Source organism: Acinetobacter sp. WU_MDCI_Abxd143 (genome assembly GCF_025514195.1).
Classification (GTDB): Bacteria; Pseudomonadota; Gammaproteobacteria; order Pseudomonadales; family Moraxellaceae; genus Acinetobacter; species Acinetobacter pittii_H.
The window spans coordinates 1-57,671 of sequence record NZ_JAHPTH010000002.1; the positions used below are offsets into that span (position 1 = coordinate 1).

Below are 57,671 nucleotides of genomic sequence, written 5' to 3' on the forward strand. Positions count from 1 at the left end.
TCACGACTGCGACCTCGGCCTCGACCACCTGAACGGCCACCGCGATCGTCATCATCATCGTCGTCATCACGACTGCGGCCTCGGCCTCGACCACCTGAACGGCCACCGCGATCATCATCATCGTCATCATCATAACGGCTGCGACCACGACCACTTGAGCGGCTACCGCGATCGTCATCATCGTCATCATCACGGCCGCGGCCACGACCATTACGGCCATCATTTTTATGACTTAAGGCACCCGCTTCACGTGCTTCTTCAGACGTAAATTCATGAGCATTACCACTTGCATGGGCTGCTCGGCCAGCTTCACGAGCTTCTTCAGAGGTAAACTCATGTGCATTACCACTCGCGTGAGCTGCTCGCCCACCTTTGCTGGCTATTTCTCGTACTCTTTCAGGATCCATACTTGCAAATCCACGATTTGAAGTACCTGTTCTATTGTTATCATCATCTTCATATCTAGTATTAGCCATAGTTATATCTTCCTATATTTAATTATAGTCACTACCGCTTTTGGTTAACGGATTTAATTAAGATAGAAGATCTGTAATATTTTCCCACCTAGGCTCTGTATCAATCGATTTAAATGTATATAAAATTAAAATTTTAAATTTTTATAACTTCATTATTTAAATAAGAATTTATATATTTCAGCTTCTATTCAACTTTACCTTTTATATAATTATTCACTCATTATTACTCAAGCGCACATTAAAATATATTCTTACAATCAGTTTTAAAACTATCATGTAAATAACAAAACAGTTTAAATAAAAACAAAAAGTAAAACTATGAAACATCCCCACCTAAAAAAACACAAATGGGAAACAAATAATTTTATTAAAAAACAGAAACATATATCATTACATTTCTTTAAAATCTTTACTTGAGTAATAAAAAATACTATTTAAAAATTAATTTAAGATATTCTAAGTGAGTTAGCCATGAAAGTAGATCAACAATCATCACTTCCACAATATATTCATATTTCTATCCCAGAAATTCTATTAGGTCATATTAAGTCTAAGAATTCATGGCAGAATTATGATCAAGAATGGAGTTATAGATTAGATCCCCCACATGCAAGCCATCCCTTCCAAAGAGACTTGTACATTATTAAATCAAAAGATATGAAACAAGAAGATATAAAATTATTACTAGATAATATAGCGCATCAAGATAATAAAGCTTCACAGAATATAGAGGAAGCAAGAAAAGTTATTCAAGAAATTTTAGACTTATCTAATAATATACCGATAGAAAATTGGTTAGACGATACAGGAAACCGCTCTATTATTGAGAGTATGATTGATAAAAATAAAATTAAGCTAATAGAAATTATATAACTCTCAAATATAAAATATTTTTTTACATCCTTATATATAAAAATAACAAAGAAAACTTATTAAAAAATTCATTTTACTTATATTTACGTAACAACAGTTCAACCTATGAAAATTAGATATTCATACAGAGGTATTTGAAACATGGAAAACTCAACAAATCAATATCCGACGTCTGCTCCCGCACAAGTTCAATCTCATCAACCAGGCGATCAGGAAAAAATGCATCCTGAACCAGAGATTATAAAAAGCTCCCATAAAGGTAGCGAGAAGTTAAAAGGTAAAGTTGCCGTTATTAGTGGTGGCGATAGTGGTATAGGCCGTTCTGTCGCTGTATTGTTTGCCCGTGAAGGTGCCGATATTGCCATCCTTTATCTTGAAGAAGATCAAGATGCCGAAATCACCAAACAGCTCGTAGAAAGAGAAGGACAACATTGCCTTTTATTAAAAGGTGATATTTCTGACCCAGATGTTGCAAAACTAGATATTGATAAAGTTCTACAACAGTACGGCAAAATTAATATCTTAGTAAATAATGCCGGTGTGCAATATCAACAAAAGGAAATTGAAAGCATTAGTAATGAACAGTTAGAAAAGACATTTAAAACCAATATTTTTCCAATGTTTTATCTTACTAAAGAAGCCATTCCTTATATGGAAGAAGGTGACAGTATTATTAATACGACCAGTATTACCAGCTATCAAGGTCATGATGAGCTGATCGATTACGCAAGTACTAAAGGTGCTATTACTACTTTTACGCGCAGCTTATCGAACAATTTAATGAAACAGAAAAAAGGTATACGAGTGAATGGTGTGGCACCCGGCCCCATCTGGACTCCCTTAATTCCAAGTAGTTTTGATGCAGAAACCGTTGCAGAATTTGGTAAAGATACGCCAATGGGAAGAATGGGACAACCAAGTGAAGTTGCACCTGCTTATCTTTTCCTTGCCTCAGATGATGCAAGTTATATTACAGGTCAGGTTATTCATGTAAACGGTGGTCAAATCGTTAATGGCTAATCATTAAGATATAAAAAAGCCCTGAAAGTTAAAGCTTTCAGGGCTTTTTTTGTTGTTAAGCTGGTACGTGAGCAGCGATTTGTTCTCGTGACCAAACACGATGAGCCATAATCAAGTTTTTGAATTTTTCAGCAATTTGCTGGAATTCACCTTCAACTAGCGTACCTTCATCGGCAACTAAACCTAGCGGTTCAAGTAAATCAGATTTATTTCCTAAAAATGCAATTGGTTTTAAATGCTTATAAGCTTCTAATAGATAATGACGAGTCACACCATCTTGCATAACAGCATTTAAATTATCGCCATCAGGAATGATTACCGCATCATAAGCGATTGAAGGTTCAGCCATTTGCATGCCATCAGCCGTAATAATTTTATCTTGATGATCTTTTACAGGAGCTAAACTTGGCGCTAATAAATGAAGAGTTACACCTTCTTTAATTGCCCAGTTTTTCATAACTTCCAGTTCATCAGATTTCACTAAATTATGGATGAGCACTGCAACTTTTCGGCCTTGAATATCTTCTGGTGGAAAAGCCAAGAAAGATAATTTAGCTGATTTTTCAACTGCAGTTTTTTTATAATCTAGCGTTAAATCAGGAACTTCGATTCCTAAATTAGCACCTACTTGTCGAGCTAAGTCGAGATCAATATTTGCCAAAATTTGTTGAACTTGGCGCTCACGGATGTGTTTTCTTTGCACTTTACTTAATTCAAAAGTATAGGCATCGACCACGTGCTTTTGCTCATGAGGGGCAAGGCTCTTGTAATAAAGGCGCGGTTGTGAAAAATGATCGGAAAAGGTTTCACTTCTTTGACGAAGTTTATGTCCGCTAATATTTTCAGGATAGCTTTCAAAACCACCATTTGAAGCCGCAGGTGGTGTTTCTGCTGGCCAATCATTATCAATTGAGTTTGGTTGGTATGCAGCCTGCCCTTTGTGAATGGTATGTTGGTGAATACCATCACGTTGATTATTATGGAATGGACATACAGGTTTATTGATCGGGATTTGATGGAAGTTTGGTCCACCTAAACGACTTAACTGCGTATCGGTATACGAAAATAGACGTGCTTGTAAAAGTGGGTCATTTGTAAAATCAATCCCTGGCACAATATGGCCTGGACAGAAAGCCACCTGCTCTGTTTCTGCAAAGAAATTATCTACATTGCGGTTCAAAACAAATCGACCAATTGGTGTGACTGGAACCAACTCTTCAGGAATAATTTTTGTTGGATCTAACAAATCGAAGTCAAAGTTCATTTCATCATCTTCTTCGACAATTTGCACACCCAATTCCCATTCAGGGTAAACTCCATTCTCAATGGCTTCATAGAGATCGCGACGGTGGAAATCCGGATCTTTACCTGCAAGCTTTTGAGCTTCATCCCAAACTAAAGCACTTAAACCTTGTTTAGGTGTCCAGTGGAATTTCACGAAATGAGATTTGCCTTGAGCATTAATAAGACGGAATGTATGAACACCAAAACCCTGAATTGAGCGTAGATTACGTGGAATAGCACGGTCTGACATAGCCCAAATCACCGCGTGTGCTGACTCAGGCACTAAAGACACAAAATCCCAGAAAGTATCATGAGCGGTTGCACCTGTTGGCATTTCTGTATCTGGTTCAGGTTTTACGGCATGCACGAAGTCTGGAAATTTAATACCATCTTGGACAAAAAATACGGGTGCATTGTTACCCACTAAATCGAAATTACCTTCTTGGGTATAAAACTTAATTGCGAAACCGCGGATATCACGGACAGTATCGGCAGAACCACGTGGGCCTTGCACAGTTGAGAAGCGTACAAAAATTGGCGTTTGAATACTTGGATCGGTTAAAAATCCCGCTTTTGTAAAACGCTCGTTTCCTTCATAGGCCTGAAAGTAACCATGTGCACCTACGCCACGTGCATGCACAATACGTTCAGGAATACGTTCATGGTCAAAATGAGTGATCTTCTCTCTTAAAATAAAATCTTCTAATAGTGTTGAACCACGAATGCCCGCTCTTAAACTATTCTCGTTATCCGCTATTTTAACCCCTTGGTTTGTGGTTAATGCCTCATTGGTTGCATCATCTCTGACTGAGTCTAATTGTTCAGTTTTTTGGGTAGTATTGGCTTTATTTGCAGCGTCCGCACCAGCCATTTCACTTGTTTTATTTGTTGATTTAACATTATCAGTCATGTTCATTACCTATGTTTTAAAGTTAAACGTGGGGTGAATTAAAAAACTCCAAGAGTTAGTTTTTGTTAAAGGAACTTAAATATGGAAAAAGGAGCTCAACATATTTACGTGTGCTCCATAGACCAATGCTTTTATGGTGTGAATCTGGGGCCAAAAACGGAGTCAGCTTACATATCTTTATGGCAAGATCAGGGGTGTGGCGTATACGTTCCTGAAGTGCATCGAGTTCGCCATCAGAAATATAGCTAAAGAGATAGTCTTGAATACGCTGGCTATTTTTTAGTTCTCTGCTGTAAGCCAAAAAGTTAGAAGCATGGTCACTACCAGCAATCCAGTCATGAATAATTTGTCGTTCTACAGGGTTAAATACCCCAAACATTTTTCCATTTTCTTCATTAATCATTCGCCAGAACACGCTCTGTTCAGGATCGGTATTCAATTTAATCCACTTATGATCAATGAGATGTGTAACCAGCCCTTTAACGTCTTCTGGGTTTGATAACCATTGGTTAATCGTTTTACATCCAAACTGTCTAGTTTCGTTATGAATGAGCTGGCCCACGAGCGCTTTTCTTTTTAAAATTTTAAGAACTAAATCTTCAAGATTTAAATTTTTAATAATTTTAGAAGACGATACGCCATGGTTATTAAGAGCAAAACCGCGCTTCAATTTATTAAAGAAGAGTTCTTTGTCTCTATATTTATCGTAAATATTTTCTATAACTTTAATTGCTTTATCTGCATGGCCGTTATCAATGTTATCGATAGTGATATGCAAATTAAAATATTTAGAATCAATACCAAGTTCCGCAAGCTCATAATTACTGATGAGTAGATGAAGTGGCAGTTGCTCATAGCCTAAATTAAAGCCAACAATTTCGGGAATGAACTCAGCTGGAGCATAACCAAGCGCCAATTGAATCACGGCATTATGATAATATTCATCTTCTAAGAGTAGATCAAAACTATCGAGCCCAAGACTACGTAATAAGTCATCATAGATACATACATGATTTGCTTTCGGCTCACCTAGCCCCAGCTCTTCCAAATAGGTAATGATAAGGTCATGAAAAACTGGATCATTCCAATATTGAACTGAACTATATAGCCATGCACCGTCTACTTTTTTAGTGGGTGAAACTTTAATTAAAAACTCAAATGCCTGACCAACATTTTTAAAGTACTCTCTTCCGCCGCCATTTTGTCTACGACTCAAATAGGTCTGAAATAACTCACAATTTTGTTTATTATCATTTTCACACCATTCTTTAACCGTCTTTATAGTTGCTGGAAAATCAATTTCCTCTTGATCTATTTTATCTATTTCTTGATTAAGGAAATCTCTTGCTTTCTTCTCTTTTTCAAAACTAGAAATATCAGGATCAAGGAAAAAAACAAATAATTCGTAATAGTTCTGTTGATTATCTTGTAATAAGTCTAATAATCTTTTTTTCACTACAACAGGCATTTCTATTCTCCTTTAGTGAGATATAAATTACCATACTTTAACTGAACTATAATCCCAGCCTATCTTTGTTATATTACGTTATCAAGAAACAACTCATAATTTTAAAAATATTAAATTTCAATAAGATACAAAATAACACAAACTTACATTCTCACCTTTCGAATAATTTAACCTGCTGTTTTTATAAAAAATATATAAATTATAAACCTTTATTACACTTGAGCTACCTTTAAAATTATAAAGACTAAAAACTTAACAAAAAGAAATTAAAAATAATCTTATAACTAAATTAAAAATAGTTTTAAGGAGAAAACAAATGTTTAACTCATGTTGTAAATTACTTGCCCAAGAGAAAATTAAAATCGCATTTTTTGAAAGTGCTTCGGCTGGTTATCTCGCTTACCGCTTTTCTTTGAGCCCTTATTCAGGTGACATTCTTATTGGAAGCTTAGTTAGCTATGACTTACGTGTTAAAGAGAATACTCTTCATATTTCACCTGAACTTATTGAAAAATATACGCCAGAGTCTATGCAAGTCACTGTAGAGATGATCAAAAAAGGCAAAGAACTCTTGCATGCCGACCTCTATGTTGCCTGTACTGGATTACTAAAAAAGGGGGGCTCGGAAACTACTGAGAAACCTGTAGGCACTTTCTTTTATTCTATTTATTATCAGAATAATTTTTATAACTTTAGAAGAGTATTTAAAGGTTTACCCTGCCTTAAACTTAGACAACTTCTTTATTACATTACCCAAGATATTGAATATATAATATTAGATAATAAAAAATAGCTTTTCTTTATAAAAGATAACAAATACATATTTGGAAATGATCATAGTGTTTGCTTAATTCCAATGTACCTAAATGTAATCTTATCTATCTTCATATTAATTATGTTTATTGATTAAAATTACATTTTATAGAAATCAAGGTTTTATTTAATAATCAAAGTTACAGTTAAATATAGGGTAACACCCCTAGACTACACATTAAAAATTTTCATGTTTTAATGAACCTATCTGAAGCTCTCAGATAAAACACACATCATAAATGATATGAGGTAATTAAAGATGAGCACTACTAATAATCAAAGCAATCAACGCGATAATCAACAGCAACAACAACAGCAAAACGACAACCGTAACAACCAGCAGCAACAAGGCAACCAACAGCAAAACGATCAACAGCAACAAAACAACCAGCAACAACAGCAAAATGACAACCGCCGCCAACAACAAGGCTCTAATCAAAAAGATTCAGGCCAACAAAACTCAAATAACAATAATCAGCAACGTTAATTCGTTGCTGACTTAAATGTCATTTGATGCGGTCATTCATTTTATTTAGGAAGGTGCCCTCACCTTCCTAAATTTAACATAAGCATAAAATTAAATAAGAGAAGAGGAAAAACTGATGACAGATCAAAATACAGACCATGCTCAACTTGTAGCTGGCGACCATAATTATTCTGACTCTCGCTGGCGGGAAAGTTATCTTACTCGACCTTATTATCAAGAAGCTCAATTAACTACGCCAGATCTGGATTATGATCGTGATTTTTCTGCAGCTTATGAACTAGGTCACCGTGCCCGTTCAGAATCTAAAGAAGGAACTCAGTTTGAAGATATGGAAGGTAGCTTGCAACAAAAGTGGGAAGAATTAAAAGCTGAATCTCGTTTAAAATGGGAACATGCTAAACAAGCCATTAAAGATGCATGGGATGACATGTAACATCCTTAATTGGTCCAAAGCCATGAGCTTATTTCCTATTGGCCCTCGGAAATAAGCTCTTTTTATTGCTAAAATTTCTTAAAACTCCAGCTTCGAGTGCTTCTTTAAAAGAAAGGTGGCATATTAAAATTATTATTTAAATATTGATTGGCTAATTGAGCATTATCAAAAACTTCTTTTTTGAACTGTACACTAGATGCCGATAATGTATGAGTCGGTTTGATAGTTACTTCAACTACATACTTATTTTGCTCATGTTTGGCTTTCACACCATAGATCTCAGACTCATTAATACACGTCCCATCTGTAAAATATACAAACATGCTTAACCACCTTAAGTATTCATTTGAGCGTAAACTTAATAAAGTTCTAATATCATTTAAGCCTGATCTAAGTGTACACATCAGGCTTGACTGAAAATTTGTTTAATTTTCTTTTTTCTTAAAGTATTCAATAATTTCTTCCCCATTATTTACGGGGCTTCCCGTAGGGGGATATGTTTCTTCATAAGCATAGGCAGGCAAAGCAACTTTTGCGCGAATGGGAGGTAATTTTTCTTGACCACCCGTGGTAATTCGTTCGATAAAACCTGCAAGCCAAAGTACAAATTCCTGTGTATTCTTACTTTTAGGAATAATACTTAAATCTAATTTAATTTTAGATTCCTGAAGAGGTTTAATCAATAATTCAGCAAAATCAATATAATTGTATAAAAGTTTAAGATTTGTCCCCTTAATCTCGTGTCTGAGCTCAATCATCAAATTGTTAAGATCTTCCATATGATCATCTGTAAAGCCTTTTTTTTCTTTAACATTTTGATAGATTTTCTCAGCTATTCTTAAGTACTGGGGCATATCCTTACCTTCAAAAAATTGTTTTCACTAAAATGAATTTTGGATGAATATAAGTAATTTATTGTGTTTATTTTATTAATTTTTTGAAACTATAATTTATATTAGACACAATTCAATAACAACAAATTTATACAAACATAATAACTCACTAATTTATTGATTAATTTTATATTTTCATATAATTGTATTTTTTATTATGTTACATATTTTATAGAAATAAACGATAAGAAAACCCACTTAACAGTGAGTTTTCTTAAGCGAAATCATTATGAATTTTTATCCATTTGTTGTGTAGTTGCTGGATCATTAGAGCCGTGTGTTCCATCATCGTCGGTTGAATTTCTATCTTGACAAGCGCTCATACCCACTGCAATTGCGACTACCATACTCACTGCACAAAATATTCTTAACATTGAGGTCACCCTTTTAAATCTTAAGATGTAGGTTTATGAATAACATTTTCTTATGTTTACCTACTGCTATGGTTCTCTTAAGTTTTGTAGGTTATGCAAGCTTTTGTAAAAAACACAATAAAATAAATCTAAAGAAAATTACTATTCTTGCAATTGATATTTTGATTATTTTTTGGCAATGGCTAATTATTTAATTACATCATATTTATAAAATTAGAAATTCTTACCCTTTTTAAACTTATATCTAATTAAGTTAATAGCCCTCCACACTATATAAATACACAATTAATAAATATTTGATATATAAACATTAAAACTCATTTCCTAAATTTGATTGAATGTTTATTCAGTACTCCAAATTCTAAATAACTCCTTATTTTATTAATAAAAATTTAAAAATATTAATATTTGTTTATATAAACCAATCTTTTATTTTTGCAATTGACCCGCTTTAAGGCTCAGCTTATGATGCTCCCGCTGACCTATTTTGTCAGTCGGTTTTAGCAGATCGTCTACCTAAGTGCACTAAAAACAAGTTTTTTGGTGTGGAGCCCCTCGTGCCTTTGACGGAGGAACGGGAGTGGGACACCTTCGGGTGTGCTGGTTTCTTAGGTATCAGTCTGCTAACCCTCTTTCGTTTCACCACCATAATTAATAGCAGTGATTGGGCGCAACTTCTTTTATCAAGGAGTCTCTAATGACTATTATTTTATATTATTTTATTTTTCTTACTCTTCACTATCCTTTTATTTGGCTTAAAGCGGTTTTAAAGAACTTTCTCTATTTTTTCGCCCATCCAAACACTCATCTCACTCGACAAAAGATGTCAATATTTAACACCCGTTAAAGATGAGAACATCTCCAAACCAAACTGAACGATAACAACAACCAATAAAGAGCAATAATGATGTTTTTTTTATATCGTATTGTTTTAATGTGCATCCTATTAATAAGTTCTATAAGTTTAATAGGTTGCAGATCTATTAGTAAAAATGAATTTAATACACATTGTGTTTGGGCAGGTCGTGCACTTTCACAATGCAACTGTATTTATAACTCTTTAGAAAAACATTATTCGCCAAAGTTTGTAGAAAACTTACCGAAAGTTAGCTTACAAAATATTGATGCGGATATGCACTTTGTGGAAACAATGAATGAAACCATGGATCAATGTCAGTTAAGTGCCAGAAAAAATTAATTAACTAATGTTTGCATGCTCGACCAAGAAATCTAAAAAAGCCCTGACACGTTTAGGAACATATTTGTCATGTCCGATCCAAACGGCATGAAATTCTTCAGAAGCATTGGTATTCCAGTCTTCAAGGATTTTAACTAATAGTTTTTGCTCCACAGCTTTTTGGACTTGGAATTGGTTAAGCTGTGCAATACCAACACCTGCAATCGCTAACTGTAAGATTGCTTCTCCATGATTTACTCTTAAGATTTTGGTGGGCACAAGCGTGATTTCTTGAACATCTTTTTTAAAAAGCCATGTTTTATTTTGGCGTTGGTAACTTACATCTAAAAGCTGATGTTCATATAACTCTTCTGGATGCTGCGGATAACCATTGTTTTCAATATATGTAGGTGAACATACATAATGTTTCTGAGTGCTTCCGAGTGAGCGAGCAACCAAATTTGAGGTTTTTAAAGGCCCTGTACGAATTGCAACATCTATTCTTTGCTCAACCAAATTAATGACTTCATCACTCAAATGAGCTTCTAATTCTATTTGTGGGTAGCGTTGATTAAATAAGGAAATACAAGGCAATAAAAAATGCGTCCAATATGAAAGACTAGTATGAATTCTAATTCGCCCTTGCGGTATGTGGTTTGCAGTAACAGATTGTTCAAGCTCGTCTAGATCGTTCAGGATTTGAATGCCTTGCTCATAAAACTGGCATCCTTCACTGGTAAGCTGGAACTGACGTGTTGAGCGATTAAGCAGCCTAACACCAAGTCTTTTTTCCAACCGAGAAATTAACTTACTCACCGCAGACGGCGTCATGTCACAAACTCTTGCGGCTGCTGAAAAGCTTCCTAATTCAACTACATGAATAAAAATTGCCAACTCGCCAGACCGATTAATATCAAAATAAGACATAACAAAATCTATTTATGAATTTCATTCACAAATCTTATTCCGCTTATGTGGCTATAACAAGCCAGTAATTTGTTTCAAGATAACTTTAATTCGTTTTAAAGAGTTCACGAGATGAAACTTTATCAACCCGCCCTATTCTCTCTCGTTTTATTTACGAGCTTTGCACAAGCAGAAGTACAAAAGAGCCAATGGATTACCACTTGGGCAGCCAGCCCACAAAAAGTCTGGAATAAAGATTTCGTTTTCCCGACCAATATTCCAGATCAAATATCAAATCAGACCATCAAACAAATTAGTCAAATTAGTTTAGGTGGTGAAGCTGTTCGGCTCGTTTTCACCAACCAATATGGGGATCAACCTTTATATATTGATAAAACTACCGTGGGACTAATCAAAGGACAAAGTCTAAAATCAAAGAATGCTTATCCAGTTTATTTTTCTGGAAAGCTTAAAGCACAAATTTTACCTGGCAAACAGCTGATGAGTGATCCAATCCAATTACCAGTTCCCGATCATGCGCAGTTAATGGTAAATACCTTTATTCAAAAGCCCACTACATTTAAAACTTTTCATTGGGATGCGAAACAAACCAGTTGGCTCATTACGGGCAACCAGACTGCGAATTTAAATACGCCTAGCAGTGCCAAAACCACAACTGCACGATTATTATTGTCGGCTGTAGAAGTAAAACCGAAGCGTAAAGCACATGTTGTTGCAGTCATTGGAGATTCAATTACCGATGGCGCAACCGCAACTTTAGATGCAAATACCAGATGGACCGACTTTTTAGCTAAGCGTTTATCACCACATCAAGTAGCGGTCATTAATAGTGGAATTTCAGGGAATCGACTACTTACAGACGGTATGGGTGATAGTGCTTTAAAACGTTTAAACAGTGAAGTGTTTCAATACTCAGGTGTCAAAACTTTAATTGTGCTGGTAGGCATTAATGATATTTCATGGCCCGGTACCGCATTTGCACCTAAACAACACATACCGACTTTTGAAGCACTCACTCAAGGTTATAAACATGTTGTAGATGAGGCACATCGACAAGGTATCCAAGTGATTGGGGCAACGTTACTTCCCTTTTCAGGCGCTTTACCCAATACACCGTTAGATAATTATTACCAACCGAATAAAGACCAATTTCGCCAGCGTATTAATCACTGGATCAGAACCAGTCATACATTTGACGGCGTACTTGATCTTGAGCAAGGTTTAAAAGACCCTAAACATCCTGATCGATTAAATCCAATTTATGATTCGGGAGATCATTTACATCCGAATGATCGTGGTAATCAACAAATGGCAAATCTGGTTGATTTAAACGAATTAGTTAATCAATAAAACATCCAGATACGGATAGGAATTTGTTTCCTACCCGTATCCATATTGATTAATTCCCCTCTAACTCGGCGTTAAGCTTTGGTGTAATAGGCTGTTTTTCAGCTACATATCTTCTTAAAACCATGACGGCGAAAAGCGCTAAAATTGCAGGAATTGCGATCATCACAAAATTCATTTTATGTGGTAATTCCAACCCTAATAACAGGCCCGTTAAGATAGGTCCAACAATAGCCCCAATACGACCAACACCAGAGGCACAGCCAATTCCAGTAGAACGCACACTTAATGGATAATATTGTGCAACGTAACTATAAAGAAGAATTGAAGTACCAATCGTTGCTGCTCCGGCAACAGTGACTAAACCATATAAAACATAGGCGGGTGAGTTAAAACCTAAGCCGACCAGTGCCAAAACACCCGCCAGTAGCATTCCCATAATTACAGGTTTCAGATGGAATTTATCAGACAAAATACCGCCACCGATTGAACCAATCATTGCGCCAACATTTAGAGCAAGCAAGAATAAAATACTCTTTCCGAGTGAATACCCTGCTGCCAGCATGAGTTTTGGTAACCAGCTACTTAAGGCATATACCATGAGTAAGCACATAAAGAACACGAGCCAGAACATGAATGTATTAAATGCACGGCCTTGTTGAAATAATCCTTTTACAGAGCTGCCTGTTGGAACATTATCTTCATTAAGCACTAAGTGAGTATTAATCGTTAGGTTTTGTTCAGGTGAAATTTTTTGAATAATGCGCTGTGCTTGCTCAGTCTTACCTGTCTTAACTAAAAAGGTTAAAGACTCAGGTAAAAACTTCCAAATGACAGGTAATAAAAATAGTGGAATACCGGCAATTAAAAACATAATTTGCCACCCCTGACTTTCAACCAAATAACTACCAATTAATGCTGAAAGAATTCCCCCAATTGCATAACCACTAAACATACTCCCCACCAAAGTACTTCTTATACGTTTAGGTGCATATTCGGAGGTAAGAGCAACTAAATTTGGCATGACCCCGCCAATGCCTAGTCCCGCCAAGAACCGAAGTATTCCAAACTCAAGTGGACTTGATGCAAAAGCACCTAAAAAGGTAAAACCACTAAAAAAAGTCACACAGATTAAAATTACCTTTTTACGGCCTATTTTGTCTGCCAGTGTTCCAAAGAACATCGCCCCAAACATCATTCCGCATAGTGCCGTACTTGCTAACATCCCCGCCTGTACAGCTGTTAACGACCACTCTTGCATTAGCAACGGCAATACAACGCCATAAATCACCAGATCGTAACCATCAAAAATAATAATCAATAAACACCAAAGTAAAATACTCCAGTGAAAAGGGGTAAATCTGGCCTGATCAATAACTTCATTTACATTTAATTTAGATGTTGTCATTTACTCACCTCCTCTGTGAGATAAATTCATATTTAATTTTTTAAAACGACATACTGCACCCTAAAGAAAAAACAGATTATTCAAGGTCTTGTTGAATAAATTAAAAGTCATAACTCGCCATCATATTGAAGCGGTTATCAATCCCATTACGTCCATCAAAAGTTTCTCGTTCGCCATACACATATTCGACGCCCAAAGTAATTGGTTTGTATGGGTTATAAAGTGCATTCACCCAACCCTGCCAAAGCTCTTTGTTTTGAGTGGTGCTATTACGTTGTAATTCAGCAAAACGGTTATCATCTTTGGCTTTCATATAGCCATAAGCTAAGGTTGAACGAATTTGTGGTGTAAATTGATGAGTGATACCCAAAGAAACGGTGTCAAACTCGTTGCTATGCATATTATTTTGATCATCTATTGCATAGCCGCTATTACTCCATAGCAAGAAACGCCCATCTCCGTTGACATGGTAATAATCGGCTTTGAGTAAGGTATCAGGCGTAATTTGATATTTACCGCCGAAGCCCACACCCCAAGCGACTTGCTCATCATTATTCGTTCTCTTTTCGGCGACAAAACTACGTCCCGACAACATTGAGCCATTCGCAAACTTATGATTTAAACGTCCTACCAAAGCTGGTAAGCGCATTTTATTGTCAGGGTCTGAGATCGCAGTATATTTCGGATCTTCAACCGATACTGCAAAGCTTGTATTTGCCGTTAAGTTATCGCTATAGCGAACTAGTGGTGATCTTAATAATGCACTGCCTACAAATGTGCCTGCATCAATCGTTTCCGGATAATATTCGGGTGCGATAAATGTTGACCACGTTTGACCGATGAGCCATTTATCAAAAGTTAAATAAGCATGGCGTATCCGAAACTGATCACGAGTGGCTGCCCCAAAGAAGTCCATTTCTAACTTTCCGCCTACATCACCCGCGGCTGTTGGGGTTTTAAAATTCAACCCGAAACGTGTCACATTAACCGTACTGTGCAACTGGTCTTTTTGTGCAGATTCTTCTGGCGTGTTTTCAAGTGGAACACCGCTAATATTGTTATACATGGTAGAAGCCCCCTTCATTTGATAAGAAGCATCTGCCCGTATATAACCATATAAGTTAAATTCTGCACCAGACTTGGTTAAACCTTGCTGTATTGGTGGTACGGCTTGAGGAGTCGCTGAATTTGCTAGTTCCACTCGTCCTTGCGTTAAAGATTTTTGCGCCTGCATATTGGCTTGTAACATAGCCCGAAGTTCTTTCACTTCTTGGCGAAGTTGTGCTATTTCAGGATCTGTTTGACCTGCAAAAGCGGAAGACATAAACAGGGTCACAGAAACAGCCAACAGGCTTTTTTGAACCGTTGTATTTAAAACTTTCATCATGAAATTTTCCTTTTGATCTTTAATTAGACTTAAAGATCTCGACATCCTTTTTGTTATGTACCCATCTAAAATAGGTGCTTAAAATTTGTCTTTCTTTCACAAGAAAAACCTTCGATCATATTTTTTAGACAAAACCTCCCTAAAGCGGCCTGAAAACCACTTTTAATTTGTTTTAAGTAAAGCTAAATCTTCTAATTCTTTTCAGTTTTTATATTCTCTTCCTCATTGAGAATATGCAGGTTTTATATCCGTATTAACGCTTTCCCAAATCCATTATTTTTTTGCAATAAACCCTTGATACGTCAAAATTTGCGTATAAGGATGCACACTTTCAAAACCAGTTTTTTCTAAAAGTTTTATATATCCTTCAGTGGTTAGGCTAAAAAAGTCTTGTGCCATACGCTCTAACATTTTCTGACATTGCTCTTCCGTTAAACCTTGTGCCAAACATAAATAACGTAAAGCGTGAAGATGCTGTGGATTTACACACGTCATTAAATCGTAGGTCAGCAAAATCGCTTTTTCTTTTAAGCGATCATAAATATCCTTAAAAAAAACAGGTTTTATGTCATCTGCAATAAAATGAGCCACAAGAATAGAAAGTGCAGCATCAAAGCAATTTTCCAGAGGTAAAGCTGAAGTTTCACCGTGGACAAAGGTCACATGAGAAGATTTATCTAAAAGTTCAACCTGTTCCTGAGCTTTTTGCAGCATAGTCAAAGATGGATCAACTGCTGTAAATCTCCAGCTTGGATGACGTTTAAGTAAATATTCGAGTTCATACCCCGTGCCACAGCCCACAATTAAAATATGAGCATTTGGCGGCAACACCGATTGCAAAATGGCATCCACCTGTTGATGGATCACTTCATAACCCGGAATTAATTTACGGATATGTTCGTCATATCCTTCGACTACCTTTGGGCTATTAAAGTCTTTTGCCATTTTGCTTATCCTCTATTTAAACTACCTTTCAATTTATAGTTTGCTGCACTTTGAATGGGCTTTCGACTTCTTTAGTCAAAGACATTTCCCGTTAAGTTAAGTTCAGCTCGCATAATTTCCTGCAATTTAAACTTTTGGGCTTTGCCTGAAGCAGTCATTGGAAACTCATTAAAGAATCGGACATAACGCGGCACTTTATTATGAGAAATATGCTCTTTGCAGAATTGGCGAATGCTGTCTTCATCAATTTGATGATGTTCATGCAAAATAATACAAGCACAGAGTTCTTCACCATATCTGGCATCTGGCAAGCCAATGACTTGGACATCGCTCACATCTGGATGAGTGTATAAAAAGTCTTCAATTTCTTTTGGAAAGAGATTTTCCCCGCCACGAATTACTACATCTTTAATACGGCCTTTAATTTTAATAAAACCGTCTTGGTCCATTTCGGCAATATCACCTGTATGCATCCAACCCGCAGCATCAATGACCTCTTTGGTCTTTTCTTCTTCACCCCAATAGCCAGCCATCACTGAATAACCGCGAACGCATAGCTCACCCAAAGTCCCTTGCGGAACAATCTGCCCTTCTAAATCGACAATTTTAATTTCAACATGCGGATGAACATGTCCAACTGTGCTTACTCGCTTATCAATCGAATCATTTACCGAACTTTGTACACTCACTGGCGAGGTTTCAGTCATACCATAGCAGATGGTGATTTCAGACATATGCATGCGGTCTATAACACGCTGCATAATTTCTCTTGGACAAGGACTACCTGCCATAATGCCTGTTCTTAAGCTCGACAGATCAAACTCACTAAACTGTTCATGCTCTAAGGTGGCAATAAACATGGTTGGTACACCATAAGCTGCCGTACAACGTTCTTGATGAATCGCTTTTAAAGTTTCCAAAGGATTAAATACAGCCGATGGATAGACCATGGTTGACCCATGTGTAACGCAGGCTAGATTCCCCATGACCATGCCAAAGCAATGAAACAACGGTACAGAAATACAGACTTTATCTTGAGGAGTTAAACGAATGCCTTCACCGACAAAATAACCATTATTTAAAATATTATGATGGGTTAACATGGTCCCTTTCGGGTTACCTGTTGTACCTGAGGTAAATTGGATATTAATGGTTTCATCAAACTGGAGCTGTCTGGCTAATTGTTTTAATTGTTCTAGCTGTTCAGAAGTTGGTGTAGTTAGTAAATCACTAAAACGATAAATACCTGTATGCTGTTGATCATCAATTTTAATAACAAATTTTAAATGTGGCAGTCGTTCTGAACTGAGCACTTTATCTGTACAGGTGGTTAACTCAGGGGCAATTTTTGTGAGTAATTCTTGGTAATCCGTCGTTTTAAATTGAGAAGCAATAATCAATCCTTTGCATGAGACCTTATTCAACACATATTCAAGCTCATGACTTTTATAAGCTGTATTTAGATTGACTAAAATAATCCCTGCTTTAAAAGCTGCAAACTGCGTAATGGTCCATTCCACACAATTAGGCGACCAGATCGCTAATCGATCTCCTTTTTTTAATCCCAATTTTAAAAGGCTACAAGCAAAAGCATTTACTTCATCTTGTAAAGCTTTATAGGTTAATCGTCTGTTTTGATGAAAACTAACGATTGCTTCCTTTTCAGCATATTGCCGACAAGCCTGATCAAATTGTTCACCAATGGTCATACCCAATAAGGGCTGTGTGCTTGGTCCCGAGGCGTAGCTTAACCGTTCTTGTTGCATTGAATCATTCTCCTTGATTCTTCTAATTCTCTTCTTACCTGATCTAATTGTTGTTACTGCAACTATTTTTCTAAACCGCCTTCTTTGTGTTGTTTTATCCTTTATATGCTCTATTTCCTCTGCACAGCATCTACACAAAAATCAGCAATCTGTTTTGAAAAATAGTCTTTATGCGCATGATCAAACTTTGTATTTTGAGCTGGGTCTAGAGGTTCAACCACCACATAGGTCATGGCACCGACAACACATAGTGCTGCTGTATTTAAATCATCCAAGACAAACTCACCACTTGCATTTCCATCCGCAAGTATTTTTTTAATACTTTGTTTAATCAATTGCTTCACACGAAAACGCTCATGTTCAACCGTTGAATCGACAGGTTCAAACATGAGTGAATATGCAAGCTGAGGACTATTGAGTGCCCGTTTTACAAAGGTTGCCACAGCCTTGTGTAATTTCTGCTTTGCCGATAAGTCACTTTCGGTAATTGAGTCAATCACCAATAGTTCCGTATTAATGGCTTCGGACAAAACTTCAATCAGCACTTGGCTTTTATTATCAAAGTAACGATAAACCAGACCACTAGATACGCCCGCTTGCTCTGCAATTGTTTGTATTTGCGCGTCTTTAAACCCTCCCTCTGAAATTAACTTTCTGGCTGAACTCAAAATCGACTTACGATTTTGTTCCATCCGCTCTTGCATTAAAGATGATCGTTTATAGCTCATAATTTATTCTCTAACAAATAAAATGAATTGTAAATCATTTTATGAATCAGTATTCACTTTTTTAAAAAATCATTGTATGGTAATTATCAAATACCCACAAAATATTTTATGGACAACAAATATAACCAATAGGATGAAGATATCATGAACCTACGCAGCTTGAATTTCGGTCTAGATGAAACTTTAATTGCGCTTCAAGATTCAGTGGCAGCATTTTGTGCAAAAGAAATTGCACCAATTGCCCAACAAGTTGATCAAGACAACAAATTCCCTGCACATCTCTGGAAAAAATTCGGAGATATGGGCCTTTTAGGCATGACGGTTTCTGAAGAATATGGCGGTGCCAATATGGGTTATTTAGCTCATATTATTGCCATGCAAGAAATTTCTCGTGCTTCGGCATCTATTGGCCTGTCATACGGCGCTCATTCTAATTTATGTGTAAACCAAATTAACCGTAACGGTAACGAGCAGCAAAAACAAAAGTATTTACCAAAATTGATTTCCGGTGAATATGTGGGTGCCCTTGCAATGTCTGAACCAAATGCAGGTTCAGATGTCGTTAGCATGAAATTACGTGCCGAACAAAAAGGTGATCACTTCGTTTTAAATGGTTCAAAAATGTGGATCACCAACGGCGGGGATGCAGATGTACTCGTGGTTTACGCCAAAACTGATCCGCAAGCTGGTGCGAAAGGTATGACTGCTTTTTTAGTTGAAAGAGGGATGAAAGGCTTTAGTCACGGCAACCACTTAGACAAACTCGGTATGCGTGGCTCTAACACTTACCCGCTGTTCTTTGACAATGTAGAAGTGCCTGCTGAAAACGTACTCGGTGGTGTTGGTAACGGTACAAAAGTACTGATGAGTGGTTTGGACTATGAACGTGCAGTTTTGAGTGCCGGACCTTTAGGCATTATGGATGCCTGTTTAGATGTCGTGATTCCTTATTTACATCAACGTGAACAGTTTGGCCAAGCTTTAGGTGAATTCCAGCTTATGCAAGGCAAACTTGCCGATATGTATTCAACATGGTTGGCATGTAAAGCTCTTGTCTATGCTGTTGGTGCTGCCTGTGACAAAGCGGATCATGACCGCAGCCTACGTAAAGATGCCGCAAGTGCCATTTTATATGCTGCTGAAAAAGCAACATGGATGGCGGGTGAAGCAATCCAGACTTTAGGCGGTAATGGTTATATCAATGAATTCCCTGCTGGCCGTTTATGGCGCGATGCAAAACTTTATGAAATTGGTGCAGGAACTTCTGAAATTCGCCGCATGCTGATTGGCCGCGAACTTTTCAATGAAACCAAATAATAATTATAAATAAGGACGCATCTTATGAACCAATTACAAAGCAAGATTAATGTTCGAAGCGAAGACTTCAAAACAAACCAGCAAGCCATGCAAACATTGGTCACAGATCTAAAACAAGTTGCCCAGCGTATTGCTTTAGGCGGCGGTGAAAATGCCCGTCAAAAACATTTGGCTCGAGGCAAACTTTTACCTCGTGAACGTATTGATCAACTGATTGATGTCGGCACGGCATTTTTAGAAATTGGTCAATTGGCAGCGTACAACGTTTATGAAGATGATGTTCCTGCTGCGGGTGTGATTGCAGGTATTGGTCAAGTCAACGGCGTAACTTGCATGATCGTTGCCAACGATGCAACGGTTAAGGGTGGAACGTATTATCCCCTAACGGTTAAAAAGCATTTACGCGCACAAGAAATTGCTGAACAAAATCACTTGCCTTGTATTTATTTGGTGGACTCAGGCGGTGCGTATTTACCAATGCAAGATGAGGTTTTCCCAGACCGTGATCACTTCGGGCGTATTTTCTATAATCAGGCACGTATGTCGAGCCTTGGTATTGCCCAAATTGCTGTGGTGATGGGTAGCTGCACCGCAGGTGGTGCTTATGTACCAGCCATGTCTGATGAAACCATTATTGTCCGTAATCAAGGTACGATTTTCTTAGGTGGCCCTCCTCTTGTAAAAGCTGCGACTGGCGAAGTCGTGAGTAGTGAAGATTTAGGTGGTGGTGATGTGCATACACGGCTTTCGGGTGTAGCTGACCATTTAGCTGAAAATGATGAACATGCGATTGCGATTGCACGAAACATTGTTGCTAACTTAAATAAAAAGCCAAACGACTTAAATAAACAAGTTGATGAACCATTGTTTGATGCATCAGAACTCTATGGCGTAGTTCCAAGTGATGCACGTAAACCTTTTGATGTACGTGAAGTGATTGCCCGTATTGTAGACGGCTCTCGTTTTGACGAGTTTAAAGCACGTTTTGGTTCAACACTGATTACCGGTTTTGCTTCACTCTATGGTATGCCAGTCGGCATTATTGCCAATAACGGAATTTTATTTTCAGAGTCTGCACAAAAAGGTGCGCACTTTATTGAGCTATGTACTCAGCGCAATATTCCTTTGTTATTCCTACAAAACATTACGGGCTTTATGGTTGGCCGCCAGTATGAAAATGAAGGGATTGCAAAAAACGGCGCCAAATTGGTTATGGCAGTTGCCACTGCAAATGTACCAAAACTCACCTTGATTATTGGTGGTTCATTTGGTGCAGGTAACTACGGTATGTGTGGACGTGCTTATTCACCACGCTTTTTATGGACTTGGCCGAACTCTCGTATTTCAGTGATGGGCGGCGAACAAGCCGCAAGTGTACTTTCGACTTTAAAACGTGATCAGATTGAGCAAAAAGGTGCCGAGTGGTCAGCGCAACAAGAAGACGAATTTAAACAACCAATTCGTGAACAATACGAGCGCCAAGGCCATCCGTATTATGCTTCTGCCCGACTTTGGGATGATGGTGTAATTGACCCAGCGCAAACTCGCCAAGTACTTGGTTTAAGTTTGGCTGCGGCCATGAATGCCCCAATCCAGCCGACCAAATTTGGCGTGTTCCGCATGTAAGAGGTGTATATGAGCTATCAATTTTTACAACTCGAACAACAAGGTCAGGTTGCCTATGTTTGGCTGAACCGCCCTGAATTGCACAATGCTTTTAATACAATCGTCATTGAAGAACTACATGCCTGCTTTAAACAAATCAATACACGTAATGATGTTCGTGTTGTGGTTCTAGCTGGTCGCGGCAAAAGCTTTTCGGCAGGTGCCGACCTCAACTGGATGAAACAGGCAGGTCAAGCATCTTCAGCAGAAAATGAAGCAGATGCATTAAAACTTGCGCAAATGCTTGATGCACTTGCAACACTTAAGCAACCGACCATTGCCCGCGTGCATGGGATTGCTTTTGGTGGTGGTATGGGTTTGGCATCGGCATGTGATATTTGCATTGCCAGCACTGATGCCAAGTTTGCAACTTCTGAGGTTCGTTTAGGTCTTGCTCCTTCTACCATTAGCCCCTATGTAATTCGTGCGATTGGTGCAAGACAAGCCTCACGTTACTTCTTAACTGCCGAGCGAATTTCAGCACATGAAGCCAAACAAATTGGTTTGGCACACGAGGTAGCAGATGCCGAAGATTTAGATAAAAAAGTTCAAGAAATTATTGATGTTCTATTACTCGGTGGTCCGCACGCTCAAGCGGCCTCAAAACAACTCATTCAAATGGTGAGCAACCAGACCATGAGCAATGATTTGCTGCAACAGACAGCTCATCATATTGCTCAAGTTCGTCAAGGCAGCGAGGCAAAAGAAGGTCTGAGTGCCTTTTTAAATAAGCAACAGCCTGCTTGGGTTTCTAACTCGAATAACAACAATTAAGGACGATCATCATGTTTGAAAAGATTTTAATTGCGAACCGTGGCGAGATTGCCTGCCGTGTGATTCGTACAGCTAAAAAATTAGGTATTAGAACAGTTGCCGTTTACTCAGATGCAGACGCAAATGCACAACACGTCAAACTTGCAGATGAAGCGGTTTATATTGGTCAATCCCCTGCAACTCAAAGTTATTTGCAAGCCGACCGTATTATTCAAGCAGCGATTGAAACAGGCAGCCAAGCGGTTCACCCGGGCTACGGCTTCCTTTCTGAAAATGACCAGTTTGCGCTCGCTTGCCAACAACACAACATTTGCTTTATTGGGCCACCAGTGGATGCCATTTTAGCAATGGGCTTAAAAGCGACTTCTAAAGCTTTAATGGAAAAAGCAGGTGTTCCTTTAACACCGGGTTATCACGGAACTAACCAAGATGCCGACTTTTTAAAACAGCAGGCAGACCGAATTGGCTATCCTGTTTTAATTAAAGCCAGTGCTGGCGGCGGTGGTAAAGGCATGAGTCTGGTTGAACGCAGTGAAGACTTTCTGCATGCCTTAGCCTCTTGTAAACGTGAAGCCAAATCAAGCTTTGGTAATGATGACGTCTTAATTGAGCGTTATGTGATTCAACCGCGCCATATTGAAGTGCAAGTGTTTGGCGATACACATGGCAACTACGTACATTTGTTTGAACGCGACTGTTCTGTACAACGCCGTCACCAAAAAGTGTTAGAAGAAGCCCCTGCTCCACAAATGCCAAGCGAGAAGCTCGATGCAATGCGCCAAGCGGCAATTGATGCTGCACGCGCCGTAAATTACGTTGGCGCAGGTACGGTTGAGTTTATTGTAGAACAAGACGGTACAGCGTATTTCATGGAAATGAATACCCGTCTGCAAGTCGAGCACCCTGTCACTGAAATGGTTACAGGTGAAGACTTGGTCGAATGGCAACTTCGTGTCGCTTATGGCGAACCTTTACCTAAACTACAAAACGAATTAAAAATTCACGGACATGCACTCGAAGCACGTATTTACGCTGAAGAACCTGAAAAAGGCTTTTTACCTGCAATCGGAAAAATTGACTATTTGCATTACCCAACGCAAAACCAATATGTGCGTGTAGACAGCGGTATTGTTGAAGGCGATGAAATCACGACGTATTACGACCCTATGATTGCCAAACTCATTGTATGGGGTAAAAACCGTGAAGCTGCACTTATTCAAATGCAAAATGCTTTAAGCCAATTCCATGTGGATGGCTTAGGCAACAACATTGCCTTTCTTGAAAAAATTGTACGCAGTGAGTCTTTTAAACAAGCCAAGCTTGATACCAACCTGATTCAACGTGAACAAAACTTCTTGTTTAGCCCAGAAGATATCAAACCTGAACTGGTGGTGGCAGCAGCATTTATTGAGTTTTTAAGTAAACTTAATAACAACAGCTCAAGCCAAAAACAGCTTTGGCAGGCTCAGCCGCTTTGGCGTTTAAATATTACCTATCAGCACAGTATTAAATTAAATTATTTAAACCAAAATATTCAAATCAAATTTGCCTCAAATGAAGATGGCTTCACCGCAGAATATAACGGTCAAAGCTACCCAATTTCTGGTCAATTGATTGATGCACATACTGCTTCTGTTCAAATTAGTGGAACTCAGCAAAAGCTGTCTTTTAACCAAAGTCAGCAAGGCATTACCTTGTTCCAAAACGGACAAAGCTATAAGTTTGCTTATATTCGCCAAGACTTTAATCAAGCAGATAGCCAAGCCGATGAAGGTCACTTAAAAGCACCAATGCCGGGTGTGGTCACGCAAGTTTTGGTGAGTGCAAATCATAGCGTGAAGAAAGACGATATTTTAATGACACTTGAAGCCATGAAAATGGAATATACCATTCGTGCGCCTAAAGATGGCGTGATTGTAGATTCTTACTTCCAAGTCGGTGATCAGGTCAAAGCTGGCGACGAGCTTGTGGAATTTCAGCCTGCTCAGGAGGAAGTTGCATGACTGAGTTTGTCAAAATCGTGGAGGTCGGTCCCAGAGATGGCCTCCAAAACGAAAAGCAGGCTTTAACCGTCGAACAACGCTTAAACTTTATTAATGACCTGATTAATGCAGGTCTGAAATCTATTGAAGTCGGTTCATGCGTTTCGGCAAAATGGGTACCGCAAATGGCCCAAAGTGACGAGCTATTTAAGTTATTACCCCAAACAACCGATGTGCAATTTAGCCTGCTCACCCCCAATATCAAAGGTTTTGAAACTGCTCAAGCGGTAGGATGCAAAGAGGTTGCGGTGTTTACCGCAGCTTCTGAAAGCTTTACCCGTAAAAATATTAACTGCTCAATTGACGAAAGCTTTGAGAAGTTTAGCGATGTCATGACTGCTGCAAAAGCACATAATATCCGTGTACGCGGTTATGTCTCTTGTATAGTCGATTGCCCTTATGAAGGCGCAATTGCACCTGAGCAAGTGGTGAAAGTTGTTAAACGACTCTATGACATGGGCTGCTATGAAGTGTCTTTAGGTGAAACCATTGGCACCGCAACACCAGATCGTGTTCAAAAGGTATGGCAAGCCTGCCTTGCTGAACTCGATAGCAAGGTATTAGCTGGGCATTTCCACAACACCTATGGCATGGCAATTGCCAATATTTATCAGTCTTTACAGCAAGGTATTCGTGTTTTTGATTCGTCTCTTGCAGGACTTGGAGGTTGCCCTTATGCCAAAGGCGCCTCTGGCAATGTATCAACCGAAGATTTGTTTTATTTGCTGTCACACATGGGTTTTGAAACTGGCATTAATTTAGAAAAATTGATGCAAGCCAGCCAAAATATTAGCCATGTATTAAACCGAAAAAGCTTATCGAATTATGCAAATGCGTATTGGCAAACCAAGTGTGCATAGTCATAAATTAAAATAGCTCAGCATCTGGTATAAAGCTGAATATTAGGCAAAGTACCAGATCATCCTATCTCATCTTTATCTCATTCTGTTCAGGAATTGGGACACAATCTCTCATGCAATTTTTTTAAAATTTATTGTTCATCTCTGTATTAAATGCCTCTTTCAAAAGAAGCATTTTCTACCCTATTTTTATTCTAATCCGTATTATTCTTCATCCTTTTCTATTTTAGTCCTTAAAAAATTTATCTCATTATTTATAAAAATAAGATGCATCCATTTCAATTTTTGGAGAAATATATTCTTCTACCCAATCCAGCCATGCGCGTGTTTTGGCATCAATAAAATGGCGTGAAGGCAATAAGGTATAAACTCCAATATCGGGCGAACGCCACTCAGACAAGATATGACATAATCTTCCATTTTGAACCGCGTCTAAAGCCGAAAACATCGGCAATAACGCGACCCCCATATCCTGTTGCACCACATCTAACAATAACTCAGGGTTATCTGCAATGAGTTGCCCGCCAATGTCGATTTGGTAAGACTCACCACTTGTATTTAACAAGTGCCAATCTGGCGTAATAGACGGGTTTACCAAGCGTAAACAGGCATGATTTTTTAAGTCTTCTGGAGAATTCGGTACACCGTGTTTCTCGAGGTACGCAGGTGAAGCACATAAAACAGAAAAAATAGTGCCAATTCTGCGTGCAACAAAACGGGAGTCTGTTAAAGATTCAGTGAGATAAAGACTGACATCCACCCCTTTTGCCAACAAGTCTGGAACGTACTGTGAAGTCGTATATTCCACGGTTAGTTCAGGATAATGCTTACAAAATTCGGCCATCACTGGAAAAACATAATGATGTCCAAAGCTTCCCATGCTTAACACACGTAAACGTCCTTTGGGTTTAGATGCCGTTCCTGTCACTTCCGACTCTGCTTCATCCACCATTGAAATGACTTGGCGACAGCGTTCTGCGTAAGTCGCACCAATATCGGTCAGTGCCTGCTGGCGCGTTGAGCGTTGTATTAATTTTGTACCTAAGCGTGTTTCTAGCTCGCTGATAAGACGTGAAACCTGTGCTGTGGTCAGATCCATCTGCTCAGCTGCTGCTGTGAAACTCCCGCTATCAATCACTTTCAGGAATGCATGCATTGCATGCAATAGTCCACCATCGAGATTTTTGCGCATAACGTAAATATGTTTTCCTAAATTACGGATTGTTGCACCAGTTTAGTTCAACCACAATGACTAAATGTACATACATTGGCACTAATTCTTTTTAAGAAGAGGAACCGATCTTTTTTTATTTCGTATGTCACTTGCTCCAAATATTCAACTGGATGTTGAAAAAAGAAAGTAGTCCGAGCTACTAAAAATTCTAAGGAGATATAAATGAATATAGCTACAAAAGTCACTCCAAATATTATTGCAACAAAGGATGTGTCACTTGAAGATAAATATGTAAGTGATAACGGTACAGCATATATGACCGGCATTCAGGCACTTGTTCGGTTGCCTCTTGCCCAAACTCGCCGTGACGCGATGAATGGTTATCATACTGCTGGTTTTATTTCTGGTTATCGCGGTTCTCCTGTTGGTAACTATGATAGTTTCCTTTGGCAAGTTCAAGGATTACTTAAATCCCATAATGTTGTATTTCAACCTGGTGTAAACGAAGACTTGGCTGCTACCGCAATTTGGGGTACCCAACAAGTTAACCTTTCAGGCCAAGGTAAATATGATGGAGTGTCTTCATGGTGGTATGGTAAAGGCCCAGGTGTTGATCGTTCAGGCGATGTGCTCCGCCATGCTAACTTAGCTGGTACCTCTGAACGTGGTGGTGTCGTTGCTTTATTTGGTGATGACCACTCATGTAAATCTTCTACAATCCCTCACCAGTCTGAACATGTCATGATTGGTTGTGGTATTCCAATTTTCTATCCAACATCCGTTCAACAAATTTTAGACTTTGGTGTTCATGCCATTGCCGTTTCACGTTTTTCTGGCGTTTGGTCTTCAATGAAGTTGGTCAGTGAAATTGTGGAAACTTCTGCTTCTGTTCATGTCGACCTAGACCGTGTTACTCCGGTTATACCAGAAGATGTTACTTTTCCTGCCGACGGCGTTAATATTCGTTGGCCAGACCATGGTATCCAACAAGAAGAACGCCTTTATAAATATCGCTTACCTGCTGTTTTGGCCTATGCCCGTGCCAATAAAATCAATACTGTTACATGGCCTTGTGAAAATGCCCGTGTCGGTATTGCCGCAAGTGGTAAAGGTTATTTAGATACCATTGAAGCCTTACGCATTTTAGGTATTGAAGATGAAACTGCCCAACAGCTTGGGCTACGTGTTTATCAAGTTGGTCTGATTTGGCCTTTAGAACCACAAGGCATTCGTGAATTTGCCGAAGGTTTAGAAGAGCTAATCGTTATTGAAGAAAAACGTCCAATTCTTGAAACACAAATTAAAGATGAGCTGTACTCACTGCCTGATGGCAAACGTCCTCGTGTCATTGGTAAAGCAACTGACGGCAAAGGTGAATGGAGTACTTCTATTGAAGAAGCGCCGCTTATTGGTCACTATGAGTACCAGCCTGAACCTATTGCAAAAATGCTGGCTGCTCGCTTCTTAAAACTCGATATTCCAGAAAGCTTAAAAACACAAATCCAAAGCAGAATCGACTTACTATTAAAAGCAGAGCAAGAATCAAAACGTGTTATTGATCTTGCAGAACGTAAACCTTATTTCTGTAGTGGTTGCCCTCATAACTCTTCAACCGTAGTTCCTGAAGGTAGCCGTGCATTAGGCGGTATCGGTTGTCACTATATTGCCGTTTCACTTGACCGCGGTACCGAAACGTTCTCTCAAATGGGCGGTGAAGGCGTAAGCTGGGTCGGTGCATCGCCTTTTACAAATGAAAAACACATTTTTGCTAACCTTGGTGACGGAACTTACTTCCACTCAGGTTACTTAGCAATCCGTCAGTCTATCGCTGCAAAAACCAATATTACCTACAAAATCCTCTACAACGATGCAGTCGCTATGACAGGTGGTCAGCATGTAGATGGACATTTGAGCGTTGCCCAGTTAACTCGTCAGCTTGCTGCCGAAGGCATTAAAAAACAAGTCATCGTGACGGATGAAGTTAAATTATTAAACGAAGAAGACGGCATTGCACCGGGCGTAGAAATTCGCCACCGTAATGAGCTCGACGCAGTTCAACGCGAGTTACGTGAAGTTTCAGGCGTAACCGCTTTAATTTATGTACAAACCTGTGCCAGTGAAAAACGTCGTCGCCGTAAACGTGACGTCTACCCTGACCCAGCTGAGCGTTTATACATTAACAGTGATATTTGTGAAGGCTGTGGCGACTGTTCGAAAAAATCAAACTGTTTATCTATTGAACCAGTAGAAACTGCTTTAGGTACTAAACGTCAAATTAACCAAAGTAGCTGTAATAAAGACTTCACTTGTGCCGAAGGGTTCTGCCCTAGTTTTGTGACTGTTCATACACGTGATATGAAACGTCCTGCTAAATTTGAAGGTATTGGTGCAGGTTGGCCAACATCCCCAGTTATTCCTCAGTTATATGATGTTCCAAGTCGTATTATGGTTGGTGGTATTGGTGGTACAGGTGTTGTGACTATTGGTGCACTGCTTGGTATGGCGGCTCACCTCGAAGGTAAAGCAACACGTGTTATGGACATGGCAGGTCTTGCGCAAAAAGGTGGTACGGTTTATTCATACGTTCAACTTGCAGCAACTGATGAACAAATTTCTTCTACCAAAATTCCGGCAGGACAATGTGAATTACTCATCGGTGCAGATGCTGTAGTCGCTGGTGGTAGCGCTGCTCTATCTCGCTTAAAAGATGATGCTTTAGTTATTGTGAATGAAGACAGCACTCCTACTTCTGAGTTTATTAAATCTCGTGACTGGTATGCGCCTATTAGTGATTTAATTGATCGTCTTCGTGGTCGCGTTCGTCAAGGTCAACTGGTTTCTCTGCCAGCGGCTCGCATTGCAACTCAGCTCTTAGGTGATTCAATCTATACCAACCAGTTATTACTCGGTATGGCATGGCAATCTGGACGTATTCCATTACTGCGTGAAAGCATTGAAAAAGCAATTCGCTTAAATGGTACTGCTGTTGAAAAGAACCTAGAAGCTTTCCGCGTGGGTTGTCATCTTGCAAGTGACCCAACTTTAGCTGCACGTTTAGTTGCTGCAATGCCAAAAACTAAAACTCCGCAAACTTTAGCTGAACTTGTTGAAGACCGTTCTGCTCGTTTAACAGACTACTGGAATGAAGCTTATGCAGCTAAATACCGTACACTTGTAGAGCTGGCAGCTAAAAAACTACCAGAAGAGTTAACAGGTACGATTGCAACTCAGCTTTATAGAGTCATGGCATATAAAGATGAATATGAAGTTGCACGTCTACTAACAGGTAAAAGCTTCAAAGAATCAATTGAAACCCAATTCGGTAAAGGCTTACGTTTAACGTATCATCTTGCTCCGCCAGCGTTGCTTGGTGGTCTGAAAAATGTCCGTAAACGTGCGTTTGGTTACTGGATGCGCTTCCCAATGATGATGCTTGCTCGCTTACAATGGCTTCGTGAAACTTTCCTTGACCCATTTGCACGTCAAGAAGAACGTCAACACGAACAAGCATGGCGTGATCGTTACATCGCATTTGTTGAAGCACTTGTTGAAGCACCAGACAATCATAACTTGGCAGTTGCTGAGCAAATTGCAAAATTACCAGCAGAAGTCCGCGGTTATGGTCATATCAAAATGAAAGGAATGGACGCTGCAAAACAACGTTGGGATGAACTTACACCAACACTGCTCAAAGTCCGTAACTAAAAATTAAATATCAAAATAAAAAGTCATCCTGAGGGATGACTTTTTATTGGCTCAAAAATTTATTTAGCCATTTTACGTAAAGTCAAAATCTGCTCGCTTCGTCCAAATGGACCATACACGTCATGTAAAACTGCACTGGTTAAACCAATGCCATCCGAACCATATTGCTGAACGGTTTCCAAACCTAGCCATTTCCCTTGCGGATAGCGGTGCATGTGGATTTGTAAATCAAGATTTGGAAAGCCCCACGTAAATTCACCTTCTTGTCTTGGTACAATGCCGTTTGCGGCATCGATCATACCAATTAAATGCGCAAAATCTGTGGTCGGTTGCCCTTCCACGATTTCAATATCATTATTGAGCCAAACAATACCTTTTCCCGCACGATGTTGATCATTAGTTTTAGTGACTAATGTCTGGATAAAACCACCCGGCCATCTTTTCATGCCCGTCCATTCGGTAAAGGTATCTGGATGATGAACTGGCTGATCTTCAAGCCCCGCAATATCGGAACTATCTTGAGTACACATACGCCATGCTCTAGCCACAATACAAGTTTTACCTTGTGCTTGCATTTCAGCTTCAATCAGTTCAATGGTTTTACCGGCACGAATCACATGTGTCTTAATCGTAAATTCACCAAAAGCGATCAAACCAAAAATATCAAAACTAATTCGACCAATTCGCATATCTTGTCGTGGTGAAAATTGCTCTAACTCTGCTGCGATGACACCACTTGCAGGTGCCATATGCTGTTCATGAGGGTTCCAAGCCCCTTGTGCATGGACAGTTGAGCAATAATGAGCAATGACTTCACCTTGAGGACCAATTGTTCTATTCAGTAATTGATAATAAGCATTCATGATTTTCTTTCCTTAGTCCTTATACAACTTTAATATTTGATGAAAATTCACGTTTTAATGCTTATGTTAACCCTCTATTTCATTGGCTCAACTGGTTTTTCCTACCAAAAACTGATGAGTCTAAAATTACAAATTTAATCACTAGGTAAAATTTCGCATGTCAATTTCACCCAGCGATTCTAGAACTTACCATTCACTAAAAAGCAAAAGCATCTTGATCAAGCTCCATCACAGATTCAGCTCCAGACTCAATAGAAGCGGCATGGCTCTGTGTACGATGCAAAAGCTTTTGATAGAAAAACTTAGCAGTAGTTAATTTTGCTTTATAAAAAGCTTCCTCTTGTGTACCCGATTCTAATTTTTCATAGGCAACTTGTGCCATTCGCGCCCATAAATAAGCGAACAAGACGTAACTAGAAAAATAAAGATAATCCACCGAAGCGGCCCCTATTTCTTCAGGGTTGTGTTTTGCTTTGTCGGCAATCGTTTTGGTCAGTGACAGCCATTGCTGCTTAAGCTCAGCTAATTTTTCTAAATAAGGTTTCAAGACTTCATTGGATTGCTGTTGACCAATAAATTGATCCATTAGATCGGTCATATTTTTTAGAAGTTTACCTTCTGACTTGAGGACTTTACGTGCCAGTAGATCTAGAGACTGAATCTCTGTTGTTCCTTCATACAATGTTGAGATACGCGCATCACGTACAATTTGCTCCATGCCATGCTCAACAATAAAGCCGTGGCCGCCAAATACTTGAACGCCATGCTTTGCAGACTCATTGCCTGATTCTGTTAAAAAAGCTTTGGCAATTGGCGTTAAAAAAGCTAGTAATTCATCGGAGTGTTTTTGCTGTTCCTGATCATTTGAACTTTCCACAATATCGACATGCTGAGCCAGAAAATAAGCCAGTGCACGACCACCTTCAGAAAACGCTTTTTGGGTCATTAACATCGCACGTACAGCGGGATGCACAATAATTGGGTCGGCATTTTTGTCAGGATATTGAGGACCAGATAGCGAACGCATGGCAAGGCGCTCTTTGGCATAACTTAATGCGCCTTGAAATGAAATTTCAGAAGCAGCAAGCCCTTGTACAGCTGTTCCAATGCGTGCGGTATTCATAAAGGTAAACATACAATTGAGCCCGCGATTTTCAGGTCCAATCAAATAGCCTTGAGCACCATCAAAATTAAGTACACAAGTGGCATTGCCATGAATCCCCATTTTATGTTCAATCGCGCTACAAACGACTTTATTATGGTCCAGCACCTGACCGTCGTCACTCACATTAAATTTTGGAACAATAAATAAAGAAATACCTTTGGTCCCTGCGGGTGCCTGAGGCAGACGGGCTAAAACAATATGAATAATATTCTCAGAAAGATCATGCTCACCCGCCGAGATAAAAATCTTTTCACCCGTAATGGAGTAACTACCGTCAGGATTTGGCTCTGCTTTCGTTCTAATTAATCCAAGATCCGAACCCGCATGTGATTCGGTTAAACACATCGTTCCGGTCCAGACGCCACTAATAAGTTTAGTCAAATACTGCTGTTTTTGTTGCTCAGTACCATGATGCTCAATGGTTCTCATTGCGCCATGAGACAAGCCGGGATACATCGCCCAAGCCCAATTAGAACCACATAACATTTCAGAAATAGCAATCCGCAGCAATGTAGGCAAGCCTTGCCCACCATATTCCGGATCGGCCGTTAACGAGGTAAAACCTAGCTCAGCATATTTTTGGTAGGCTTCTTTAAAACCTTTCGGCGTTGTGACTACGCCTTGATTTAAATGACAGCCTTCCTGATCACCATTTTGATTAATCGGTGCCAACTCATTTTCACAAAAATCTGCTGCTGCTTCTAAATATTGATCAATTAATTCTCGATTTACGCTTTCCTGATATTTACTTAAACCTTGATAGTTTTGTTCTGTTTGAAGCATTTCATGCAGTACAAATTGCATATCGCGTAATGGAGCTTTGTATAAAGGCATAGTTTTTTTCCTTTCACCTCACTGCCTGTGTCATGGGCAGATATCATTTTTCCTTAAAAATGGACTTTTATTGTTTCAATCTCACCAAAATATCAAAAAATTTCTTATAGCAAAATATATTTTCACTAATTTAATAAAATTATCGTAACTCAAAAATAGAGATAAGACATAAATTCATGTTTTAAAATAAAAATATAGTATTAAAAGTAATTAACATTGCTTAATCAGAATAAATTTAAATTTTGTATTGCAAAATTTTATTCCGTAAAAAAACAATTTGTAGTATCTTGATTAGACTGCTTAATCATCCAAGGACGATTTATGGAAAGCCCGAAATACACAGGTCTTGAGTTTTTAACCGCTTTAAAAAATGGTGAAGTTTCTCCGTCACCTATGGCTCACACCATACCAATGGAACTCGTTGAAGTTTCCGAAGGTAAAGCAACTTATAAAGTTACCCCTCGCAAAGAACATAGAAATATACAAGGCGGTGTACACGGCGGCTTTTGCGCCACAGCTTTAGATACAGCAACAGGCAGCGCAGCTCATACATTACTTGAACATGGCGTTGGTTATGGAACTATTGATTTAAATGTAAAAATGATCCGTCCCATGCAAGTTGATACTTCGTACTATGCGACAGCCGAGTTGATTAACGCAGGCCGTAACATTATTAGTACCGAAGGAAAAATCGTAGATGAGAACGGCAAAGTGTATGCTTTTGCTTCGGCAACCTTAATGATTATTCGCAAATAATAAAATATTGAAGCTCCTGTTTATGGAGCTTTTTCTTGTTTTGCAATCTTGTTCATTTCATAAAAATCTAAGCGATCAATCATAAAACTCACCATTGCCATCGCCAAACCTAAAGCAGCACATGCTTCCCATCCCCAATGTTTCCATGCATAAACTGCAATAAAAGAACCTAAGGCGGCTCCACCAAAATATAAAGTCATATAAATTGAATTAATACGGGAACGGGCCTCGGCCGAGATTCGGTAGACCAGATTTTGGTTCAAAACATGAAATGCCGACAAACCAAAGTACGCCATGATCACACCAACAGCATAGGCCACCAAAGACTGCTGCGCAAAAAATAGCGGTATCCATGCACTTATTAATAAGCCCATGCAAATCAATGCAATTTTATTTTCAAGCCCTGCCGCAATTTTCTTACCTGCCCAAGGAGTCGCAAATACGCCAGCCAAGCCCACGATTCCAAATAAACCAATCTGGAAATCATTAAAGTGATAAGGCTCATTCGCTAAAATAAAAGTCATGGTGGTAAAAATGAGGGCCAAAATTCCAAAGCCAATTCCACCAGCAAAACCACGGCGTAGTAAATGAGGCTGATGAACAGCTAATGAAAATAGTGAACCATAAATCTGTAGAATATTAAGTTGATGAGACTTACGCGCAACTGGTAACTTCACCCACATCACCCAAGCAAACACTAAAATGACAATTCCGCTAATTAAATAAACCGCATGCCAAGACCAGACTGTAGAAAGTAAGCCTGCAATAGAGCGTGCCAATAATATTCCCAAAAACAAACCACTCATGAGAGTGCCTACAACTTGAGGACTTTTTTTTGGACTAGCTAAACCTGCGGCGAAAGGAACTAAAACTTGAGTCGCAATTGAAAAGAATGTGGCTAAAAAGGTAAAGCCATATAAAGCTGGCAAGGTTTGACTTAAGGATAGCCCTACTTGTGCAAGCCCCGTACAGCACATGAGCAAGCAAATATAACTGCGCTTTTCAAAAAAGTCGCCTAAAGGAACTAATATAAAAAGGCCAACTGCATATGACAGTTGGCTAATCACAATAGTTAAAGCGACTTGATCAGCATTAACTTTTAATGCTTCAGCAATCGAATAGATTAAGGGCTGGTTATAATAGTTTGAACCCGCACAAATTCCACATGTCATTGCCATGATAAAAATAAAGCTTTTTGACAGTATATTTTCTGCATTGGGCTCAACTATTTTTTCCATTTTTAATTACGTCCCATTTTAGAATTTATACATCGATACAAAGTTTACGCGTGATACATCAGCGGTTCTGCCATCAAATACTTCTCGTTTGCCTTGATGATATTCCATACCAATATCCATTTGCTCAATCGGTGAATAAAAGACGTTAGCTGCGTAGTCCGTTAAGCGTTTATTAGCATCTGGGTTGAGTTTGGCATAAGCCGTATCATCATCATAATCAAACATTGAAGCCGATAAGTTTGCACGCCATTGCTCATTAAATTTATATGAATAACCAATATTGATGCTATTCAACTTATTCATAACCAAATCTGTTTTGTCTTCGTTTAAAGAGAAATCACCCGCGGCATTTAAACTTGTTGAATTTGCCAACCCACTTTGGGTGGTATACGGCATAAATTTTTGATCACCAACAATATATTGATAATTTGCTTGTACCGATTGTTGTGGCGTGAGTTGATATTTTAAGCCGCCTCCGGCACCCCAACTTACTTTCTTCACCGTGGCAGTTGCGACATCTGTAGACTTTTCATTAATAAAGCCTTGCGCAAGTGCTGTTAAAGGACCTTGTTTAAAAGTATAGCGACCCGTTAAAGTTGGAAATGCCGAGACTCTCGAACCTGTATATTCCAAAGCTACTTTTAAATCATTATTGCCATCAATTTTCCAGTCATAGCGAATTTGAGGAGTACGCGTATAAGAGGTTCCCACAAATTGGGTGTAATCAACAGCTTCTGTACGAGTTTCCATGTTAGACATGAGTGACCATGTTTGACCAAAGGTCCAATCTTTATAGGTAAAAAATGCATGACGGATACGGAATTTACCATCTCCCGTTCCCATGTTTGAGCTATCAAAGAAATCGGCTTCAATATTTCCCGTCACAGCTTTATTTGGGCTATTAAAATAAACACCGAGTCGACTGGCATTAATCATGGCATCAGAGCGCGCATGATTTGAACGCTTTTCACTTTCAAAAGGTGTTCGGTATAGACTGCTGGTTGTTCTACCGCCCGAGTCAGGTGATGATTTAAAATCAACCGCTGCATCAACACGTGCAATACCGTAAACCTTCACATTATCTGTCCAAGTGACCCATGAAGGAGCAACAGGCTTTTCTGTTACCGTTGCTTTAGTTTTTTCAATGTTCTCTTCGATCTTAACCTGTTTGACCTGTAAATTATTTTGAGTTTGTTTCTGAGCAGCAAGTTCTGCTTTTAATTTTTGCAGCTCGGTTTCTAGCAAATTGATTCTTTGTTCTGTGGTATCTGAAGAATTTGCAAAAATAGTCCCTGAAGCCGCAGCGCAAGCTGCAGCTAAAATTAATTTTTTCATCTTTTAATCCTTAAAGAAGCATTTTTTCCGTGTGTAATTTAGGCTACACGTGCATCGATTAGTTCACAGTCTGTGACTGCCTGTAATTCTTCGAAACTTAAGCCTTCGACCATTTCTGTGACATAAGCTTTTTGGTCTTTGAGTTCAATAATGCATAAATCTGTATAAATACGATCTACACACTGCTCACCCGTCATTGGATATGTAATTTCCTTTACAATTTTGGGTTCACCTTTTTTAGTGACGTGTTCCATATAGACATAAATCGTTTTTGCACCGACTGCCAAATCCATAGCACCGCCGACCGCGGGTACATCATCTGCTTTACCGGTATGCCAGTTTGCTAAGTCTCCATTTACCGCAACTTGGAATGCACCAATCACACAAATGTCCAGATGGCCGCCACGCATAATGTCAAATGAGTCACCATGATGCATAAAACATCCACCATCTAATAAAGTGACAAGTTCTTTTCCGGCATTCACTAAGTCTTGATCTTCCTCACCCGGTTGTGGTGGTGGGCCAAAAGCCAAAACCCCATTTTCCGAATGTAAAAAGATTTCTTTGTCTTTTGGCAAAAATTTAGCAACGTTGGTCGGTAAGCCAATTCCTAAATTGACATAAGAACCTTCCGGAATGTCATTGGCAATGAGTTTGGCAATATCTTCACGAGAACGCTTTTGAACTGACATTAGATATCTCCTACTTTTACAACGTGCTGAACAAAAATTCCTGGTGTAATAATGCACTCAGGGTCAAGCGTTCCTAGCTCTACGGTGTCATTCACTTGAACAATCGTGGTCTTGGCGGCTTTTGCCATGATTGGGCCAAAATTACGAGCTGCTTTACGGTAAGTTAAATTGCCCCAGCGGTCAGCTTTATCGGCATAAATCAGTGCAAAATCAGCTTCAAGTGGATATTCAAGCACATAGTTCTTACCGTTGATGGTGCGAGTTTCTTTGCCCTCGGCAACTTTAGTGCCATACCCAGTCGGAGTAAAAATAGCACCGAGACCAGCACCTGCGGCTTGAATACGACAAGCCAAATTACCTTGCGGAACCAGTTCCAACTCGATTTTTCCCGCTCTATATAAGTCTTGAAAAACGGTTGATCCAGCAGATTTTGGAAATGAACAAATCATTTTTTTAACACAGCCAGCAATAATGAGCTTAGTTAAACCACGATCACCAGAGGCCGCATTGTTATTTACAATGGTGAGTTCTTTTTTTCCTAAATCGATTAAGGCTTCAATTAATTCAGCAGGTTGACCCGTCACACCAAACCCGCCTGTCATGATGGTTGCCCCATCAGGAATAGCTTTTAAAATTGGTTCAATGTCACTGGTGATTTTATTTATCATCTCACTTGTCCCTTTTCATCCTTAATTTAAGGTGACAGATTGATCTGTCACTCTGCCTTTTGCGGGTTAAATAGTCGGTCTTTAATAAATAACAATGGAATTACACCGCAGATAAAATAAGCCGCAGCCATCACCAAGAGTCCTAAGCCAATAGAACCGTTTTGCGATAGAAAACCAATTGTTAATGGAGAGAAAATAGAAAGTACTTTGCCAATATTATAAGCACCACCCACTGCCGAGCCTCGAATAGAAGTCGGGAAACTTTCTGTCATATAGGTGGCATTAATTGCGTATGGAATACCGTAAAGGAAACCGAAGAACAGCATCATCCATAAAATATTGGTTGGTGTATTTAAATAGACAATGACCGGAATAAATAAGGCTGTACCAATGGTTCCGAAAGCGAATACAGCGCGGCGCCCTAATTTGTCGGCAACGATCCCTGCAATCACTTTGGCAAACATCATAATTAGGAAAGTACCGACCATATACATGGCCATTTCTTTAAACTTGATGCCAAGATCAGACTCTAAATAAGCCGGTAACCAGTTACTTACGCCGTAATAACCAAACTGCAATGCCCCAGTACTAATAATCCAAAGAACAAACATGGTGCCGTGTTTCTTATCTCTTAAAATTTCAAGATATGGGTTTTGGCGTTTTTTAGGTTGGTTGCTTTGAGCGACTTCTAGCGCTTTTAATTGACGCGCTTTTTTCCAAGACTCAGGTTCAGGTACGCAAAAGTGCATCAAAACTGACAAAACCACAGGCGTAATTGCAATCCAGTATAGAAAACGCCAGCCATGTTCAGGAATAATATGACCTGCTAGTAATGTCGCCAATAAAGAACCTAGGGTATAACCTGTCATCAGCGTTGCTAAAACGGTAGAACGGTGTTTCGTTGGCACCATTTCAGACATAAGAATGTTACAGGCAATATAAAGTGCACCTAAGCCCATCGCTCCAAATGTTCTTAAAACTGCAAATTGCATATAAGAATCAGTAAAACCCAGCGCACTGGTTAAAACTGAAGAATAAGCAATAAAGAACACAATAATGCGAACCCGCCCAAAACGGTCACACGCCCAGCCACCAATCAAACCACCCACAGCGGAACCAAAAAGCGTTAAGCTGCCTAGTGTTCCAGCTTGTACACCCGTCAAATGAAATTCTGTTTTAAGACTGGTTAGGCTCAATGCCAAAAAACCTAAGTCTGCCCCATCACACAACAATGTTAAAAAAGCGAATATAAATGCGGTAATCCAAATCTTTTTTGGTGTCTGGATAGCTTCACTGCTAGCCGTATTTTGGGTAACTGTTTCTGTTGTCATGTCCATATCCTCAGAAGGAACATGAGGCATCCAATGCCTCATGGCATTTGATTTTTTATTAGGCTGTAGCTTTCCTAATCATGTTTTTAGCAATAATAATTTGTTGAACTTGCGTAGTTCCTTCATATAAACGGAACAAACGCACATCTCGATAAAAACGCTCAATGGCATATTCACTGATATAGCCTGCACCACCATGAATCTGTACACAGCGGTCAGCAACACGACCACACATTTCAGTCGCAAACATTTTTGCGCAAGATGCTTCCGTGCTAATGTTTTCACCATTGTCACGGCGGCGAGCTGCATCTAAAACCATACATTTAGCTGCATAAATCTCGGCTTTAGAGTCGGCAAGCATGGCTTGAATAAGCTGAAAGTTTGCAATAGGTTGACCAAACTGCTTACGCTCAATCGCATAGTGCAATGCGTCGTTTAACATACGTTCGGCAACACCCACGCTATAGGCACCAATGTGCAAACGCCCTTTATCAAGCACCTTCATGGCCGTTTTAAAACCAACACCTTCTACTCCACCAATCAGTGCAGAAGCAGGTACACGGCAATTTTCAAAAATCACATCACAGGTGTGTGAGCCCTTTTGCCCCATTTTTTGGTCAATTTTGCCCAACGTAATGCCCGGCGTATTCGCCTCAACTAAAAAAGCTGAAATGCCACCCGATCCTTTAATTTCAGGATTGGTTCGCGCCATTACGGTAAAAGTTGCAGCATGGGGCGCATTGGTAATAAAACGTTTGGTGCCGTTTAACACATAAAAGTCACCATCTTTTACTGCACTGGTTTTTAAAGAGGCAGCGTCAGAGCCAGATTCAGGCTCGGTTAAACAGAATGATCCAATAATTTCGCCACTTGCGTAACGAGGTAAATATTTTTGCTTTTGCTCTTCTGTGCCATCAATCAAAATTGCACTTGAGCCAATCCCGTTATTGGTGCCAATTAAAGAACGAAAAGCTGGTGAAGTTTGTCCAAGTTCAAATGCAACTCTGACTTCTTCTTCCATGGTGATGCCTAGGCCACCATATTCTTCAGGAATTGTGAGGCCGAATAAACCCAGCTCACGCATCTGCTGCACAATGTCATCTGGAATTTTGTCTTTCTCTACCACTTCGTTTTCACGAGGGATCAATTCATTTTTTACAAAATCGCGAATTGTTGAAAGTAACTGCTCCAACATCCCTTCATCACGGATCATCTGTGATCTCCCTTTTTATGTATTTCCATCGTACCCATCAGCCATCTCCAGCTAGTCTGGATACCATGTTTTAAATCTTGTTTACTGCGGATGTGTTTCATAGTACGAGAACAAAAATATAAATTTCAAGCTTTTTTGAAAATTAATTTCGTTTAACGAAATTTAAAATTAGACCATTACGCAATATCAATAACTTAGATATTTTAAAAGATAATAACTACGCTGTTAAAAGAAATAAGACTTGAAATAAATTCCAAAATAAGCATCATAAAAGGAATATAGTTTTGATATGCGAAACAAGGAATTCAAAAATGAGTGTGTCAACAGGGAATAATTTCGTAGAAGTCGACTTTTCTATTCAAAAAATAGCGATTGTAAAAATTAACCGCCCAGAAGCAAAAAATGCTTTAAACGGTGAAGTTCGCAAACAACTAGCACAAGCTTTTACCGAATTAAGTTTTAACGATGAGATCAATGCGGTTGTGCTCACAGGTAGTGAAGAAGTCTTTGCCGCAGGTGCAGATTTAAAAGAAATGGCAACAGCAACTTCAACAGAAATGTTATTGCGCCATACCGAACGTTATTGGAATGCGATTGCTCAGTGCCCTAAACCTGTGATTGCTGCTGTAAATGGTTATGCATTAGGGGGTGGCTGTGAACTTGCAATGCATGCTGACATTATTATTGCAGGTAAAGGCGCAACCTTTGGTCAACCAGAAATTAAAGTTGGTTTAATGCCGGGTGCTGGTGGTACACAACGTTTATTCCGTGCTGTGGGTAAATTCCATGCCATGCGCATGATTATGACGAGTGCCATGGTGAAAGCCGAAGAAGCTTATTTGATTGGTCTTGTTTCACAAGTCACAGAAGATGACCAAACTATTCCAACTGCAATCCAAATGGCACAAAGCCTCGCAAAAATGCCGCCGATTGCCCTGCAACAAATTAAAGAAGTTGCACTAATGAGCGAAGATGTTCCATTAAATGCAGGCTTAACGCTAGAACGAAAAGCATTCCAGTTACTGTTTTCGACCGAAGATAAAAATGAAGGCGTTCAAGCTTTTATCGAAAAGCGTAAGCCGTCGTATCAAGGTAAATAATTTAAAACCATAATAACAAAGGAATGAAAATGGCCAGAAAAGTATTAATTAGTGCAGGTGGTTCAGGGATTGGACGATGTATTGCAGAGGTATTTTTAAACAATCAGGATGAAGTTTTTGTTTGTGATATTAATGCTAAAAGCCTAGAACAATTTCAACAAGATTATCCAAAGCTACATATATATACCTGTGATTTGGCTGATCATGAGCAAATTAAACTCATGTTTAGTCATGCAGTTCAGAAACTTGGCAGTATTGATATTTTAGTCAATAACACAGGCATTTCAGGTCCAACCGTTGCAGCAGATGAACTAAGTTTTGAAGATTGGAACACGGTGATTAATTTAAACCTGAATAGCACTTTTTTAATTACTCAGTTAGCAATTCCACATTTAAAACGAGCAGAAGCAGGCGTGATTATTAATATGTCGTCTATTGCCGGACGCTTAGGCTATCCATATCGATTGGCCTATTCCACTTCAAAATGGGGGCTGATCGGTTTTACCAAAACGCTTTCTATGGAACTCGGTGCAGATAATATTCGAGTTAACGCCATTCTTCCGGGTGCAGTAGATGGTGATCGGGTTCAACGCGTATTACAGGCCCGTGCCGATGTAGCGCATACCTCACTTGAAGAAGTGACCCAAAATGCACTGAAAAATCAGTCGCTCAAATATTTTGTTAATCCAAAACATATTGCAGATTTATGCCTATTTTTAGCGTCAGACAGCGGTCGCTCAATTTCAGGTCAAATCTTACCCATTGATGGTGATAAACAGTGCTTAAGCTAAATCACCCAACCCCATTTTTCCGTTTAATTTCAAATATAGATTAATCATCAGGATGATCGACATGACTTATGATATTAAAAGCATGGCTGTGATTGGTGTCGGTATTATGGGCAGTGGTATTGCTCAAATTGCTGCACAGTCAGGTCATACCACTTATTTATATGATGCCAAAGCAGGTGCAGCAGAACAGGCTAAAGAAAAACTGGCTGCTACATTTCAAAAGTTAGTCGATAAAAATAAAATTACATCTGAGCAAGCAGCAGCAGCAAATAACCATTTAATTGTTGCTCATCAAATTGAAGATTTAAAAAATTGCGACCTCATTGTAGAAGCAATTATTGAACGTCTCGATATCAAACAAAGCTTAATGCAGCAGCTTGAAGACGTTGTTTCAGAAAATGCCATTTTAGCCTCGAATACTTCTTCTCTTTCTATTACAGCGATTGCGGCAAACTGCAAAAAACCTGAACGGGTTGTGGGCTATCACTTCTTTAACCCAGTTCCACTCATGAAAGTGGTCGAAGTCATTCGTGGTTTAAAAACTGACCCACTTATTATTGACGCCTTAAATGATCTTTCTCGCGCATTTGGTCATCGCCCTGTTGTTGCGAAGGACACCCCTGGATTTATTATTAATCATGCGGGTCGAGCTTATGGCACAGAAGCGCTCAAAATTTTAAACGAGAACGTCTGTGACATCAGTGAAATTGACCGTATTTTACGTGACGGCGTTGGTTTTAGAATGGGCCCTTTTGAATTATTGGACTTAACTGGCCTTGATGTTTCTCATCCAGTTATGGAATCGATTTATCATCAGTACTATGAAGAAGCCCGCTACAAACCGAACCCGCTGACCAAGCAAATGCTAGATGCCAAGCAACTTGGACGTAAGGTTAATCAAGGTTTTTATAACTATGAAACCGGTTCCAAAACAGGTGAACAACCTGCGAAGTTTGTAGAGCGTTTAGCACAATATCCAAAAGTTTGGATCGCTGCCGACTTCTTAGACGATAAAAAACAGCTCGAAGATTATTTAACTCAGCAAAATATTGCCCTAGACACCAACCCTGAACCACAAACAGATAGCTTATGTTTACTTGCTTGTTACGGTGAAGACACAACCCAAACGGCGACCCGTTTAGGGGTTAACCCTGAACATGCTGTTGCTATAGACATGCTTTATGGCATTGCAAAGCATCGCACCTTGATGCCTTCACTCATTACTAAATCTGAATACCGACAAGCCGCTCATTCTATTTTCAATCTAGATGGAAATCTGGTCAGCATGATTAATGAAAGTATTGGCTTTGTTGCTCAGCGTGTTTTATCGATGGTGATTAATCTAGGCTGTGATATTGCCCAGCAAAATGTTGCCACTGTAGATGACATTAATGCCGCCGTACGTCTTGGCTTAGGCTATCCATTTGGCCCAATCGAATGGGGCGATCAAGTCGGTAGCGAAAAAATCTTACTCATTCTAAACCGTATAACAGCACTTACGCATGACCCACGTTACCGCCCTAGCCCGTGGTTACAGCGTCGTGTCGCACTTCGTTTACCTCTTACTTTTACTCACAAGTCTTGAAAAGGAATTTCTCAATGTTAAATGCATATATCTATGATGGTTTACGTAGCCCATTTGGCCGTCATGCAGGTGAACTTGCCTCAATTCGTCCTGATGATTTGGCCGCAACTGTCATTCAAAAACTACTAGAAAAAACAGGTGTACCAGGCGCGGATATTGAAGATGTTATTTTAGGCGATACCAACCAAGCGGGTGAAGACAGTCGTAATGTGGCACGAAATGCATTATTACTTGCTGGGTTACCTGTTACTGTACCGGGCCAGACAGTAAACCGTCTATGTGCGAGTGGTTTAGGCGCTGTGATTGACTCAGCACGTGCCATTACTTGTGGTGAAGGCGAACTGTATATTGCAGGTGGTGTAGAAAGTATGTCACGTGCTCCCTTCGTGATGGGTAAAGCGGAAAGTGCTTATAGCCGTGATGCAAAAATTTATGACACCACCATTGGCTCTCGCTTTCCAAATAAAAAAATTATTGCTCAGTACGGCGGACATTCAATGCCTGAAACGGGCGATAACGTTGCGGCCGAGTTTGGGATTAGCCGCGAGCAAGCTGATTTATTTGCAGCTCAATCACAAGCCAAATATCAAAAAGCCAAAGAAGAAGGTTTCTTTGCCGATGAAATTACACCAATTGAGGTTTTCCAAGGCAAAAAATTACCGCCTAAACTCGTTTCCGAAGATGAACACCCTCGTCCAAGCTCAACTGTTGAAGCACTCACAAAGTTAAAACCTCTATTTGAAGGTGGCGTGGTTACAGCTGGTAATGCCTCAGGGATTAACGACGGTGCAGCAGCACTTTTGATTGGTTCAGAAGCTGCCGGTCAAAAATATGGCCTAAAACCAATGGCAAAAATCTTATCAGCCGCGGCTGCGGGTATTGAACCACGCATTATGGGTGCAGGCCCGATCGAAGCCATTAAAAAAGCAGTTGCGCGTGCTGGCCTTACTTTAGATGACATGAATATTATTGAAATTAATGAAGCCTTTGCTTCACAAGTTTTATCTTGTTTAAAAGGCTTAAATGTTGATTTTAATGACCCACGTGTAAACCCGAACGGTGGTGCAATTGCTGTTGGTCATCCACTTGGTGCTTCAGGCGCTCGTCTTGCGTTAACAGTAGCGCGCGAGTTAATTCGCCGTAAGAAGAAATATGCCGTGGTGAGCCTATGTATTGGTGTAGGTCAAGGTCTTGCGATGGTGATTGAAAACGTTTCATAACTATTGAACCCGATATCCATTCATCACAACAGCGCAGTGATGAATGGATTTATTTTGCAGAGCGAAATATAATGGCAAAACTATTGCTTTAATTATATTTGAGGATCGAATGTCTCAAAACACGGAAACTGAAAAACCAATAAATTTTGATGAGATACGTTTAGATCCTATTTCGCATATACATCGGGAAAATAACCCGCAATTTATTGCTTCTTTAGCGCGCGGTTTAGAACTTTTAAGATGCTTTTCTGCAAATAATCAGGTGCTTGGCAACCAAGAATTAGCAAAAATGACAGGTTTACCTAAACCGACTATTGCACGTATTACTAATACCCTTGTGTCATTAGGCTATTTAAAACAATTGCCTAACTCGACTAAATACACACTAGATATTGGTGTCTTATCTTTAGGATATGCAGCTTTATCTAACATCTCGATACGTAATATTGCTCATCAATATATGGAAGAGATGAGTCAGTATGTACAAGCGCCTGTAGCAATGGCAACGCGTGACCGCTTAAATATGGTGTATATCGATGTTGTGCAAATTGAAACAGCCTTAAATATGCGCCGTCCAATTGGTTCGACTTTGCCAATTCATAGTAGTTCAATGGGACGAGCATGTTTAGCTGCGACCCCTGAACGTGAGCGCAACTTTCTACTTGATGCATTGAAACAAAAAAATCCAGAAAACTGGCCAGCCATAAAACGCTCATTAGAAAGAGCTTTCCGTGATTATCAAGATTATGGATATTGTTTGTCGTTAGGTGAGTGGCATAAAGAAGTGAACTCGGTGGCTGTACCTTTGGTCAGCTCGAAACACGGTCTTTATGTTTTTAACTGTGGTGCGCCAAGTTTTCATTTAAATCCGGAAAAACTTGAAGGTGAAATTGGACCACGTTTAATCCACATGGTGCACAATATTCAAGATGCCTTGAATGAAACGCACTAATAACCGTACTTAAAAGAGTCATGGTTGTGTTGATTAAAGGTCCACTTTCATTATGACTAAGGCATGATGAAAAACGCACTCTATACCCCAACCATTATTTTAATGACGATTGCCGCAGGCATTTGTACAGGTGGAAATTATTTTAGTCAGCCACTTATTCATTCAATTAGTGTAAGCCTAGATTTAACTGAAACAACTACAGCATGGGTGCCCACTCTAGCCCAAATCACCTACGCATGTGGTTTACTCTTTTTAATGCCGTTGGGTGACATATTAGAAAAGCGCAAGCTGCTATTTATCTTTATGTTATTGGCTTCAAGTGGATTAATTATTAGCGGTTTTTCGCACAATATTTATCTTTTGCTGCTTGGCACTATCATTACTGGTCTATTTTCTAGTGCAGCCCAACTGTTGTTACCACTTGCTGCAAGTCTGGTTCCAATTCAACAAAGCGGCCGTGTCGTTGGCTTTCTTCTGAGTGGTCTGATGATGGGGGTTTTACTCGCCCGTTCCCTTTCAGGGCTGATGTCTACGCTTTTTGCATGGAATATTATTTATCTGGTCAGTGGTTTTCTGTTACTCATCATTGCCATTATTTTGCATCGTAATATTGGGTTATTTCCACCGACTAAATCTGAAAACTATGTAAAAACTATTCGTTCTTTACCACAGATTTTTATTCAAAATCGACGGTTAAGAACCAGAACTTATATTGGTGGTTTTACATTTGCTTGTGTAAGTTTAACTTTTACCACCATGTCGTTGCTTTTGGCTCCAGCACCCTATTTTTTTAGCGACTTTACCATTGGCCTTTTCAGTTTTGTTGGCGTGTTAGGAACGTTCGTTGCCAATTTCTCAGGCAAATTTATTGACCAAGGCTATATCCATAAAATTTCAATTTATTGCGGCATTGGCCTTATTTTAAGTTGGATTCTTTTTTCACTTTTACCCTACCATTTTGCTTTTTATATTATTGCCTTACTTATTCTCTACGCTTCTCTTTCTGCTGTGCATGTCACCAACCAAAGTATTGTATTTAAACTTAATCAAGAATTACGCTCACGGTTTAATGCGATTTATATGACGGGTTATTTTGCTGGCGGCGCTTTAGGAACAAAGGTAGGAAGTTATGCTTGGAAACACTACGGTTGGACAGGTGTCTGTATTTTAGGCTTAATTTTTGCCGTTGTATGTCTTTATTATTGTGTGCGTGATGCAAAAAATCAGCACAATTAAAACTTGTGCTGATGTATATAAATTAGGCTAATAATGAGTTATAGAAGCGAGGATAAATCCTATAAAAGTCCTAATAAGCGTCCGCGAATAATATCTTCTGCCTCTTTGACAATTCGGCTAACCAGTTCATCGCATGTCGGAATATCATGAATCAAGCTAGCTACCGACCCACATGACCATGCGCCAGCATTAACATCGCCATCAATCATGACTTTTGGATAAACCCCAGCAACTTCTTCAATAATATCTTCAAACTTAATGTTATCACCGAGCGCTTTTTCTTTTGCCACGATTTTTTCTACAGCAGCATTATTCATAACACGTTCAGTATTTCGCAAAGCACGCATAATTAAACGCGTATCTCGTTCAGTTGCATTTAAAATCGCCTGCTTCACATTTGCATGTACGGGAGCTTCCTGAGTCGCAATAAAGCGCGTGCCCATATTAATTCCATCGGCTCCCATCGCTAAAGCAGCAGCGAGTGAGCGCCCATCTGCCATACCACCTGAAGCAACAAACGGGATGTCTAATGCATCGGCTGCTAAAGGCAATAAAATCATATTTGGCACGTCATCCTCACCGGGGTGACCACCACACTCGAAACCATCTACAGAAACCGCATCACATCCAATTTGTTGCGCTTTTAAGCTATGTCGAACCGAAGTACATTTGTGAATTACTTTAATGCCAGCAGCCTTTAAATATGGCATCACCTGTTCAGGATTACGCCCTGCTGTTTCTACAATCTTTACGCCACCTTTAATAATTGCCTCTACAAAACCCGGATAATCAGGGGTATTCACCGTAGGTAAAAAGGTTAAATTTACCCCAAAAGGCTTATCAGTCATTTCACGGCAACGCGCAATTTCTTTTGCCAAATTTTCAGGCGTACGCTGAGTCAGGCCAGTGATAATGCCCAACCCGCCCGCGTTCGAAACCGCAGCAGCAAGCTCTGCAAAACCAACATAATGCATACCACCTTGAATAATTGGATGCTCGATTTCAAATAGTTCTGTAATTTTGGTCTTCATATTATTCCCACTCACTGTTTTATAGCTAGCTTCTCATTTCCTTCGCAGAGCTAGATGCTTATTTACACATAAATCTTATCATCATTTAAAATGACTTAAAGTAAAAATTTCACAATACAAAATTCCATACCACAATATAAAACAAAATAATTGATAACGGAATTATTTTTCGATAGCATTATTTTAATAAGTTTAATTTTTAGACAGAAAGTTATTTAAAGGAATGAATCATGGAGCAGAACAACAAAACTCAAAACCAGCTTAAAACAGGCACAATTCATGAATATTTTGATAGAAATATACTAACGCTCACCATGAGTAATCCCACTAAAAAGAATGCAATTAATTATGAAATGTATGCAGCTTTAAGTCAGGCATTAGATCAAGCTGCAACTAATCAAGATGTTCATGTCGTTGTGCTTGCTGGTGAAGGTTCTTCGTTTACCAGTGGTAATGATGTCAATGCATTTGAAAAACGCGACGCATCAAGTTCAAAACCACCCGCATCAATTGTTTTCTTAAAAAGCTTAGCAACGTTTCCAAAACCGATTATTGCTAAAGTAAATGGTGTGGCAATTGGTATTGGCAGCACTATGCTTCTACATTGTGACCTTGTGTATGCAAGCCAAAACTCTATTTTCCAATTCCCCTTTGTGAATTTGGGACTTGTACCTGAAGCGGGGTCAAGTTACATCTTGCCAAGATTATTGGGTTTTGCTCGAGCTTCGGAAATTATTTTACTCGGTGAAAAGTTTTCGGCAGAACAGGCAAAAAATTATGGTCTGGTAAATGAAATATTTGAAGCCACTGAGCTGGATCAAGTAGTTGAAGATGTGGCAATCAAATTAGCTCAGAAACCAAGCCAAGCCTTACAACTGAGTAAAAAGTTACTAAGAGATATGCCAATCGATGATCTACTCAATCGTATTGATCATGAGTCGACTATTTTCTCGCGTTGTTTACAGGGTTCCGAGTTTAAAGAAGCATTAAATGCTTTCAAAGAAAAACGGAAACCGAACTTTCACAGCCAAACAGCCTAAAACTCACCCACTAAAAAGCCAGCATTGAAGATCAAAGCTGGCTTTTATAAATAAATCAAATAGGTTTAGCTAATCTCGGTACGAATATTATTCACCATGTGTAAAAGACGCGGTGCAATATCTTCTTCAAGCTTTTCACGGTTCATAATAAAGCTTGGGCCACCACAGTTGAACACCAGCAAACCATGTTGTTCATGAATAAGTGGGACTGCAACCGAATTTACATCTTTATGCCATTCACCGATTGAAAAACAATATCCAAAATCTTGGTAGTCTTTAAAAGCTTTGTCTAGATCACGGTTAATTTTGATCCAGTCTTCTTTGTGCTTGCTACGAATGGCATCAAGTAAAAACTCTCGCTCATCTTCAGGCATTGCCGCTAAACATGCACGCCCCATCGAACTTAAATGAATCGGTAAATAAGTTCCAACTTGACGACGCATGGTCATATTGCCTTTGCCTTGCACCACATCAAGGTAAATCATATTCAGTCGATCGCGTGTTGCCATTGCAACAGCAGCGCCAGCATAGTCTGCCAAATTTTTCATATATGGATGAGCAATAGAGCGAATCGATACGTTAGACAGCATCGAATAACCAAAAGCAAGAACTCCTACTGAAAGCTGAAATTTGCTTGAGTTAGGTACTTGTTTGATATAGCCCAAACGCGACAAGGTATGTGTGAGGCGAGTAATGGTTGGTTTTGGCAAACCTGTCATCTGAGCAAGCTCTTGGTTGCCCAAATGTTGATGCTTCGGTGTAAAACAACGTAATAGCTCTAAACCACGTGCTAATGCAGTAATAAATTGGCGATCATTTTCATCCTGCATATCTTCAATCGGATGTAATAATTCATGCCTTAACGGCGCTAATAATTTTTCTGTCTGTTCTGCATCTACTGCATCGTTCATTGTCATACCAATCCATATTTTGTTTCGCACTGCGAAAATTATAATCTATTTTTTCTATAAATAGCAAAAGAGCAAACATCCGAGTCTGCATCTAAAAGATAACTTCATTTAACTCATTAAAGCGAAAGATTAAATATTTTATTTTCTGATTTTAAATATAATTTTAACCTTCCGCTTTTAAATCAATTATCCAATTACGCCCTTTTCTTTAAGCTCGGCTAACTTGTCTGAAGAAACCACTCGACCTAAAACCGCCTGCGTATGTTCTCCCAGCAGCGGCGGTGCTGTTTTGTATTCAACGGGTGTTCTAGAAAGTTTGATTGGTGACCCAATTACCTTCAGTTTTTTACGTTGAGGATGATTCATCTCGACCAGCATTTCTCGAGCAATTACTTGCGGTTCTTGAAAAGCTTGTTCCAAGTTATTAATCACACCGACGGGAACTTTAGCCGCATAGATTGCATCGACCCATTCATCTGCTGTTTTTGTTAAAAAGTGAGTTTGTAAAATTCCGATAATTTCATCACGATGCTTGATTCGGTCCGCATTTCGAGCAAAACGTGCATCATTTGGTAAATCGGGTAAACCAATACTTCGACAGAGTTGAATAAACTGAGTGTCATTTCCACACGCGATAATAAAATCACGGTCAGAAGCTTTGAACACTTGATAAGGCACAATATTAGCGTGTGCATTGCCATAACGCTTAGGGATATTTCCTGATGACAAATAATTCATTCCCTGATTTGCCATTGTGGCAATTTGAACATCAAGCAAAGCCATATCAATGTATTGGCCTAAACCTGTCACATGTCGGTTGAGTAAAGCAGCCTGTATGGCAATCGTAGAATAAAGTCCTGTGGCTAAGTCAGAAAATGCAACACCTACTTTTTGTGGACCACCACCCGGCAAATCATCACGCTCACCCGTGACTGACATAAGCCCGCCCATGCCCTGAATAATAAAGTCATAACCGGGTTCCTCTGCTCTTGGGCCATTTTGACCAAAACCTGTAATCGAGCAATACACCAGTTTAGGGTTAATCTCAGATAAAGACTCATAGTCCAAACCGTATTTTTTTAAAGAACCCGCTTTGTAGTTTTCAATCACGACATCGGTGTCTTGAATAAGGGCTTTAATCAATTCTTGGCCATCAGAACTGGCAATGTCGATAGCAACAGATAGTTTATTGCGGTTGGTAGACTGATAATAAGCAGCTTCTTGAGTGTCTTGGCCTGAGTCATCTTTCATCCAAGGTGGTCCCCAAGAACGAGTGTCATCACCAACTTTTGGTCTTTCAATCTTAATTACTTCTGCCCCTAAATCGGCAAGAATCTGTCCACACCAAGGCCCAGCCAATACCCGACTTAAGTCAAGCACCCGAATTCCATTTAAAGCACCCATCTTTATCCCACTATATTTTGTGACTTATTTCCTATTGGAAAATTTATCCATTTAAAATTTCGCATAGCGATATATATTTTTAATATACACAGCTCTTTTAAAAAATCAAACTTTAATTTTCCACCAAAAATAATGATTTTTTATAAGAAAATATAGCTTAAATAAATCAATAAATTAGCCAAACATAAATCAATAACAAAGTATCGCATTGCGAAATTAATTTTCAAAATATATTGTTTTGCGTTCGTCCTTTGATTACTATCGCTTCAAATATTGGTGATTTTACGAACATCACATTGATGTTTTCTGCATGTAGTAAAAGGACGAGACTATGATTCGAGATCAGGAAACCTTAGATCAACTTGTTGATATGATTCGACAATTTGTTGAAGGTATATTAATTCCTCATGAGAATGAAGTCGCTGAAACGGATGAAATTCCTCAAGATATTGTTGAGCAAATGAAAGCTCTAGGTTTATTTGGTTTAACCATTCCTGAAGAATACGAAGGTCTTGGCCTAACGATGGAAGAAGAGGTCTATGTCGCTTTTGAATTAGGCCGTACCTCTCCTGCTTTTCGCTCTCTGATTGGAACCAATAATGGCATTGGCTCAAGTGGCCTGATTATTGATGGAACCGAAGCACAAAAATCCTTTTTCTTACCGCGTTTAGCACGTGGTGAAGTGATCAGCTCTTTTTGCTTAACCGAACCGGATGCAGGTTCTGATGCGGCATCTTTAAAAACCAGTGCAGTAAAAGATGGCGATTTTTATGTGTTAAACGGCACCAAACGCTTTATTACCAATGCACCTCATGCTGGTGTATTTACAGTCATGGCACGCACAAACTTTGACATTAAAGGTGCTGGCGGCATTTCTGCTTTTATTGTCGATAGCCAAACTCCGGGCATTTCTCTTGGCAAACGCGATAAAAAAATGGGGCAAAAAGGCGCCCATACCTGTGACGTCATTTTTGAAAATTGTCGTATTCCTGCCTCCGCACTCATTGGTGGTGTTGAAGGTGTTGGTTTTAAAACGGCCATGAAAGTACTCGATAAAGGCCGTTTGCATATTGCGGCTTTGAGTGTCGGTGCAGCAACACGAATGCTAGACGATTCTTTAAATTACGCCATCGAACGCAAGCAATTTGGACAACCGATTGCCGAATTTCAACTCATTCAAGCCATGCTTGCGGACTCAAAAGCTGAAATTTATGCCGCTAAATGTATGGTCTTAGACGCTGCACGCCTACGCGATGCAGGACAAAACGTTAGCACCGAAGCTTCTTGCGCAAAAATGTTTGCAACCGAAATGTGTGGCCGCGTTGCTGATCGCTGCGTACAAATTCACGGCGGTGCGGGCTATATCAGTGAATATGCCATTGAACGTTTTTATAGAGATGTTCGTTTGTTCCGTCTCTATGAAGGGACCACTCAAATTCAACAAGTGATTATTGCCCGAAACATGATTCGCGCTGCGTCTTAATCAAATTTTAAGCACTTTAAAACGACTTGAAGTGCTTTTTATCAAATGTAGGTAATGGATTATGGCTACAAATTACAAAGAAGGTCTTTCTCGTATACAGCCTCATACGTGGAAAATAGCATTTATTTTTGCATTTCTGGCGCTATTGGTAGATGGTGCAGATTTGATGCTACTGTCTTATAGCTTAAATAGTATTAAGGCAGATTTTGGATTAAGTTCAGTACAAGCAGGTATGCTTGGCAGTTTTACATTGGCAGGTATGGCTGTTGGTGGAATTTTTGGGGGATGGGCATGCGATAAATTTGGTCGCGTGCGCATTGTTGTTATTTCTATTTTAACTTTCTCGCTCCTCACCTGTGGCTTAGGTTTCACCCAAAGCTTTCTTCAGTTTGGTATTTTAAGATTTTTTGCATCACTGGGTTTGGGTTCACTTTATATCGCCTGTAATACCCTCATGGCCGAATATGTCCCAACCCGTTATCGCACCACAGTACTAGGCACGCTACAAGCTGGCTGGACCGTCGGCTATATTGTTGCGACCTTGCTTGCAGGTTGGATTATTCCTGATCATGGTTGGCGCATGTTGTTTTATATTGCGATTATTCCCGTCATTATTGCTGTTCTCATGCATGTGCTTGTACCCGAACCAGAAGCATGGCAAAAGTCTCGACTACAACAACCAGTCGTGGCTCAGAATGCTCAAAAAACCTCGGCATTTAAGCTTATTTTCCAAGATAAACGAAACCGTAATATGTTTATCTTATGGGCTTTAACAGCTGGCTTCTTACAGTTTGGCTATTATGGTGTAAATAACTGGATGCCTTCATATCTAGAAAGTGAACTCGGTATGAAGTTTAAGGAAATGACCGCTTATATGGTAGGTACATATACCGCGATGATTTTGGGTAAAGTTCTTGCGGGCATGATGGCCGATAAATTAGGACGTCGTTTTACTTATGCCTTTGGTGCAATCGGCACTGCTATTTTCCTACCTTTAATTGTGTTTTATAACTCGCCAAGCAACATTCTATATTTACTGGTGACCTTTGGTTTCCTCTACGGCATCCCGTATGGCGTAAATGCAACCTACATGACCGAAAGCTTTGCAACAGCAATCCGCGGTACAGCTATTGGCGGTGCTTATAACGTCGGTCGTTTAGGCGCTGCATTAGCCCCTGCAACGATTGGTTTCTTAGCCTCTGGCGGCTCAATTGGGTTAGGTTTTGTCGTGATGGGCGCTGCCTACCTGATTTGTGGTGTGATACCAGCCCTATTCATTAAAGAAAAATTATATGACCCTCAAAAGTCGTAAAAGATCCATCACAAAAAATCCTATAGGTCATATGACTATAGGATTGATGGTCTAACGATCTAAACATGTGTTTTAGATGGTTAGCAGGAAATAAGGAATTTACTCTTCAAAGTTACTCTTTATTTCCCCATATGTGGAGTTTATTACTCTTCATTTTAATTTTTTAGGTAAGCTTAGCTCCCAAGGGAGCTAAGCTTAAAAAAATATAGACCTAAACATTTGTTTAAGGTCGTTCACCTTGCCCCAAACGGCGTTCAATATCATCTAAAACATTTGGCAAATCAGCAACACTATCAATGACGTAATGAGCCCCAGACGCATTCATTTTTTGGTATGCCTTATCTTTTAGAATAATCTGTTCATCGGTCGATAATGCACTCCACTCTTCATAGCTTAAACCGACTTCATTACCACTAACTGCAAGTCCTACTGTCCAGCACCCTGCGTTTAAACCTTCGTCAATTCCCACCACAGTATCATCTACTTTTACAACGGTTTTGATATCAGATACGTCGAGTTGAATTAAGTTCTTCCATAGCATTTCAGGATATGGACGGCCATATTTCACGTCGCTTGCAGTAACAATACAGTCTGGTCGATAGCCCTGATCGGCAGCATCTTTGACCAAGCGGCCAATCATCATGGACGCATAACCAGTGTTACTCCCAATTTTTGCACCACGCTTTTTAATATTTTCAAACGTTTCCAATGCTCCCGGAATTAAAGCAGAACATGTTGGAATAGAATTTAACTGATACGGAATAAAGTCTTTATATAAACGATCAATATCTGCTTCAGTTGCAGCTTGCCTATATACTTCCTGCCATGCCGCCGCTACACGCGGCATTTTTAAAACTGCTGCAATATGATCACGTTTCTCTAAACCCATTGGGGCACGCGCTTCTTCAACCGTAATTTCAACTTTATTGTCTTTAAATAAAGCCATAAAAGCCAAAATTGGTGCACGTGAGCCAAAATCTACAGTTGTACCTGCCCAGTCAAAAACCACAGCCTGAATTTGTGTATTATTGGTTGTCATTATGTATTCCCCTTAATTTAATAAAAATTATGCTGTTACAGCTTGGTTTAGGTGGTTTTCGCAGTAGCTCGCAATCGCAGCAAGAAGTCCTTCAATGTCATGAATATAAACTTCGCCAATATTGCCAATACGGAAGCAGTTAAGGTCAGTGACTTTACCCGGATAAATCACATAGCCTGCTTTTTTCAGCGTTTCATAAAATGACTGAAAGCTAAATGTCTCGGCTGTTGGGTAAAGAAAAGTGGTAATGATGGGCGATTGTGGGCACTCTTCACTAAGTACCAACTCAAAGCCCAGTTGTTGCATACCTTGCGATAAGGTTTGTTGGTTTTGTAAGTAACGTTGATAACGTGCAGCAACTCCGCCTTCTGCCTCAAGCTCAAGCAAGGCTTGATAAAAAGCACGTACCACATGGGTTGGCGAGGTAAAACGCCATTTACCGTTATACTGCTCCATCGTGTTCCACTGATCATACAAATCGAGGCTGACCGAACGAGCTAAACCTTTACATACTTCTAGGCAATTACGCTTTACCAAAATAAAACCAAAGCCTGGAACACCTTGAATACATTTATTCGCGCTTGAAATCAGGAAATCAATTTCAAGCTCTGCGATATCCATGGGCACACCACCGAATGAACTCATGGCATCTACAATCCAGATTTTTCCTGCTGCTTTAACTAAACGGCCAATGTCTTGAATCGGATTTAAAATTCCTGTGGTGGTTTCACAGTGCACACAAGCAACATGGCTAATGGTTTTATCTTTTAAAACGTGCTCAATTTCTTGTAAATCTGGTGTTTGGGTTTCTAAATAGTTCAGTTCTACAACTTCAATATTTAGACAACATGCCATTTGCACCATACGTGCACCGTATGCGCCGTTATTGATAATCAAGATTTTGCCATCACGCGGAATAGCTGACCCAAGCACAGACTCCACAGCAAAACTTCCACTGCCTTGCATTAACACAGCCGTATATTTTTCAGGTTGGCTGGTTGCTAAGTTGACTAGACGAGAGCGAATATCTTGTACCAGCGAGTTGTATTCTTGGTCCCAAGTACACCAATCTTTTTGCATGGCACGGCGTACTGTTGCCGATGTTGATAATGGTCCTGGAGTAAGAAGCAAATACTTGTTCTCTAAGTCCATATCGAGTTGGGGTTGCATGTTCATAATGTTACTCATTTCTTTCGCGTTCATTTCAATATACATCAATCTGGTTTAAACCAGATGACAAACTAGTAAATATTTTGTTCTAATATTTCTTTCATAAAGCCAGCCCCTGTAGTCATGCCTTTGCCAGCAATCGCACTCACCAGAAAGATATTTTTTTCAGCTTCAGCGACACAGGCCAACTCATGTTCATGGGTCAGGTAATAACCATTCCAACGTTTTTGAATTGGAGGTAAAGTCAGCCCTAGTTTTTCGTGGCAGTACGTTTGAATAAACTCATTAATCTCTTCGCGTTGCTCGAACTGAGGCGCTTCATTAATCGAATGATATTCGTGACTATCGCCTACGATCAGTTCGCCAAACTCGTTTTGTTTAATCAGAATGTGAATACCGAATTCTTTAATGAAACCTTGTTGTGATGCTTTAACCAGCTCGGCATGACTTGGGCAAATTTCAAAAGCCGGATAACGTGAAATAGATAAGCCTGAATAAAGAGAAGCATTTAAGTTTTGGTGAAACGGTTGAGTCAGGGCCATTTGCAAACCACAACGTTTCAGATTCAAACTTTGTAAAAGATCTGGATATAAAACATCGATGACTTCACCCTGACAGATCAAAACTTTATTTGCCCGATATGCCTCGCCACTTGCCAAACGAACCTGACAACTTTCCTTCTGATATTGGGTTTGAACAACACAGGCATTGGTATAAATCTTTACGCCGTTTCTTTCGGCATATGCCAACAGTCGCTGCCCAATCACATGCGGTTCGACCGAATAGTCTTCTTCAAAAACCAAACCGCCTTGAAACTGCTGCGAAGGATTTAAATAAGAAAATTGGGTGACCAGTTCATCATGCTTTAGCAAATGAACTGGAATTTGATAGTTATTTGCACGCTCGGCAAACTCATTTAAAACCTGCCATTCAAGTGCAGTGTTTGCCAGATATACACCTTGTCTTTGAGCAAATGAAATATCAGTTTCAGCCTGAATGCGTTGATAAAAAGAACGCGTTTCAAGGGCGTACTTTCGCCACTGTTGCTC

Annotated in this window: 50 protein-coding genes (1 of these 50 running past the window's edge); 23 read left to right on the top strand and 27 right to left on the bottom strand. The window is 39.5% G+C overall.

Annotated features, from left to right (window positions below):
• The coding region (locus KTI79_RS04770; protein ID WP_262468270.1) for a KGG domain-containing protein at positions 1–476 on the bottom strand (476 nt) is incomplete at its 3' end.
• Positions 477–947: 471 nt separating this feature from the next.
• Here KTI79_RS04770 and KTI79_RS04775 point away from each other — a divergent pair.
• Both KTI79_RS04775 and KTI79_RS04780 read left to right on the top strand, forming a co-directional pair.
• Positions 948–1,349 carry a DUF6367 family protein gene (locus KTI79_RS04775; protein WP_032053641.1) on the top strand — a complete coding sequence of 134 codons (402 nt, stop codon included), beginning with the start codon at positions 948–950 and terminating at the stop codon, positions 1,347–1,349.
• Between the two features lie 141 nt (positions 1,350–1,490).
• Positions 1,491–2,369, top strand: coding sequence for an SDR family oxidoreductase (locus tag KTI79_RS04780; protein WP_016141360.1), 879 nt, complete (start codon positions 1,491–1,493; stop codon positions 2,367–2,369).
• A 55-nt stretch (positions 2,370–2,424) separates the two neighbouring features.
• Here the strand turns inward: KTI79_RS04780 and katE are convergent, their stop codons facing one another.
• Both katE and KTI79_RS04790 read right to left on the bottom strand, forming a co-directional pair.
• Positions 2,425–4,569 carry a catalase HPII gene (gene katE, locus KTI79_RS04785; protein ID WP_079284146.1) on the bottom strand — a complete coding sequence of 715 codons (2,145 nt, stop codon included), beginning with the start codon at positions 4,567–4,569 and terminating at the stop codon, positions 2,425–2,427.
• A gap of 49 nt (positions 4,570–4,618) precedes the next feature.
• Positions 4,619–6,031 carry an iron-containing redox enzyme family protein gene (locus KTI79_RS04790; RefSeq protein WP_032053639.1) on the bottom strand — a complete coding sequence of 471 codons (1,413 nt, stop codon included), beginning with the start codon at positions 6,029–6,031 and terminating at the stop codon, positions 4,619–4,621.
• Positions 6,032–6,347: 316 nt separating this feature from the next.
• Here KTI79_RS04790 and KTI79_RS04795 point away from each other — a divergent pair, with 316 nt between their 5' ends.
• From KTI79_RS04795 to surA1, 3 genes are all read left to right on the top strand, one after another.
• Positions 6,348–6,824, top strand: a complete 477-nt coding sequence (locus KTI79_RS04795) for a CinA family protein (protein ID WP_032053638.1) — start codon at positions 6,348–6,350, stop codon at positions 6,822–6,824.
• 279 nt (positions 6,825–7,103) lie between these two features.
• Positions 7,104–7,331: a hypothetical protein gene (locus KTI79_RS04800; RefSeq protein ID WP_016141364.1), complete on the top strand. Its 228-nt coding sequence runs from the start codon at positions 7,104–7,106 to the stop codon at positions 7,329–7,331.
• A gap of 115 nt (positions 7,332–7,446) precedes the next feature.
• Positions 7,447–7,764 carry a surface antigen protein 1 gene (gene surA1, locus KTI79_RS04805; protein WP_000132045.1) on the top strand — a complete coding sequence of 106 codons (318 nt, stop codon included), beginning with the start codon at positions 7,447–7,449 and terminating at the stop codon, positions 7,762–7,764.
• 104 nt (positions 7,765–7,868) lie between these two features.
• Here the strand turns inward: surA1 and KTI79_RS04810 are convergent, their stop codons facing one another.
• The 3 genes from KTI79_RS04810 to KTI79_RS04820 all read right to left on the bottom strand — a co-directional run bounded on the left by KTI79_RS04810 (position 7,869) and on the right by KTI79_RS04820 (position 9,031).
• A complete protein-coding gene (locus tag KTI79_RS04810; protein WP_032053637.1) occupies positions 7,869–8,087 on the bottom strand; it encodes a hypothetical protein in 219 nt (72 codons plus the stop codon).
• A gap of 102 nt (positions 8,088–8,189) precedes the next feature.
• On the bottom strand, positions 8,190–8,618 hold the full coding sequence (locus KTI79_RS04815) for a hypothetical protein (RefSeq protein ID WP_032053636.1): 429 nt from the start codon (positions 8,616–8,618) through the stop codon (positions 8,190–8,192).
• 266 nt (positions 8,619–8,884) lie between these two features.
• The gene (locus KTI79_RS04820; protein WP_032053635.1) at positions 8,885–9,031 is read right to left on the bottom strand and encodes a hypothetical protein; all 147 of its coding nucleotides are present in this window, start codon (positions 9,029–9,031) and stop codon (positions 8,885–8,887) included.
• A gap of 904 nt (positions 9,032–9,935) precedes the next feature.
• Between KTI79_RS04820 and KTI79_RS04825 the strand changes: the two genes are divergently transcribed.
• A complete protein-coding gene (locus tag KTI79_RS04825) occupies positions 9,936–10,229 on the top strand; it encodes a hypothetical protein (protein WP_079284145.1) in 294 nt (97 codons plus the stop codon).
• On the opposite strand, the gene KTI79_RS04830 is transcribed toward KTI79_RS04825, so the two are convergent.
• Entirely contained in the window at positions 10,230–11,135 is a 906-nt protein-coding gene (locus tag KTI79_RS04830) for a LysR family transcriptional regulator (protein ID WP_086375732.1), read from the bottom strand.
• A gap of 111 nt (positions 11,136–11,246) precedes the next feature.
• Between KTI79_RS04830 and KTI79_RS04835 the strand changes: the two genes are divergently transcribed.
• A complete protein-coding gene (locus tag KTI79_RS04835; RefSeq protein ID WP_032053632.1) occupies positions 11,247–12,485 on the top strand; it encodes an SGNH/GDSL hydrolase family protein in 1,239 nt (412 codons plus the stop codon).
• A 49-nt stretch (positions 12,486–12,534) separates the two neighbouring features.
• Here KTI79_RS04835 and KTI79_RS04840 read toward each other — a convergent pair whose 3' ends face one another.
• From KTI79_RS04840 to KTI79_RS04860, 5 genes are all read right to left on the bottom strand, one after another.
• On the bottom strand, positions 12,535–13,890 hold the full coding sequence (locus KTI79_RS04840) for an MFS transporter (protein WP_086375733.1): 1,356 nt from the start codon (positions 13,888–13,890) through the stop codon (positions 12,535–12,537).
• 100 nt (positions 13,891–13,990) lie between these two features.
• Complete coding sequence (locus KTI79_RS04845; RefSeq protein WP_086375762.1) at positions 13,991–15,274, bottom strand: DcaP family trimeric outer membrane transporter; 1,284 nt, start codon at positions 15,272–15,274, stop codon at positions 13,991–13,993.
• Between the two features lie 276 nt (positions 15,275–15,550).
• Positions 15,551–16,222, bottom strand: a complete 672-nt coding sequence (locus KTI79_RS04850; RefSeq protein ID WP_032053628.1) for a class I SAM-dependent methyltransferase — start codon at positions 16,220–16,222, stop codon at positions 15,551–15,553.
• A gap of 71 nt (positions 16,223–16,293) precedes the next feature.
• Complete coding sequence (locus KTI79_RS04855) at positions 16,294–17,988, bottom strand: AMP-binding protein (protein ID WP_086375734.1); 1,695 nt, start codon at positions 17,986–17,988, stop codon at positions 16,294–16,296.
• 110 nt (positions 17,989–18,098) lie between these two features.
• Entirely contained in the window at positions 18,099–18,716 is a 618-nt protein-coding gene (locus tag KTI79_RS04860; RefSeq protein ID WP_002114305.1) for a TetR/AcrR family transcriptional regulator, read from the bottom strand.
• 144 nt (positions 18,717–18,860) lie between these two features.
• On the opposite strand from KTI79_RS04860, the gene KTI79_RS04865 reads away from it, so the two are divergent.
• The 5 genes from KTI79_RS04865 to KTI79_RS04885 are packed head-to-tail and all read left to right on the top strand — an operon-like array spanning position 18,861 to position 25,374.
• A complete protein-coding gene (locus tag KTI79_RS04865; RefSeq protein ID WP_032053627.1) occupies positions 18,861–20,033 on the top strand; it encodes an isovaleryl-CoA dehydrogenase in 1,173 nt (390 codons plus the stop codon).
• Between the two features lie 24 nt (positions 20,034–20,057).
• On the top strand, positions 20,058–21,659 hold the full coding sequence (locus tag KTI79_RS04870; RefSeq protein WP_086375735.1) for a carboxyl transferase domain-containing protein: 1,602 nt from the start codon (positions 20,058–20,060) through the stop codon (positions 21,657–21,659).
• 9 nt (positions 21,660–21,668) lie between these two features.
• Positions 21,669–22,472, top strand: a complete 804-nt coding sequence (locus KTI79_RS04875) for an enoyl-CoA hydratase/isomerase family protein (protein WP_032053625.1) — start codon at positions 21,669–21,671, stop codon at positions 22,470–22,472.
• A gap of 11 nt (positions 22,473–22,483) precedes the next feature.
• Positions 22,484–24,475, top strand: coding sequence for an acetyl/propionyl/methylcrotonyl-CoA carboxylase subunit alpha (locus KTI79_RS04880; RefSeq protein ID WP_086375736.1), 1,992 nt, complete (start codon positions 22,484–22,486; stop codon positions 24,473–24,475).
• On the top strand, positions 24,472–25,374 hold the full coding sequence (locus KTI79_RS04885) for a hydroxymethylglutaryl-CoA lyase (RefSeq protein ID WP_032053623.1): 903 nt from the start codon (positions 24,472–24,474) through the stop codon (positions 25,372–25,374). The genes KTI79_RS04880 and KTI79_RS04885 overlap by 4 nt, the downstream gene beginning before the upstream one ends.
• Before the next feature lie 250 nt (positions 25,375–25,624).
• On the opposite strand, the gene KTI79_RS04890 is transcribed toward KTI79_RS04885, so the two are convergent.
• Positions 25,625–26,566, bottom strand: coding sequence for a LysR family transcriptional regulator (locus tag KTI79_RS04890; protein WP_032053622.1), 942 nt, complete (start codon positions 26,564–26,566; stop codon positions 25,625–25,627).
• A gap of 204 nt (positions 26,567–26,770) precedes the next feature.
• Here KTI79_RS04890 and KTI79_RS04895 point away from each other — a divergent pair, with 204 nt between their 5' ends.
• Entirely contained in the window at positions 26,771–30,253 is a 3,483-nt protein-coding gene (locus KTI79_RS04895) for an indolepyruvate ferredoxin oxidoreductase family protein (RefSeq protein ID WP_032053621.1), read from the top strand.
• A 59-nt stretch (positions 30,254–30,312) separates the two neighbouring features.
• Here KTI79_RS04895 and KTI79_RS04900 read toward each other — a convergent pair whose 3' ends face one another.
• The gene (locus KTI79_RS04900; RefSeq protein WP_032053620.1) at positions 30,313–31,116 is read right to left on the bottom strand and encodes a thioesterase family protein; all 804 of its coding nucleotides are present in this window, start codon (positions 31,114–31,116) and stop codon (positions 30,313–30,315) included.
• Between the two features lie 196 nt (positions 31,117–31,312).
• Positions 31,313–33,115: an acyl-CoA dehydrogenase C-terminal domain-containing protein gene (locus KTI79_RS04905; RefSeq protein ID WP_032053619.1), complete on the bottom strand. Its 1,803-nt coding sequence runs from the start codon at positions 33,113–33,115 to the stop codon at positions 31,313–31,315.
• A 306-nt stretch (positions 33,116–33,421) separates the two neighbouring features.
• On the opposite strand from KTI79_RS04905, the gene KTI79_RS04910 reads away from it, so the two are divergent.
• Positions 33,422–33,871 (top strand): PaaI family thioesterase, encoded by a 450-nt coding sequence (locus KTI79_RS04910; RefSeq protein WP_079284144.1) that lies wholly within the window; start codon positions 33,422–33,424, stop codon positions 33,869–33,871.
• 20 nt (positions 33,872–33,891) lie between these two features.
• Here KTI79_RS04910 and KTI79_RS04915 read toward each other — a convergent pair whose 3' ends face one another.
• From KTI79_RS04915 to KTI79_RS04940, 6 genes are read right to left on the bottom strand one after another with little or no spacing between them, the layout of a single operon-like run.
• A complete protein-coding gene (locus tag KTI79_RS04915; RefSeq protein WP_032053618.1) occupies positions 33,892–35,109 on the bottom strand; it encodes an MFS transporter in 1,218 nt (405 codons plus the stop codon).
• Positions 35,110–35,127: 18 nt separating this feature from the next.
• Complete coding sequence (gene dcaP / locus KTI79_RS04920) at positions 35,128–36,444, bottom strand: outer membrane trimeric porin-like protein DcaP (protein ID WP_032053617.1); 1,317 nt, start codon at positions 36,442–36,444, stop codon at positions 35,128–35,130.
• Between the two features lie 38 nt (positions 36,445–36,482).
• On the bottom strand, positions 36,483–37,136 hold the full coding sequence (locus KTI79_RS04925; RefSeq protein WP_032053616.1) for a 3-oxoacid CoA-transferase subunit B: 654 nt from the start codon (positions 37,134–37,136) through the stop codon (positions 36,483–36,485).
• Entirely contained in the window at positions 37,136–37,804 is a 669-nt protein-coding gene (locus KTI79_RS04930; protein ID WP_000608696.1) for a 3-oxoacid CoA-transferase subunit A, read from the bottom strand. Before KTI79_RS04930 ends, KTI79_RS04925 begins: the two co-directional genes overlap by 1 nt.
• Positions 37,805–37,851: 47 nt before the next feature.
• Positions 37,852–39,135, bottom strand: a complete 1,284-nt coding sequence (locus tag KTI79_RS04935) for an MFS transporter (protein WP_199937256.1) — start codon at positions 39,133–39,135, stop codon at positions 37,852–37,854.
• A 58-nt stretch (positions 39,136–39,193) separates the two neighbouring features.
• Complete coding sequence (locus KTI79_RS04940; protein ID WP_032053613.1) at positions 39,194–40,348, bottom strand: acyl-CoA dehydrogenase family protein; 1,155 nt, start codon at positions 40,346–40,348, stop codon at positions 39,194–39,196.
• A 311-nt stretch (positions 40,349–40,659) separates the two neighbouring features.
• Here KTI79_RS04940 and KTI79_RS04945 point away from each other — a divergent pair, with 311 nt between their 5' ends.
• The 6 genes from KTI79_RS04945 (at position 40,660) to KTI79_RS04970 (ending at position 47,232) form a co-directional block, all read left to right on the top strand.
• Positions 40,660–41,448, top strand: coding sequence for an enoyl-CoA hydratase (locus KTI79_RS04945; protein ID WP_032053612.1), 789 nt, complete (start codon positions 40,660–40,662; stop codon positions 41,446–41,448).
• A 29-nt stretch (positions 41,449–41,477) separates the two neighbouring features.
• Positions 41,478–42,239, top strand: a complete 762-nt coding sequence (locus KTI79_RS04950) for an SDR family oxidoreductase (protein WP_032053611.1) — start codon at positions 41,478–41,480, stop codon at positions 42,237–42,239.
• A 61-nt stretch (positions 42,240–42,300) separates the two neighbouring features.
• Positions 42,301–43,824, top strand: coding sequence for a 3-hydroxyacyl-CoA dehydrogenase (locus tag KTI79_RS04955; protein ID WP_143224994.1), 1,524 nt, complete (start codon positions 42,301–42,303; stop codon positions 43,822–43,824).
• A gap of 14 nt (positions 43,825–43,838) precedes the next feature.
• Positions 43,839–45,044 (top strand): 3-oxoadipyl-CoA thiolase, encoded by a 1,206-nt coding sequence (locus tag KTI79_RS04960; protein WP_032053610.1) that lies wholly within the window; start codon positions 43,839–43,841, stop codon positions 45,042–45,044.
• A gap of 109 nt (positions 45,045–45,153) precedes the next feature.
• Positions 45,154–45,996: an IclR family transcriptional regulator gene (locus tag KTI79_RS04965; RefSeq protein WP_000081480.1), complete on the top strand. Its 843-nt coding sequence runs from the start codon at positions 45,154–45,156 to the stop codon at positions 45,994–45,996.
• A gap of 63 nt (positions 45,997–46,059) precedes the next feature.
• Positions 46,060–47,232 carry an MFS transporter gene (locus KTI79_RS04970; RefSeq protein ID WP_032053609.1) on the top strand — a complete coding sequence of 391 codons (1,173 nt, stop codon included), beginning with the start codon at positions 46,060–46,062 and terminating at the stop codon, positions 47,230–47,232.
• Positions 47,233–47,291: 59 nt separating this feature from the next.
• Here the strand turns inward: KTI79_RS04970 and KTI79_RS04975 are convergent, their stop codons facing one another.
• On the bottom strand, positions 47,292–48,263 hold the full coding sequence (locus tag KTI79_RS04975; protein WP_032053608.1) for an NAD(P)H-dependent flavin oxidoreductase: 972 nt from the start codon (positions 48,261–48,263) through the stop codon (positions 47,292–47,294).
• A 230-nt stretch (positions 48,264–48,493) separates the two neighbouring features.
• Here KTI79_RS04975 and KTI79_RS04980 point away from each other — a divergent pair, with 230 nt between their 5' ends.
• Positions 48,494–49,303, top strand: a complete 810-nt coding sequence (locus KTI79_RS04980) for an enoyl-CoA hydratase (protein WP_032053607.1) — start codon at positions 48,494–48,496, stop codon at positions 49,301–49,303.
• Positions 49,304–49,368: 65 nt separating this feature from the next.
• Here the strand turns inward: KTI79_RS04980 and KTI79_RS04985 are convergent, their stop codons facing one another.
• The gene (locus KTI79_RS04985; RefSeq protein ID WP_000996082.1) at positions 49,369–50,214 is read right to left on the bottom strand and encodes an IclR family transcriptional regulator; all 846 of its coding nucleotides are present in this window, start codon (positions 50,212–50,214) and stop codon (positions 49,369–49,371) included.
• 186 nt (positions 50,215–50,400) lie between these two features.
• Positions 50,401–51,618: a CaiB/BaiF CoA transferase family protein gene (locus KTI79_RS04990; RefSeq protein WP_032053606.1), complete on the bottom strand. Its 1,218-nt coding sequence runs from the start codon at positions 51,616–51,618 to the stop codon at positions 50,401–50,403.
• A gap of 331 nt (positions 51,619–51,949) precedes the next feature.
• On the opposite strand from KTI79_RS04990, the gene KTI79_RS04995 reads away from it, so the two are divergent.
• Entirely contained in the window at positions 51,950–53,101 is a 1,152-nt protein-coding gene (locus tag KTI79_RS04995) for an acyl-CoA dehydrogenase family protein (protein ID WP_032053605.1), read from the top strand.
• Between the two features lie 61 nt (positions 53,102–53,162).
• Positions 53,163–54,413, top strand: a complete 1,251-nt coding sequence (locus KTI79_RS05000; RefSeq protein WP_086375737.1) for an MFS transporter — start codon at positions 53,163–53,165, stop codon at positions 54,411–54,413.
• A gap of 223 nt (positions 54,414–54,636) precedes the next feature.
• Here the strand turns inward: KTI79_RS05000 and phnX are convergent, their stop codons facing one another.
• The 3 genes in view from phnX to KTI79_RS05015 are tightly spaced (at most 27 nt apart) and all read right to left on the bottom strand, a layout consistent with a single transcriptional unit that may run on beyond the window.
• Positions 54,637–55,452, bottom strand: a complete 816-nt coding sequence (gene phnX, locus KTI79_RS05005) for a phosphonoacetaldehyde hydrolase (protein ID WP_032053602.1) — start codon at positions 55,450–55,452, stop codon at positions 54,637–54,639.
• A gap of 27 nt (positions 55,453–55,479) precedes the next feature.
• Entirely contained in the window at positions 55,480–56,667 is a 1,188-nt protein-coding gene (phnW, locus tag KTI79_RS05010; protein ID WP_086375738.1) for a 2-aminoethylphosphonate--pyruvate transaminase, read from the bottom strand.
• Positions 56,668–56,693: 26 nt separating this feature from the next.
• A protein-coding gene (locus KTI79_RS05015; RefSeq protein WP_032053600.1) for a TIGR03364 family FAD-dependent oxidoreductase crosses the window boundary here: on the bottom strand, positions 56,694–57,671 show its 3' portion. Its footprint extends 177 nt past the window's final position; the window shows 978 of its 1,155 coding nt (coding positions 178–1,155); its start codon lies off the right edge, out of view — the gene reads right to left on this strand; it ends in the stop codon at positions 56,694–56,696.

Excerpts from the sequence above, each read along its gene's own strand:
- KTI79_RS04775 (WP_032053641.1), top strand. The coding sequence starts at position 948 with ATGAAAGTAGATCAACAATCATCACTTCCACAATATATTCATATTTCT.
- KTI79_RS04780 (WP_016141360.1), top strand. The coding sequence starts at position 1,491 with ATGGAAAACTCAACAAATCAATATCCGACGTCTGCTCCCGCACAAGTT.
- katE (WP_079284146.1), bottom strand. The coding sequence starts at position 4,569 with ATGAACATGACTGATAATGTTAAATCAACAAATAAAACAAGTGAAATG.
- KTI79_RS04790 (WP_032053639.1), bottom strand. The coding sequence starts at position 6,031 with ATGCCTGTTGTAGTGAAAAAAAGATTATTAGACTTATTACAAGATAAT.
- KTI79_RS04795 (WP_032053638.1), top strand. The coding sequence starts at position 6,348 with ATGTTTAACTCATGTTGTAAATTACTTGCCCAAGAGAAAATTAAAATC.
- KTI79_RS04800 (WP_016141364.1), top strand. The coding sequence starts at position 7,104 with ATGAGCACTACTAATAATCAAAGCAATCAACGCGATAATCAACAGCAA.
- surA1 (WP_000132045.1), top strand. The coding sequence starts at position 7,447 with ATGACAGATCAAAATACAGACCATGCTCAACTTGTAGCTGGCGACCAT.
- KTI79_RS04810 (WP_032053637.1), bottom strand. The coding sequence starts at position 8,087 with ATGTTTGTATATTTTACAGATGGGACGTGTATTAATGAGTCTGAGATC.
- KTI79_RS04815 (WP_032053636.1), bottom strand. The coding sequence starts at position 8,618 with ATGCCCCAGTACTTAAGAATAGCTGAGAAAATCTATCAAAATGTTAAA.
- KTI79_RS04820 (WP_032053635.1), bottom strand. The coding sequence starts at position 9,031 with ATGTTAAGAATATTTTGTGCAGTGAGTATGGTAGTCGCAATTGCAGTG.
- KTI79_RS04825 (WP_079284145.1), top strand. The coding sequence starts at position 9,936 with ATGATGTTTTTTTTATATCGTATTGTTTTAATGTGCATCCTATTAATA.
- KTI79_RS04830 (WP_086375732.1), bottom strand. The coding sequence starts at position 11,135 with ATGTCTTATTTTGATATTAATCGGTCTGGCGAGTTGGCAATTTTTATT.
- KTI79_RS04835 (WP_032053632.1), top strand. The coding sequence starts at position 11,247 with ATGAAACTTTATCAACCCGCCCTATTCTCTCTCGTTTTATTTACGAGC.
- KTI79_RS04840 (WP_086375733.1), bottom strand. The coding sequence starts at position 13,890 with ATGACAACATCTAAATTAAATGTAAATGAAGTTATTGATCAGGCCAGA.
- KTI79_RS04845 (WP_086375762.1), bottom strand. The coding sequence starts at position 15,274 with ATGAAAGTTTTAAATACAACGGTTCAAAAAAGCCTGTTGGCTGTTTCT.
- KTI79_RS04850 (WP_032053628.1), bottom strand. The coding sequence starts at position 16,222 with ATGGCAAAAGACTTTAATAGCCCAAAGGTAGTCGAAGGATATGACGAA.
- KTI79_RS04855 (WP_086375734.1), bottom strand. The coding sequence starts at position 17,988 with ATGCAACAAGAACGGTTAAGCTACGCCTCGGGACCAAGCACACAGCCC.
- KTI79_RS04860 (WP_002114305.1), bottom strand. The coding sequence starts at position 18,716 with ATGAGCTATAAACGATCATCTTTAATGCAAGAGCGGATGGAACAAAAT.
- KTI79_RS04865 (WP_032053627.1), top strand. The coding sequence starts at position 18,861 with ATGAACCTACGCAGCTTGAATTTCGGTCTAGATGAAACTTTAATTGCG.
- KTI79_RS04870 (WP_086375735.1), top strand. The coding sequence starts at position 20,058 with ATGAACCAATTACAAAGCAAGATTAATGTTCGAAGCGAAGACTTCAAA.
- KTI79_RS04875 (WP_032053625.1), top strand. The coding sequence starts at position 21,669 with ATGAGCTATCAATTTTTACAACTCGAACAACAAGGTCAGGTTGCCTAT.
- KTI79_RS04880 (WP_086375736.1), top strand. The coding sequence starts at position 22,484 with ATGTTTGAAAAGATTTTAATTGCGAACCGTGGCGAGATTGCCTGCCGT.
- KTI79_RS04885 (WP_032053623.1), top strand. The coding sequence starts at position 24,472 with ATGACTGAGTTTGTCAAAATCGTGGAGGTCGGTCCCAGAGATGGCCTC.
- KTI79_RS04890 (WP_032053622.1), bottom strand. The coding sequence starts at position 26,566 with ATGCGCAAAAATCTCGATGGTGGACTATTGCATGCAATGCATGCATTC.
- KTI79_RS04895 (WP_032053621.1), top strand. The coding sequence starts at position 26,771 with ATGAATATAGCTACAAAAGTCACTCCAAATATTATTGCAACAAAGGAT.
- KTI79_RS04900 (WP_032053620.1), bottom strand. The coding sequence starts at position 31,116 with ATGAATGCTTATTATCAATTACTGAATAGAACAATTGGTCCTCAAGGT.
- KTI79_RS04905 (WP_032053619.1), bottom strand. The coding sequence starts at position 33,115 with ATGCCTTTATACAAAGCTCCATTACGCGATATGCAATTTGTACTGCAT.
- KTI79_RS04915 (WP_032053618.1), bottom strand. The coding sequence starts at position 35,109 with ATGGAAAAAATAGTTGAGCCCAATGCAGAAAATATACTGTCAAAAAGC.
- dcaP (WP_032053617.1), bottom strand. The coding sequence starts at position 36,444 with ATGAAAAAATTAATTTTAGCTGCAGCTTGCGCTGCGGCTTCAGGGACT.
- KTI79_RS04925 (WP_032053616.1), bottom strand. The coding sequence starts at position 37,136 with ATGTCAGTTCAAAAGCGTTCTCGTGAAGATATTGCCAAACTCATTGCC.
- KTI79_RS04930 (WP_000608696.1), bottom strand. The coding sequence starts at position 37,804 with ATGATAAATAAAATCACCAGTGACATTGAACCAATTTTAAAAGCTATT.
- KTI79_RS04935 (WP_199937256.1), bottom strand. The coding sequence starts at position 39,135 with ATGACAACAGAAACAGTTACCCAAAATACGGCTAGCAGTGAAGCTATC.
- KTI79_RS04940 (WP_032053613.1), bottom strand. The coding sequence starts at position 40,348 with ATGATCCGTGATGAAGGGATGTTGGAGCAGTTACTTTCAACAATTCGC.
- KTI79_RS04945 (WP_032053612.1), top strand. The coding sequence starts at position 40,660 with ATGAGTGTGTCAACAGGGAATAATTTCGTAGAAGTCGACTTTTCTATT.
- KTI79_RS04950 (WP_032053611.1), top strand. The coding sequence starts at position 41,478 with ATGGCCAGAAAAGTATTAATTAGTGCAGGTGGTTCAGGGATTGGACGA.
- KTI79_RS04955 (WP_143224994.1), top strand. The coding sequence starts at position 42,301 with ATGACTTATGATATTAAAAGCATGGCTGTGATTGGTGTCGGTATTATG.
- KTI79_RS04960 (WP_032053610.1), top strand. The coding sequence starts at position 43,839 with ATGTTAAATGCATATATCTATGATGGTTTACGTAGCCCATTTGGCCGT.
- KTI79_RS04965 (WP_000081480.1), top strand. The coding sequence starts at position 45,154 with ATGTCTCAAAACACGGAAACTGAAAAACCAATAAATTTTGATGAGATA.
- KTI79_RS04970 (WP_032053609.1), top strand. The coding sequence starts at position 46,060 with ATGATGAAAAACGCACTCTATACCCCAACCATTATTTTAATGACGATT.
- KTI79_RS04975 (WP_032053608.1), bottom strand. The coding sequence starts at position 48,263 with ATGAAGACCAAAATTACAGAACTATTTGAAATCGAGCATCCAATTATT.
- KTI79_RS04980 (WP_032053607.1), top strand. The coding sequence starts at position 48,494 with ATGGAGCAGAACAACAAAACTCAAAACCAGCTTAAAACAGGCACAATT.
- KTI79_RS04985 (WP_000996082.1), bottom strand. The coding sequence starts at position 50,214 with ATGAACGATGCAGTAGATGCAGAACAGACAGAAAAATTATTAGCGCCG.
- KTI79_RS04990 (WP_032053606.1), bottom strand. The coding sequence starts at position 51,618 with ATGGGTGCTTTAAATGGAATTCGGGTGCTTGACTTAAGTCGGGTATTG.
- KTI79_RS04995 (WP_032053605.1), top strand. The coding sequence starts at position 51,950 with ATGATTCGAGATCAGGAAACCTTAGATCAACTTGTTGATATGATTCGA.
- KTI79_RS05000 (WP_086375737.1), top strand. The coding sequence starts at position 53,163 with ATGGCTACAAATTACAAAGAAGGTCTTTCTCGTATACAGCCTCATACG.
- phnX (WP_032053602.1), bottom strand. The coding sequence starts at position 55,452 with ATGACAACCAATAATACACAAATTCAGGCTGTGGTTTTTGACTGGGCA.
- phnW (WP_086375738.1), bottom strand. The coding sequence starts at position 56,667 with ATGTATATTGAAATGAACGCGAAAGAAATGAGTAACATTATGAACATG.